The 52,098-nt window shown below is 72.1% G+C and carries 51 protein-coding genes, 3 tRNA genes and 2 riboswitches; of the genes, 22 read left to right on the top strand and 32 right to left on the bottom strand.

From position 1 onward, the window contains the following. Positions 1–64: 64 nt before the first annotated feature. The 3 genes from BXY45_RS23560 to BXY45_RS19855 all read right to left on the bottom strand — a co-directional run bounded on the left by BXY45_RS23560 (position 65) and on the right by BXY45_RS19855 (position 1,538). A complete protein-coding gene (locus tag BXY45_RS23560; protein ID WP_170131632.1) occupies positions 65–202 on the bottom strand; it encodes a hypothetical protein in 138 nt (45 codons plus the stop codon). A gap of 175 nt (positions 203–377) precedes the next feature. Continuing rightward, positions 378–572, bottom strand: coding sequence for a helix-turn-helix domain-containing protein (locus BXY45_RS23555; protein WP_170131631.1), 195 nt, complete (start codon positions 570–572; stop codon positions 378–380). A gap of 327 nt (positions 573–899) precedes the next feature. Continuing rightward, positions 900–1,538: a uracil-DNA glycosylase gene (locus BXY45_RS19855; RefSeq protein WP_211319770.1), complete on the bottom strand. Its 639-nt coding sequence runs from the start codon at positions 1,536–1,538 to the stop codon at positions 900–902. Positions 1,539–1,598: 60 nt separating this feature from the next. Between BXY45_RS19855 and BXY45_RS19850 the strand changes: the two genes are divergently transcribed. Next, positions 1,599–1,832: a helix-turn-helix domain-containing protein gene (locus BXY45_RS19850; protein WP_245961943.1), complete on the top strand. Its 234-nt coding sequence runs from the start codon at positions 1,599–1,601 to the stop codon at positions 1,830–1,832. A gap of 294 nt (positions 1,833–2,126) precedes the next feature. On the opposite strand, the gene BXY45_RS19845 is transcribed toward BXY45_RS19850, so the two are convergent. Next, the gene (locus BXY45_RS19845) at positions 2,127–2,612 is read right to left on the bottom strand and encodes a GNAT family N-acetyltransferase (RefSeq protein WP_109776268.1); all 486 of its coding nucleotides are present in this window, start codon (positions 2,610–2,612) and stop codon (positions 2,127–2,129) included. Between the two features lie 83 nt (positions 2,613–2,695). Then, complete coding sequence (locus BXY45_RS19840; protein ID WP_109776253.1) at positions 2,696–3,067, bottom strand: ArsR/SmtB family transcription factor; 372 nt, start codon at positions 3,065–3,067, stop codon at positions 2,696–2,698. 119 nt (positions 3,068–3,186) lie between these two features. Between BXY45_RS19840 and arsM the strand changes: the two genes are divergently transcribed. From arsM to BXY45_RS19825, 3 genes are read left to right on the top strand one after another with little or no spacing between them, the layout of a single operon-like run. Then, positions 3,187–4,017, top strand: coding sequence for an arsenite methyltransferase (gene arsM / locus BXY45_RS19835; RefSeq protein WP_109776252.1), 831 nt, complete (start codon positions 3,187–3,189; stop codon positions 4,015–4,017). Next, on the top strand, positions 4,014–5,174 hold the full coding sequence (gene arsB, locus BXY45_RS19830) for an ACR3 family arsenite efflux transporter (RefSeq protein ID WP_245961941.1): 1,161 nt from the start codon (positions 4,014–4,016) through the stop codon (positions 5,172–5,174). The genes arsM and arsB overlap by 4 nt, the downstream gene beginning before the upstream one ends. Continuing rightward, positions 5,168–5,632 (top strand): arsenate-mycothiol transferase ArsC, encoded by a 465-nt coding sequence (locus BXY45_RS19825; RefSeq protein ID WP_425468341.1) that lies wholly within the window; start codon positions 5,168–5,170, stop codon positions 5,630–5,632. Before arsB ends, BXY45_RS19825 begins: the two co-directional genes overlap by 7 nt. Positions 5,633–5,974: 342 nt before the next feature. On the opposite strand, the gene BXY45_RS19815 is transcribed toward BXY45_RS19825, so the two are convergent. From BXY45_RS19815 to BXY45_RS19800, 4 genes are all read right to left on the bottom strand, one after another. After that, complete coding sequence (locus tag BXY45_RS19815) at positions 5,975–6,307, bottom strand: type II toxin-antitoxin system Phd/YefM family antitoxin (protein WP_211319769.1); 333 nt, start codon at positions 6,305–6,307, stop codon at positions 5,975–5,977. 68 nt (positions 6,308–6,375) lie between these two features. Further along, positions 6,376–7,281, bottom strand: a complete 906-nt coding sequence (locus tag BXY45_RS19810) for a sulfite exporter TauE/SafE family protein (RefSeq protein ID WP_109776250.1) — start codon at positions 7,279–7,281, stop codon at positions 6,376–6,378. A 72-nt stretch (positions 7,282–7,353) separates the two neighbouring features. After that, positions 7,354–8,133: a GntR family transcriptional regulator gene (locus BXY45_RS19805; protein WP_109776249.1), complete on the bottom strand. Its 780-nt coding sequence runs from the start codon at positions 8,131–8,133 to the stop codon at positions 7,354–7,356. After that, complete coding sequence (locus BXY45_RS19800) at positions 8,130–8,711, bottom strand: rhodanese-like domain-containing protein (RefSeq protein ID WP_109776248.1); 582 nt, start codon at positions 8,709–8,711, stop codon at positions 8,130–8,132. Before BXY45_RS19800 ends, BXY45_RS19805 begins: the two co-directional genes overlap by 4 nt. A gap of 159 nt (positions 8,712–8,870) precedes the next feature. Between BXY45_RS19800 and BXY45_RS19795 the strand changes: the two genes are divergently transcribed. Next, a complete protein-coding gene (locus tag BXY45_RS19795) occupies positions 8,871–10,313 on the top strand; it encodes an MBL fold metallo-hydrolase (protein WP_109776247.1) in 1,443 nt (480 codons plus the stop codon). Here the strand turns inward: BXY45_RS19795 and BXY45_RS19790 are convergent. The 5 genes from BXY45_RS19790 to BXY45_RS19770 form a co-directional block, all read right to left on the bottom strand. Next, on the bottom strand, positions 10,294–12,033 hold the full coding sequence (locus tag BXY45_RS19790; RefSeq protein ID WP_109776246.1) for a glycoside hydrolase family 13 protein: 1,740 nt from the start codon (positions 12,031–12,033) through the stop codon (positions 10,294–10,296). The two genes, BXY45_RS19795 and BXY45_RS19790, sit on opposite strands and share 20 nt — an antisense overlap. Next, positions 12,030–12,965 (bottom strand): carbohydrate ABC transporter permease, encoded by a 936-nt coding sequence (locus BXY45_RS19785; RefSeq protein WP_109776245.1) that lies wholly within the window; start codon positions 12,963–12,965, stop codon positions 12,030–12,032. The genes BXY45_RS19790 and BXY45_RS19785 overlap by 4 nt, the downstream gene beginning before the upstream one ends. Next, the gene (locus BXY45_RS19780) at positions 12,962–13,909 is read right to left on the bottom strand and encodes a carbohydrate ABC transporter permease (protein WP_211319768.1); all 948 of its coding nucleotides are present in this window, start codon (positions 13,907–13,909) and stop codon (positions 12,962–12,964) included. The genes BXY45_RS19785 and BXY45_RS19780 overlap by 4 nt, the downstream gene beginning before the upstream one ends. Positions 13,910–13,920: 11 nt before the next feature. Continuing rightward, positions 13,921–15,267 carry an ABC transporter substrate-binding protein gene (locus tag BXY45_RS19775; protein ID WP_211319767.1) on the bottom strand — a complete coding sequence of 449 codons (1,347 nt, stop codon included), beginning with the start codon at positions 15,265–15,267 and terminating at the stop codon, positions 13,921–13,923. A 381-nt stretch (positions 15,268–15,648) separates the two neighbouring features. Continuing rightward, complete coding sequence (locus tag BXY45_RS19770) at positions 15,649–16,683, bottom strand: LacI family DNA-binding transcriptional regulator (RefSeq protein ID WP_170131630.1); 1,035 nt, start codon at positions 16,681–16,683, stop codon at positions 15,649–15,651. Positions 16,684–16,812: 129 nt separating this feature from the next. Between BXY45_RS19770 and BXY45_RS19765 the strand changes: the two genes are divergently transcribed. The 3 genes from BXY45_RS19765 (at position 16,813) to BXY45_RS19755 (ending at position 20,099) form a co-directional block, all read left to right on the top strand. Next, on the top strand, positions 16,813–17,589 hold the full coding sequence (locus BXY45_RS19765; protein WP_109776242.1) for a class I SAM-dependent methyltransferase: 777 nt from the start codon (positions 16,813–16,815) through the stop codon (positions 17,587–17,589). Beyond that, entirely contained in the window at positions 17,582–18,397 is an 816-nt protein-coding gene (locus tag BXY45_RS19760; protein ID WP_109776241.1) for a shikimate 5-dehydrogenase, read from the top strand. Before BXY45_RS19765 ends, BXY45_RS19760 begins: the two co-directional genes overlap by 8 nt. Before the next feature lie 115 nt (positions 18,398–18,512). Beyond that, entirely contained in the window at positions 18,513–20,099 is a 1,587-nt protein-coding gene (locus tag BXY45_RS19755; protein WP_109776240.1) for a methyl-accepting chemotaxis protein, read from the top strand. Between the two features lie 90 nt (positions 20,100–20,189). Here BXY45_RS19755 and gcvT read toward each other — a convergent pair whose 3' ends face one another. Further along, entirely contained in the window at positions 20,190–21,290 is a 1,101-nt protein-coding gene (gene gcvT / locus BXY45_RS19750) for a glycine cleavage system aminomethyltransferase GcvT (protein ID WP_109776239.1), read from the bottom strand. Between the two features lie 128 nt (positions 21,291–21,418). Then, positions 21,419–21,521, top strand: a riboswitch (glycine riboswitch). 66 nt (positions 21,522–21,587) lie between these two features. Here gcvT and gcvP point away from each other — a divergent pair. Further along, complete coding sequence (gcvP, locus tag BXY45_RS19745; RefSeq protein WP_211319771.1) at positions 21,588–24,491, top strand: aminomethyl-transferring glycine dehydrogenase; 2,904 nt, start codon at positions 21,588–21,590, stop codon at positions 24,489–24,491. A gap of 107 nt (positions 24,492–24,598) precedes the next feature. Here gcvP and BXY45_RS19740 read toward each other — a convergent pair whose 3' ends face one another. The 4 genes from BXY45_RS19740 to BXY45_RS19725 form a co-directional block, all read right to left on the bottom strand. Further along, positions 24,599–25,549 carry an ATP-binding protein gene (locus BXY45_RS19740; RefSeq protein ID WP_109776237.1) on the bottom strand — a complete coding sequence of 317 codons (951 nt, stop codon included), beginning with the start codon at positions 25,547–25,549 and terminating at the stop codon, positions 24,599–24,601. A 98-nt stretch (positions 25,550–25,647) separates the two neighbouring features. Then, on the bottom strand, positions 25,648–26,316 hold the full coding sequence (locus BXY45_RS19735) for a methionine ABC transporter permease (protein WP_211319766.1): 669 nt from the start codon (positions 26,314–26,316) through the stop codon (positions 25,648–25,650). 1 nt (position 26,317) lies between these two features. Further along, on the bottom strand, positions 26,318–27,352 hold the full coding sequence (locus BXY45_RS19730; protein ID WP_109776262.1) for an ATP-binding cassette domain-containing protein: 1,035 nt from the start codon (positions 27,350–27,352) through the stop codon (positions 26,318–26,320). Between the two features lie 64 nt (positions 27,353–27,416). After that, positions 27,417–28,418: a MetQ/NlpA family ABC transporter substrate-binding protein gene (locus tag BXY45_RS19725; protein WP_109776236.1), complete on the bottom strand. Its 1,002-nt coding sequence runs from the start codon at positions 28,416–28,418 to the stop codon at positions 27,417–27,419. Between the two features lie 119 nt (positions 28,419–28,537). Next, a riboswitch (SAM riboswitch) is annotated at positions 28,538–28,648 on the bottom strand. Positions 28,649–28,858: 210 nt separating this feature from the next. Between BXY45_RS19725 and BXY45_RS19720 the strand changes: the two genes are divergently transcribed. Beyond that, the gene (locus BXY45_RS19720; protein WP_109776261.1) at positions 28,859–30,016 is read left to right on the top strand and encodes an aminotransferase class I/II-fold pyridoxal phosphate-dependent enzyme; all 1,158 of its coding nucleotides are present in this window, start codon (positions 28,859–28,861) and stop codon (positions 30,014–30,016) included. Between the two features lie 34 nt (positions 30,017–30,050). Here BXY45_RS19720 and BXY45_RS19715 read toward each other — a convergent pair whose 3' ends face one another. Continuing rightward, a complete protein-coding gene (locus BXY45_RS19715) occupies positions 30,051–31,070 on the bottom strand; it encodes a cell wall-binding repeat-containing protein (RefSeq protein ID WP_109776235.1) in 1,020 nt (339 codons plus the stop codon). 95 nt (positions 31,071–31,165) lie between these two features. Here BXY45_RS19715 and BXY45_RS19710 point away from each other — a divergent pair, with 95 nt between their 5' ends. Continuing rightward, the gene (locus BXY45_RS19710) at positions 31,166–31,471 is read left to right on the top strand and encodes an STAS domain-containing protein (RefSeq protein WP_170131629.1); all 306 of its coding nucleotides are present in this window, start codon (positions 31,166–31,168) and stop codon (positions 31,469–31,471) included. Positions 31,472–31,495: 24 nt separating this feature from the next. On the opposite strand, the gene BXY45_RS19705 is transcribed toward BXY45_RS19710, so the two are convergent. Further along, positions 31,496–32,614 (bottom strand): glycosyltransferase family 4 protein, encoded by a 1,119-nt coding sequence (locus BXY45_RS19705; RefSeq protein ID WP_109776234.1) that lies wholly within the window; start codon positions 32,612–32,614, stop codon positions 31,496–31,498. Positions 32,615–32,795: 181 nt separating this feature from the next. On the opposite strand from BXY45_RS19705, the gene BXY45_RS19700 reads away from it, so the two are divergent. After that, positions 32,796–33,080, top strand: a complete 285-nt coding sequence (locus BXY45_RS19700; RefSeq protein ID WP_170131628.1) for a DUF1490 family protein — start codon at positions 32,796–32,798, stop codon at positions 33,078–33,080. A gap of 64 nt (positions 33,081–33,144) precedes the next feature. Beyond that, positions 33,145–35,400 carry a heavy metal translocating P-type ATPase gene (locus BXY45_RS19695; RefSeq protein WP_109776259.1) on the top strand — a complete coding sequence of 752 codons (2,256 nt, stop codon included), beginning with the start codon at positions 33,145–33,147 and terminating at the stop codon, positions 35,398–35,400. Here the strand turns inward: BXY45_RS19695 and BXY45_RS19690 are convergent. Further along, a complete protein-coding gene (locus BXY45_RS19690) occupies positions 35,319–36,635 on the bottom strand; it encodes a site-specific integrase (RefSeq protein WP_146211289.1) in 1,317 nt (438 codons plus the stop codon). The genes BXY45_RS19695 and BXY45_RS19690 overlap by 82 nt on opposite strands. Before the next feature lie 133 nt (positions 36,636–36,768). After that, positions 36,769–37,164: a DUF6941 family protein gene (locus tag BXY45_RS23550; RefSeq protein WP_170131627.1), complete on the bottom strand. Its 396-nt coding sequence runs from the start codon at positions 37,162–37,164 to the stop codon at positions 36,769–36,771. 186 nt (positions 37,165–37,350) lie between these two features. Between BXY45_RS23550 and BXY45_RS19680 the strand changes: the two genes are divergently transcribed. Then, complete coding sequence (locus BXY45_RS19680) at positions 37,351–37,911, top strand: hypothetical protein (RefSeq protein WP_109776230.1); 561 nt, start codon at positions 37,351–37,353, stop codon at positions 37,909–37,911. Positions 37,912–37,983: 72 nt separating this feature from the next. Here the strand turns inward: BXY45_RS19680 and BXY45_RS19675 are convergent, their stop codons facing one another. After that, positions 37,984–38,439: a hypothetical protein gene (locus BXY45_RS19675; RefSeq protein WP_109776229.1), complete on the bottom strand. Its 456-nt coding sequence runs from the start codon at positions 38,437–38,439 to the stop codon at positions 37,984–37,986. A 90-nt stretch (positions 38,440–38,529) separates the two neighbouring features. Here BXY45_RS19675 and BXY45_RS19670 point away from each other — a divergent pair, with 90 nt between their 5' ends. After that, positions 38,530–38,877: a DUF3140 domain-containing protein gene (locus tag BXY45_RS19670; RefSeq protein ID WP_245961938.1), complete on the top strand. Its 348-nt coding sequence runs from the start codon at positions 38,530–38,532 to the stop codon at positions 38,875–38,877. Between the two features lie 7 nt (positions 38,878–38,884). Then, on the top strand, positions 38,885–39,964 hold the full coding sequence (locus BXY45_RS19665; protein ID WP_211319765.1) for a DNA topoisomerase IB: 1,080 nt from the start codon (positions 38,885–38,887) through the stop codon (positions 39,962–39,964). A gap of 38 nt (positions 39,965–40,002) precedes the next feature. On the opposite strand, the gene BXY45_RS19660 is transcribed toward BXY45_RS19665, so the two are convergent. The 3 genes from BXY45_RS19660 to BXY45_RS19650 form a co-directional block, all read right to left on the bottom strand. Beyond that, positions 40,003–40,347: a metallopeptidase family protein gene (locus tag BXY45_RS19660; RefSeq protein ID WP_109776257.1), complete on the bottom strand. Its 345-nt coding sequence runs from the start codon at positions 40,345–40,347 to the stop codon at positions 40,003–40,005. A 233-nt stretch (positions 40,348–40,580) separates the two neighbouring features. Continuing rightward, positions 40,581–41,186: a hypothetical protein gene (locus BXY45_RS19655; protein ID WP_109776227.1), complete on the bottom strand. Its 606-nt coding sequence runs from the start codon at positions 41,184–41,186 to the stop codon at positions 40,581–40,583. Between the two features lie 135 nt (positions 41,187–41,321). Continuing rightward, entirely contained in the window at positions 41,322–43,652 is a 2,331-nt protein-coding gene (locus BXY45_RS19650; RefSeq protein WP_109776226.1) for a glycoside hydrolase family 3 C-terminal domain-containing protein, read from the bottom strand. A gap of 115 nt (positions 43,653–43,767) precedes the next feature. Here BXY45_RS19650 and BXY45_RS19645 point away from each other — a divergent pair, with 115 nt between their 5' ends. From BXY45_RS19645 to BXY45_RS19625, 5 genes are all read left to right on the top strand, one after another. Further along, the gene (locus BXY45_RS19645; protein WP_342799585.1) at positions 43,768–44,391 is read left to right on the top strand and encodes a TetR/AcrR family transcriptional regulator; all 624 of its coding nucleotides are present in this window, start codon (positions 43,768–43,770) and stop codon (positions 44,389–44,391) included. Positions 44,392–44,512: 121 nt separating this feature from the next. Next, positions 44,513–44,585 (top strand) — tRNA-Glu (locus BXY45_RS19640). 36 nt (positions 44,586–44,621) lie between these two features. After that, a tRNA-Asp gene (locus BXY45_RS19635) sits at positions 44,622–44,698 on the top strand. Positions 44,699–44,734: 36 nt separating this feature from the next. Beyond that, positions 44,735–44,810 (top strand) — tRNA-Phe (locus tag BXY45_RS19630). A 107-nt stretch (positions 44,811–44,917) separates the two neighbouring features. After that, positions 44,918–47,308: an excinuclease ABC subunit UvrA gene (locus BXY45_RS19625; protein ID WP_245961935.1), complete on the top strand. Its 2,391-nt coding sequence runs from the start codon at positions 44,918–44,920 to the stop codon at positions 47,306–47,308. Positions 47,309–47,358: 50 nt separating this feature from the next. Here the strand turns inward: BXY45_RS19625 and BXY45_RS19620 are convergent, their stop codons facing one another. Then, positions 47,359–47,667 (bottom strand): BldC family transcriptional regulator, encoded by a 309-nt coding sequence (locus BXY45_RS19620; RefSeq protein ID WP_109776224.1) that lies wholly within the window; start codon positions 47,665–47,667, stop codon positions 47,359–47,361. A gap of 342 nt (positions 47,668–48,009) precedes the next feature. Between BXY45_RS19620 and BXY45_RS19615 the strand changes: the two genes are divergently transcribed. Then, positions 48,010–48,216: a DUF3073 domain-containing protein gene (locus BXY45_RS19615; protein ID WP_109776223.1), complete on the top strand. Its 207-nt coding sequence runs from the start codon at positions 48,010–48,012 to the stop codon at positions 48,214–48,216. Between the two features lie 75 nt (positions 48,217–48,291). Here BXY45_RS19615 and purM read toward each other — a convergent pair whose 3' ends face one another. From purM to BXY45_RS19595, 4 genes are all read right to left on the bottom strand, one after another. Then, positions 48,292–49,407: a phosphoribosylformylglycinamidine cyclo-ligase gene (gene purM, locus BXY45_RS19610; RefSeq protein WP_109776222.1), complete on the bottom strand. Its 1,116-nt coding sequence runs from the start codon at positions 49,405–49,407 to the stop codon at positions 48,292–48,294. A 156-nt stretch (positions 49,408–49,563) separates the two neighbouring features. Then, positions 49,564–51,117 (bottom strand): amidophosphoribosyltransferase, encoded by a 1,554-nt coding sequence (purF, locus tag BXY45_RS19605; RefSeq protein ID WP_109776221.1) that lies wholly within the window; start codon positions 51,115–51,117, stop codon positions 49,564–49,566. A 26-nt stretch (positions 51,118–51,143) separates the two neighbouring features. Further along, the gene (locus BXY45_RS19600; protein WP_211319764.1) at positions 51,144–51,467 is read right to left on the bottom strand and encodes a hypothetical protein; all 324 of its coding nucleotides are present in this window, start codon (positions 51,465–51,467) and stop codon (positions 51,144–51,146) included. Continuing rightward, entirely contained in the window at positions 51,464–51,853 is a 390-nt protein-coding gene (locus tag BXY45_RS19595; RefSeq protein ID WP_109776220.1) for a sterol carrier family protein, read from the bottom strand. Before BXY45_RS19595 ends, BXY45_RS19600 begins: the two co-directional genes overlap by 4 nt. Positions 51,854–52,098: the final 245 nt, after the last annotated feature.

Genomic DNA, 52,098 nt, shown 5'->3' with positions numbered 1-52,098 from the left:
TTTGAGCGGACCGATCCATCCTTCGGGGTCCCACCCTCGACTCGCAACCCAAGGTCACGCAGCGTCACCGCCGACGCGCTAGTGGCAAAGGCTCATTGAGCACCTCCAGCCCCGCGATGACCTCTTGCCAGATGGTGTTCACGTCGACCCCGTCGACGGTGTAACGCACGGGAGTTCCGGCGTTGATGCCTCTCTGCGGCATGACTTCTCCTAAGTGCACGCTCGGACGTATGCCGGCCACACCTGCGCACCGGGCCACCCCCGCGGACGGATCTCCTGCTCCGCGAGGGTCGCTCGGACTAGCGTAATTCGCGCCATTGGCGACATTTCCGGCTTTGATAAGCCTGGCGCTGGAAGTCGCAACCTGCGGATTGCCGTCACGACTTCGCGGCCAGCGGTCCGGTAGTCGCCTCGACGCGTGAGGCCGCCAGCAGCGCATCCAGGTCGACGCGCGCGATGAGCACATGGCTCTTGGCCTTGCCGCCGGGCTTGGAGTGCGGGAGGACGCCGTCGCGCAGCCAGCGACGGACGGTGCTGCCAGGAATGCCGTACTCGTACTCGACATCATTCACGGTCAAGTAGGCCAGGGGACGATCTGATGTAGTCACGGTCGGACCTCTCGGACGGAGTCCGAGCCGAACATGGCGAAGGCCACGGCTAGCCCGGACGTCGCTGACGTCTGGTCTGCCGTGGCCCGTGAGGAGTGCGCCGCGCGCCGGGTCACACAGCGAGCGCCTTGCGGTCCGCGCCCGAGACGGGGGTGGGAACGAAAGCACTCTTGCTGGTCAGCCTCCCCAGCAGTCGTCACCTCGTAGACGCTGGATCAGTAGCTGCTCATGACGCTACGCGGTCGACGGACCTGCCGCTACTACTCCGCGCACCGCGACCTACCGCGCTCGCTAATCGACAACAGGGCCGAGCAGGCCTCGCACCCGTTGCAGCGCCGCGAGCATCTCCTCTCGCCGTCCGGGTCGGTTCAGCGACTGCGCGCCCGGATGCCAGGTGGGGATGACGACAACGTCACTCGCCGTCGAGAGGTGCTCCATCCACCCGCGCTGGGCGTACAGCCCGCTCAGCACAACGACCTCCAGGCGCGTGAAAAGAGTCAGCAACGCACGCAGCTCTCGCGCACCGGCACGCAGTTCGTCGGAGGTCGGCTTGACGCTGGCAGGGCCGAGGTACCAGGGAACGATGTTCCAGTGGGCCACCTCGGTCTCCCGTAGGTCGGCCTCCGCACGTAGCGACCACATGTTGGCCGCGCTCTGGTCGTTGTTGTCGACGCAGATGAAGCCGCTACCGGGGCGCTGAGTGGCGTTGCCGACCGCGGCCATCGGGCCGGGAGCCTCATGAACGATCAGCACGCGAGCGTCCACCCCTGCCTCCGCCGGGTCGAAGTCGGGGACGGTGACGTCTCGGCGCCGCTCAAGGTCGCTCGACCACTCCCGCAGCGGCTGCACCGCCGGGCTGGTCTGCAGCAGCGCGCGGCGCTCGTCCAGCAGCGCGGCATCCCGAAATCCTCGCGGGTGATCCAAAAACACCTGTGGATGCTACTCATAGTCTGTAGACCCATAAGAGGCGTTCGCCGAACGTGAGCGCTCGTGGCGACCGCAACCGAGGAGACCCGCGCTGTGCGCCGGGCCTTCGGGCTGCGGGTGCGAACGCTGCGGGAGCCACTGGCACTCAGCCAGGAAGACCTCGCCGATCAGGCCGGGTTGCACCGCACCTACGTGGGGTCAGTCGAGCGCGGCGAGCGCAACATCAGCCTCGACAACATCTACCGACTGGCCAAGGCGCTCGGCGTGCACCCGGCAGACCTGCTGCGGGACAGCTGACCCCTCGCGAACCCCTCCACGGCGCGGCGGGCGCCATGCGGCGAGGTGGCTCGCGGTGCGCGCGGTAGATCTGCACTTCTGCTGCTTGACCAGCAACAACATCGCGTCTGCCCTGGTCGACGTCGGACAGCGGTACCCCCGCCCCTCGGGGCGCCGACGTTCTTTTAATCCGCGGGTTGTGGGTTCGAGCCCCACGGGGCCCACCGTCTGACCAGCAGCGCCGTGGCGCGTGCTGGCGCACGGCACTTCGACAGCTGTACATCGAGCGGGGTGTCGCAGCCCCCAGTCGCGGCCTCAGATCGCCGAGCTGCGTCGCTCTAGCAGGACGACGTCACGCCACTGGCCCGCCATCGGTCCGTGACTCATGCGCCCGAGCCGCTGACGTATCCCGACGATGCGAAAGCCGGCTGCTTGATGCAGGGCCAAGCTGGCGGTGTTCTCCGGGAAGATTCCTGACTGAATCGTCCAGACGCCAGCGGCCTCGGCAGAGGCGATCAGCTCTTCCAGCAGCAGGCGGCCCACCCCGCGGCCCCGGGCCTCGGGGGCGACGTAGACGGAGTGCTCCACCACACCGGCGTAGACGCAGCGGTCCGAGACTGTAACCACCGCCGCCCACCCCACCACCCGGCCTGCGGCGTCGACGGCCACCAGCCGGTGCTCGGGTGCCTTGATTGCGTCGAAGTCCTCCCAGCTCGGCGGTGCTGCCTCGAAGGTGGCGTGGCCGGTGGCGATGCCCGCGGCATAGATGCTCGACACGGCGGGCCAGTCCTGCTCGGTCATCGACTCGACGACCACGGTCTCGATATCCCTGACACCTGGATCGCCGGGAACTGCACTGCTTGACTCCATCGCCCCCTCCGCCCTTACCGAAGCACAGCGGCAAGGGCGTCCAGCCCCCCTGGAACCAGTGCGTAGTAGGCCCACACCCCGCGCTTGTCCCGGGTAAGCAGACCCGCCTCCACCAGGACCTTCAGGTGGTGGCTCACGGTGGGTTGAGACAGGCCCAGGGGCTCGATCAGGTCGCACACGCAGGCCTCGCCGCCCTCGTGGGCTGCCACCAGGCTGAGCAGCCGCAACCGGGCGGGGTCAGCGATCGCCTTGAGGATGCGGGCCAGGACGACGGCGTCCTCAGCCCCCAGCGGCTCTCGCGACAGCGGCGCACAGCACACGACACCGCTCGCAGCAGCCTCGACAGCGGAGCGCTCGGTCGGGACCAGACCTAGGGCAGTGACCATTCCCGAAGTCTGCCACCATGCATCGACTGCTGTCGATATTGACGCTCGTCCATGCCTCTGGCAGGGTTGGCATCGATGAACTTCGATGCCCTGGCGAGCCCCTGGACTGGAGGTCTGTGATGACCAACACCACGTCGTCCCTGTCGTCTGCTGACGAGGCGCTGCGCGAGCAGGTCCGCTCCCGCTACGCCAAGGCCGCACTCGCCATCAGCCCCACTGACGGCGCCTCGGGCAGCTGCTGCGCCCCGAGCCCCGCTGCTGCGATCGAGGTCGACGAGCACTTCGGCGCCTCTCTCTACGACGACGGCGCCACCTCCCACCTGCCCGCCGCGGCAGTGCTCGCCTCCCTCGGATGCGGCAACCCCACCGCCGTCGCAGACCTGCACCCCGGCCAGCGCGTGCTGGACCTGGGCTCTGGCGGCGGCATCGACGTGCTCCTGTCCGCCCGCCGCGTCGGGCCCACCGGCTTCGCCTACGGGGTCGACATGACAGGGGAGATGCTCGACCTGGCCCGCACCAACGCCACCGCCGCAGGCGTCAGCAACGTCGAGTTTCGCGAGGGCACCATCGAGGCACTGCCCTTCGACGACGCCAGCATCGACGTGGTCATCTCCAACTGCGTGGTCAACCTGTCCACCGACAAGCCCGCCGTACTCGCCGAGACCTTCCGGGTCCTCGCCCCCGGCGGTCGGGTGGGGATCTCCGACGTCGTCGCCGAGGACGACGTCACTCCCGCCCAGCGCGCCGAACGCGGCTACCACGTCGGCTGCATCGCCGGCGCCCTCTCACGCACGGAGTACCTCGACGGCCTGGCCGCGGCCGGGTTCACCGAAGCCAGCGTGGAGTTCACCCACGAGGTCGCCCCCGGCCTACACGGTGCGATCGTCCGAGCGACCAAGCCCACCGCCCACTCCACTCCGACCAGCCAGCCCGAGGACTCCGCGCCGTGAGCGACGTCGTCTCCGAGCGTCCCGCCGCTGGGCCCCAGGCCCCGGTGCTCGCTCGCCTGTCCACCCTGGACCGCTTCCTGCCGGTCTGGATCATCGCCGCGATGATCCTCGGTCTGGCCCTCGGCCGCCTTGTCCCGGGGCTCGATGACGCACTGTCGGCGGTCGAGGTCGGCTCAGTCAGCCTGCCGATCGCCCTGGGTCTGCTGGTGATGATGTACCCGGTCCTGGCCAAGGTCCGCTACACCCAGCTCGGCCGCATCAGCGCCGACGCCGCCGGCCGCCGGATGCTGGCCGCCTCCCTGGTCCTGAACTGGGTGCTCGGACCGGCACTGATGTTCGCCCTGGCCTGGCTGCTGCTGCCCGACTCCCCTGAGTTCCGCACCGGCCTGGTCATCGTCGGCCTGGCCCGCTGCATCGCCATGGTCCTGATCTGGAATGACCTCGCCTGCGGCGACCGCGAGGCCGCCGCCGTCCTGGTGGCGATCAACTCCGTCTTCCAGATCCTCGCCTTCGCCGCGCTCGGTTGGTTCTACCTGCAGGTGCTTCCTGCATGGCTGGGGCTGCCGACCACCAGCGCGGACTTCTCCGTGGCCGCCATCGTGGTCTCGGTGCTGGTGTTCCTCGGCATCCCGCTGCTCGCGGGGTACCTGACGCGCGCGCTGGGCGAGCGGGCCAAGGGACGGGACTGGTACGAGCAGCGCTTCCTGCCGCGCCTGGGTCCCTGGGCGCTGTACGGGCTGCTGTTCACGATCGTGCTGCTGTTCGCGCTGCAGGGAGACGCGATCACCTCCGCGCCCGGGGACGTGGCGCGGATCGGGCTGCCGCTGCTGGCCTACTTCATCCTCATGTTCAGCGGCTCCTTCGCCCTCGGTCGGGTCATCGGGATGGATTACGCCCGCACCACCACGCTGTCCTTCACCGCCGCCGGCAACAACTTCGAGCTCGCCATCGCCGTATCCATCGGCACCTTCGGCGTCACCTCCGGCCAGGCCCTGGCCGGCGTAGTCGGCCCCCTCATCGAGGTGCCCGTCCTGGTCGCGCTGGTGTACGTCGCGCTGTGGGCTGGGCGCCGGTTCTTTCCGAACGACCCCAGCACCCCCGTGGGGCCCGGTGCCCCCGGTGCCGTGGGAACGACGACTTCCAGGAGTGCATCGTGACCCAGCCAACCGACCCCACCCTCGTCACAACGGCCACGACAGGGCAGCGGGTGCTGTTCGTGTGCGTGCGCAACGGTGGCAAGTCCCAGATGGCGGCCGGGCTGATGCGCCACGCCGCCGAGCAGCAGGGCCTGGCGGTGCAGGTCTTCTCCGCTGGAACCGAGGCGGGTATGAAACTGAACGCACAGTCGGTGGAGAGCCTGGCCGAGGTCGGCGTCGACATCTCCACCGCCCGCACCCACCAGCTCACCGACGACGACGTGCGCGCCGCTGACCTCGTGGTCGTCCTGGGCGGGGAGGCCCGCGTCGAGCCCGTCGGCGGCACCCCGGTGGAGGTGTGGGAGACCGATGAGCCCGCCACACGGGGCATCGAGGGAATGGAGCGCATGCGCTTGGTCCGCGACGACATCAGCCGGCGAGTCGAGGACCTGCTGGACCGGTTCCAGCGGGCTGCTTGAAACGGCTTCCGGGGCGGGGCACCGTTCCGCTGGTCACAAGAACGGGGAGGTGTCGTCTGGGTGTCGTCTGGATCCTGGCAGTTAGTGCCGTCGCGGGCGCACTCTGGCGCCGTGCTTCCGCCGCCGTCACAGGCCTCGCCCGACGAGACGTGCTCTCGCCCGCACCACATCGAGAACCAGCAGTGGCCAGCGTGCCAGTGCCAGCTGTGCATGGACGAGTACATCTGCCCTGCTGCGCTGAGCAGGATCGGGCGCGCTCTCGCACTGATAGCAGCGGTGGGTCTCGCGGCGATCGCGGTGGGCTCTCTGTAGTCGCCATGCACGAACGCACCTGCCAGGCAGCTACTCGGCGTCGAGCTCCGAGCGCAGCTGCTCGAGCGTGACGCGATCGGCGTCGTCGTCGACCTTCGCTGCACGGTAGGCGGCGGTGTCCTGAGCGAGCTCGACGGCCTCCAGCGCCTCGAAATCCTTCACGCTGATGACCACGGCGACGAGCGTGCCGTTGCGCGTGATGCCGATGCGCTGGTCGCCGTTCTCGGCTCGCTCGATGACCTCGTCGAGGTTGGCGCGCAGCTCGCCGATGCTGATGGTGCCCATGAGGGAGTCCACATCGCCGGTGTCGACAGGTTCACCGATGCCCACACGCACGGACAGCGATAGCCAGTCTCCTGACATCGAGGCCGCTGCTCCTCTGACCGTCGCCAGCGGCGGCGTCCTCGGCGCCGAGCTCGGAGTACGGCACCTCAGCCGAGGGCGCCGGCCGACCGCAGCAGGATGTAGGCGGCGACCAGGACCAGCATCCCAGCGAAGGCCAGACCGGCAGTGCGCGCGGACAGCCGGGCCGCCAGCGGACGCCCCGCGAAGGACGCCGCCACAGCCCCGAGGGTGAACGGCACGATCACCGCCCAGTCGAAGTGTGCGGTGCCGGCTCTCGCGAGGAGTGAGACTCCCGAATTCAGGGCGATGACCACCAGTGAGGTGCCCACCGCCACCGGCATCGCCAGACCGAGTGCCAGCACCAGCGCCGGGACGATGACGAAGCCGCCGCCCACCCCGAGGAACCCTGTGAGCAGTCCGACCAGCAGCCCGGCAGCGACCACGGAGAGCGCTTTACAGCGGCGGGACGGGCCAACATTGTGGGTCGTCGGGCATGGTGGGGCGACAGGCGCCCGCACCGCCACCGGCCCTCGAACGTCTTCTGCGCCGAGAGAGCCGAGCGCGCCCCCGTCACGACGGGCCGGAGCCAGCGGAGCACAGAGCTCCTCTGCGGCGATCGGTGCTGCTCGATGCAGGGAGCGGTAGACCATCGCAGCCGCTGAGGTCAGCATCACCACCGCGAAACTGACCAGCACCACGCCCGCCGGGACCCGATGGTTGAGCGCGGCTCCGGCCACCGTTGCGGGCACACCGACCGCCACGAACACCAGGGCGGCACCCCAGCGCACCGCCCCGGCGCGAGCGTGGGTGGCGCTGCTGGTGGCTGCGGCCACTCCGACGATGACGAGGCTCGCGACGGTGGCCTCCCGCGCGGGCATGCCGAGCAGGTAGACGAGCGCGGGCACCGTCAGGATCGCCCCGCCTCCTCCGAGCACGCCGAGGACGAGACCGACCGCCACCCCCAGGGCGACGGTGATCAGCGCGGCGGTCATCGGCATGTCCTTCCAGGGGCTGACAGCAGACGGTGGGCGGTAGGCGGTGTGAAGCGAAGGGCGGGCCGAAGGTCAGGCGGTGACCTGGGCGTCGAAGGCGAAGCGGTACCCGGCGCTGGGCGCGAACTGGGCGCTGACACTGAACCTGTCGGCGCGGATGAGGCTGCGGCGGTGCTCCACGGGGGTGCCGTCGTTGCAGCCGAGCCGCTCGACGAGGAAGGCGGCGCTACCGACGGCGACGTCCAGCAGCCCCGCCTCAGCGGGGGTGAGGACGACGGCGCGCAGGTGCTCGGCGCCGCCGCGGACGTGGATGCCGCAGCGTCGGGCCAGCTCGTCGTACAGGGCGGTCTCGGTGAAGTCGGCCTCCAGCAGCGCGCGCGTGCGTACAGCGGGCAGCCAGGCCTCGTCGAGGGCGAGGGGGACGTCGTCGGCGAGGCGCAGACGGCGCAGGTGCACCAGTTCCGCGTCGGCGGGCAGGCGCAGCGCGGCGCTGGCCGCAGCGTCGGTGACGACGTCGAGGGTCAGCACCCGGCTGCGCTGGGTCATGCCGGTGGCCCGTACCGAAGCGAAGAGGCTGTAGAGCGCCCCCAGCGGCTGGGTGAGACCGGTGGCCTGAGACGCGCGGCCACGCTGGGCGGTCAGCACACCGGCCTCCCGCAGCGGCCGCAGCGCCTGACGGACGGTCTGGCGGGACACGCCGTACTCCTCGGCCAGCGCGTGCTCCCCCGGGACGCCGTCGGTGAAGGCGCCGTCGTCCAGACGGCGGCGCACGTCGCCCTGGACCTGCTGCCAGACCGGCGTCCCGCTGGTGCGGTCGGGCAGGACGGCGGCGCGGTCGTGGGCGGCGTTCACGAGCGAGGGGCTCGCGGGCGGTTGAACGGCAGGCGCTCCAGGGCCGCGCCCATCGCGCAGGTGTTGCTCAGGGCCGCGACGGTCAGTCCGGCACCGATGCCGCCGGCCACGAAGCGGGCCTTGGGCTTCCAGATGCTGGCGAGGATGCTGGTCGCCACGATGCCCCCCGCGACGAGGCGGACCTGGCGCTCCATGCCCCACCCGGCTTCGGAGGCGGGCGTGGACCAGCCGATCGAGGATGGGGACGACGAGGACGCCGTCGCGGAGGTGGTGGACACCGCCTCCAGCCCGCCGTCGAGCACCTTGAGCGAGCGGGCCCCCGAGCCGGCCAGCGCCTCGGCGGCACGCTGGGCGCGGACCCCGGAGCGGCAGACCAGGACGACGTCGCGCTCGGCGAGCTGCACCTCGAGCGCTGCCAGAGCCTCGTCGAGCCGGTCCAGTGGGGTGTTGCGGGCGCCGGGCAGGCTGCCGGCGGCGAACTCCGCCTCCGAGCGCACGTCCAGGACGAGGTGGTCGCCGAGGGCGCCGGTGTGCAGGTGAGCGGGGCTGATGCGGGTGGCTGGAGTACGGGCGCTCATCGGGTGGGACCCCTCAGTCGTCTCGGTTCCGGCACGAGGCCGGTATCAGCTGGTGCGGGCCGGAATGGAATGTACGTACCTTGCACTGGAGCAAATGTACGTACACCATGGGTTCGCCGCAAGCCCGCGGTCGCACCCGACCGATCCGCAGGAGGACCCGTGCTGCTCGAGAGGCTCTACGACGAGGACCTGGCCCAGGCCAGCTACGTCATCGGCTGCCAGAAGACCGGCGAGGCCGTCGTCGTCGACCCTCGCCGTGACATCGCCGACTACCTCACCCTCGCCGCGAAGCACGGCCTGCGGATCACCGCCGTCACCGAGACCCACATCCACGCCGACTACCTCTCCGGCACCCGCGAGCTGGCCGCCGCCACCGGCGCCACCGCCTACGTCTCGGGTGAGGGCGGCGCCGACTGGCAGTACGGCTTCACCGCCGAGCGCCTCCACGACGGCGACCGGCTGCGCATCGGCAACATCACTCTCCAGGCCCGCCACACGCCCGGGCACACCCCCGAGCACCTCGTCTTCACCGTCACGGACGGCGCCTTCACCGACACCCCCGGCTACCTGCTCTCCGGAGACCTCGTCTTCGCCGGTGACCTGGGCCGCCCCGACCTCCTGGACGAAGCTGCCGGCGGCGTCGACACCCGCTACGAGGGCGCCCGGGAACTCTTCGCCAGCCTCAAGCGGGTCTTCCTGACCCTGCCCGACCACGTGCAGGTCCACCCCGCGCACGGCTCCGGCTCGGCCTGCGGCAAGGCACTGGGCGCGGTCGCCTCGACCACCGTCGGGTACGAGCGGCTCTACGCCTGGTGGTCCCGTTACCTCGCCGACGACGACGAAGCGGGCTTCGTGGCCGAGCTGCTCGATGGCCAGCCCGACGCCCACGCCTACTTCGCTCGGATGAAGCGTGAGAACCGCGAAGGCCCCGCCGTCCTGGGTCCGCTGTCGCCGCTGGAGCGCATCGAGGGCGAGGCGCTGCGCGCCCGGCTGGAGGCCGACGAGGCGATCCTCATCGACACGCGGGACGCGGCCGCCGTGCGCGCCGGCTCCCCCGCGGGCGCGCTGCACATCCCCGGCGTCGACAAGGCCGCCAGCTACCTCGCCTGGGTCTACGACCCCGAGACCGAGCACCGCCCGCTGGTCGCCCTCGCCGCCGATGCGGCAGCCGCCGAGGAGCTGCGCACGCACATCGTGCGTGTCGGCGTGGACGCCCTCTGGGGATACACCACCAGCCTGGACGGGCTCGAGCTTGCACCCGCCGAGACCATCGCCCCGGCGGAGCTGGAGGGCTTGGTCGCGGCGACCGGCGCCGTCGTCGTCGATGTCCGCAACCGCACCGAACACGCGGCCGGCCACGTCCCGGGGTCGGTCCACCTGCCCGGCGGGCGGGCGCTGTGGCACACCGACGAGCTGCCCGCCCCCGCCTCGGGCACCCCGGTGGTCACGTACTGCCAGTCCGGGATGCGCAATGCCGTGGTGGCCAGCGCCCTGCGTCGCGCCGGCCACCGCGTGGTGCAGCTGGAGGGCAGCTACGCCGGCTGGGCCGCCTGGGAGCGCCAGCAGGTGGCACCCGCCGTCGTCACGGCACGTCGGACCTGAGCACCCTGACCTCCCACGGCAGCAGGTGACCGTCCCACGGGCCCGAGGTCGTGAGATTGGTGAGGACGGTCGTCGCGGCGCGGTCGGGCAGCTCGACGTCGACCTCGAGCGGCTCCCCCGAGAGGTTGGCGTACACGGCCAGCCGCGCGCCGTCGAGGCAGCGCGCGAAGGCGTAGAGCGTCGGGTGCTCGGGCTGCAGCATCGTGAAGTCGCCGTGGACCACCACGGGGTCGCGGTGGCGCAGGTCCACCAGGCGCCGGTAGTAGGCGTAGACGGAGGCCGGGTCGTCTCGCTGCGCGGCGGCGTTGAGCCACACGTGGTTGGGGTTGACCGGGATCCACGGCTCACCCGTGGTGAAGCCCGCACCGGCGCCGGCGGTCCACTGCACCGGCGTGCGCGCGTTGTCCCTGCCCTTGCGGCGCAGGGCCGCGAGCACCTCGTCGGCGTCTGCACCGCGCTCGAGCACGGCCGTCTCGTAGTAGCGCGTCGACTCGATGTCGCGGAAGTCCTCGATGCGCTCGAACGGCGCGTTGGTCATCCCGAGCTCTTCGCCCTGGTAGATGTACGGCGTCCCCCGGTGCAGGTGCAGGACGGTGGCCAGCGCCGTGGCGGACTCGTACCAGTGCTGGCGGTCGTCGCCGAACCGGGAGACCACGCGGGGCTGGTCGTGGTTGTTCCAGTAGAGGCTGTTCCAGCCCCGGTCGCCCATGGCGCGCTGCCAGCGGCCCAGCGAGGTCTTGAGATCGACCACGCTGACGGGCCGCGGGGCCCACTTGCTGCCGTCCTGGTCGAGGTCGACGTGCTCGAACTGGAAGACCATGCACAGCTGACCGGTCTCGCAGTCGGTGAAGCGCAACGCCTGCTCGGGGGTCACGTTCGGCATCTCACCGACGGTCAGGCAGTCGGCGTCACGCCCGGTGAAGACCACGTCCTTCATCTCGGCGAGGTACTCGTGCACCCGCGGTCCGTAGGCGAAGGACCCCGACCCGTCGCCGAGCCCTGTCGACGTGAGCGGGCCGTCCGGCAGCGCCGGGTCTTTGGAGATGAAGTTGATGACGTCCATGCGGAAGCCGTCGACCCCGCGGTCCAGCCACCAGCGCATGGTGGCGAAGACCTCCGCGCGCACCTCGGGGCAGTCCCAGTTGAGGTCGGGCTGCTTGGCCGCGAACAGGTGCAGGTAGTACTGCCCGCGCTCGGGCACCCACGTCCAGGCCGGCCCGGAGAAGAACGAGCCCCAGTTGTTGGGCTCGGCGCCGGGGGTGCCCGGCTCGACGCCCGGGCGCGGGTCGCGCCAGATGTACCAGTCCGCTCGCTCGCCGGTGCGGCTGGAGCGAGACGACTGGAACCACGGGTGCTCGTCCGAGGTGTGGTTGACCACGAGGTCAAGGATGATCTTCATGCCTCGGGCGTGGACCTGCCGGATCAGCTCGTCCATGTCCGCGAGGGTCCCGAAGGTCGGGTCGACGTCGCGGTAGTCGCTGATGTCGTAGCCGTTGTCGGCCTGGGGCGAGGGGTACATCGGCGAGAGCCAGATGACGTCGACACCCAGCCCGGCGATGTGGTCGAGGTGCTCGATGAGACCGCGCAGGTCACCCACGCCGTCGCCGTTCGAGTCGGCGAAGCTGCGCGGGTAGACCTGGTAGACCACCGCGGACTTCCACCAGTCGGAGGCAGCACTGTCGACGGGAGCGCTGGTCCGGGAGAGCTCGGTCGCGGTCACTTGACGGCCCCGATGTTGACGCCCTTCATGAGGGTCCGCTGGAAGACGAGGAAGAACACCAGCGCGGGCAGCACCCCGACGAGAGCCGCGGCCGCGGACGTGACCGGGTCGCTCGTGTACTGGCCGAACAGCGCGCCCAGCGCCACCGACACGGTCTGGTTCTCGTTGGAGGGCAACAGCACCAGCGGGATGAAGAACTCGTTCCAGGTCCAGATGAAGAAGAACGTGGCGAGGACGACGAGCGTGGGGCGGGTCAGCGGCATGACGATGCTCCACAGCACCCGGAACGTGCCGGCACCGTCCATCCGCGCGGCCTCGAGCACCTCGGCGGGGAACGTGTGCAGCACCGAGGAGAGCAGGTACGTGCCGAAGGCCGACTGCAGCACCGCCAGCACGATGATCACGCTGAGCTTGGTGTCGTACAGCCCCACGGCCTTGGCCATGACGTACAGCGGGTAGATCAGCGCCTCCTGCGGGAGCGTGAAGGCCACCATGAAGACGGCCAGCACCCCGAAGGACCCCCGGATGCGCCCGATGCCGATCGCATAGGCCGTGAGGAGGCTGAGGACGACGGCGATGACGGCGACCGACCCCGAGATCAGCACGCTGTTGAGCAGCTTCCCGGTGAAGTCGACGGACTGCCAGAACGAGGTGATGCCGGTCAGGTCGAACGACCGCGGCAGCGCGAGCGGGCCGTTCGCCACGTAGTCGGCGGGTGACTTCACCGCGTTCAGCGCGGCCAGGAGCACCGGCAGGAGCGTGATGACGGCCAGGACCGCGAGGGCGATGAGGACGACGACGGCGCCGGGCGAGCGCCGGGTCGCCGCGGAGCGCCCGCGGGCGTCCGGTCGGCGGACGCGCGGTGGGCGGCGGTTCCCGCCCGCCGGCGGTGCGCCGGTGGCGCTCACGGGGGTGACCTGGGTGGTGCTCATGCGTGCTTGTCCTCCCTCTTCTGCAGCCACAGCAGCACGACGGCGAGGGCTGTGAGCAGGACGGCCAGGACGGTGGAGATGGCTGCGCCGTACCCGACCTGGGTGGTGGTGAAGAAGTTGTAGAAGGCGAAGTACGACGGCACGATCGTGGCGTTGCCCGGTCCGCCGCTGGTGAGGACGTAGATCGGCGCGAAGACCTTGAGCGCCGCCACGGTGGTGGTGAGCAGCACGACGGCGATCTCCGGGCGCAGCTCGTTGACGGTGATGACCCAGAACCGCTGCAGCCAGCTGGCGCCGTCGAGGTCCGCTGCCTCGTTGAGCGACGGGTCGATCCGCGCCATGCCGGACATGAAGATCACGATGGTGTAGCCGAGCTGCAGCCACACCAAGATGATCATCACGGTGGGCAGCGCGAGCGCGGGGTCTCCGAGCCAGTTCTGCGCCAGGCCGTCCAACCCGGCCGCGCGCAAGCTGCTGTTGACGATACCGGTCTGCGGCTGCAGCAGGAAGCCCCACAGCACGCCCGCGACGGCGATCGGGATGATCTGCGGCAGGTAGAACATCGCCCGCAGGGTGGTTGCCGTACGCCCACCGAAGCGCGGGGCGATGAAGTCGAACAGCACCGCGGACAGGAACAACCCCACCCCGGTCGGCAGGATCGCCATCGCGATGATGATGGCGACCGAGTTGGCGAAGGACTTCCAGAACGTGTCGTCACCGAGCAGGCGGACGTAGTTGTCCAGACCGATGAACGTGGGGTCCCCGACGCCCGACCAGCTGGTGAGGCTGAGCCATGCGTTGGCGACCGCGGGAACGGCGACGACGAGCAGGAAGCCGATCGCCCCTGGCAGGAGGTAGGGCAGGTAGCCGCCGCGCGAGCGACGGCGCGTCGCCGTCGTCGTCGTCCTCGTCAGAGGTTCGCTGGTCACTGGCTGACTGGTCACGGGCCGGCTCGTCACTTGGTGGCCGGGCGGCCGGTGTCGTAGGCCTTGCCGATGGCGTCGAGGTACTCCTGGGGGGTGCTCGTGCCGTTGACCAGGCTCTGCGCCTGCGAGAGCAGCACGTCGTAGTAGCCCGCCACCGGCCAGTCGGGGTAGTAGGCGAGCCCGTCGGCGTCGGTGAGCTGGGTGAAGCCGGCCACCGCCATCTGCCCGACCGGGTCGGTGACGGCCGAGGCGTCTGCGGCCACCGGGACGCCGCCGGCGTTGCCCATGGCGTTCTGGGTCTTCTTCGACAGCGTGTCGTCGAGGAAGTCGTACGCCAGCTCCTTGTTCTTGGCGTTCTTCGGGACGACGAGCAGGTTGCCGCCGGAGCCGGGGGCGAAGGAGCTGCCCGGGAACGGGAACGTCCCCCACTGGAAGCTGGTGATCTTGCTCTTGAACTCGCCGTCCCACCACGAGCCGCTGACGAAGAAGGGGTACGTGCCCTTCTCGAAGCCGGTGCCTGCGTTCTCGGCGTCGATGCCCGTCGAGTCCGCGGAGATGTAGCCCTTCTTCACCCAGTCCGCCGTGGTCTGGGCGGCGTACGTCCAGGCCTTGTCGTTGAAGTCGACGTCGCCCTTGAAGAACTGGAAGTTGTCGACCCACTGCTTGTCTGCCTGGCTGAGCGCCAGCTGGTAGATGAGGTGCGTGATCGGGTAGTCGCTCGCGCCGAGGGCGAGCGGGGTGACGCCGTCGGCGGTGAACGCCTTCATGACGTTCTCGAACTCCGCCACCGTGGTGGGCACCGCGAGGCCCTTCGCAGCCAGGGCGTCCTTGTTGTAGAAGACGCTGACGTACTCGCCGTAGGTCGGGATGCCGTACAGCTGGCCGGACCCCATGAGGCCGTTCTGGTCGTACCGGCCGACCGTCTGCACCGTGGCGGGCAGCTCGTCGAGCCAGCCGCGCTTCGTGGCCTCGTCGGTGAGGTCGGTGAGCAGGCCCGCCTTGGCGACGTTGCCGGCCGTCGCATTGCCCTTGGCGTACTCGATGACGTCGGGGACGTCGTTGGAGTTGAGGATCATCTGACCTGACTTCTGGATCTGGTCCCAGGTCTTCTGCTCGAACTTCACGGTCACGCCGGGGTGGTCGGCCTTGAAGTCCTCCAGGGCGGCATTCCAGCTCTGCCCCATCGCCGACTCCGGGCTCTCGTACCACCACACGGTGAGGGTGTTCGGGTCGCTCTGGGCCGATCCGCCGCCGCAGGCGGCCGTGGACAGCGCGAGCGTGCTCGCGGCCAGCAGTCCCACCACGCGCAGGGTCCGTCGGGCGGTCTTCGTCTTCATCGACATGTCTGCCTCTCCCGCGGCATCGGCGCCGCTCACAGCTCTGCATCACCGTCGACCACCATCGTCGACGCGCATCGTCGACGCGCGTCGACGAGAATGCCAGAGGGAGCGCGCAAAGGGCAAGAGGTGACGGCACCGCACTGCGCGCTCTGTCAGCGAACAGTCGCCGCGGTGACACCTGCGCAGTGACGTCCTTGCCGCAGGTGACCGCGGTCAGTCCCGGAGGTGACCGCGGTCAGGTGCGCTGGGGTGTCCCTGGCGGGACGCCTCCGTGAGTGACCGGGGTCGGTTGCGGGCGAGCGCCGTTCCTGGAGCGATGCCTCCGCAGGTGACCGCGGTCAGTCGCCGCGGGTAGTCGCCATCACGAACGACGACGACGACAGCCGGCGCAGCGGCTGCTCACGCTGCGAGAGGGGACTACTCGCGGGACGACGAGGGCGCGGACGGCGCCGCGGCCGTGCTGGCACGCACGTGGAGAGGAGCAGTGATGAGCTCTTGGATCTCGCCGCCAGCACCCGCCACCACCTTCAGCAGGTGGTCGACAGCGCGAGCGCCCATTTCCGCGGCTGGTGGCGAGACCGTGGTGAGGGCGGGCTGGACGAGCTCGGCCGAGGAATCTCCGGCGCCCAGCGACATGACGCTGAGATCGGCGGGAACGGCCCGCCCCTGGTCACGGGCGGCCTCGATGAACCCGACGAGGGCCTGCTCGTTCATGCTCACCACGGCCGTGACCTCGGGGACGTCGTGCCGCACCCGCTCGTGGACGTCCCTGCCGGCGCCGATCCTCGCCGCGGCGTGCTCCACGCGAACGGCGAGGCCGCGCGCGGCGCACTCGACCTCCACGCCCCGCTGCCCGCGCACGATCGGGCCGTAGCCGTCTTTCGCGAGCTGCTCGCTCTGACTGAGGAAGAGGATCGAGCGATGGCCGAGGTCGGCCAGGTGCCCGACGGCCAGTCGGCCCATCTCCTCGAAGTCGGAGTCGACGTAGGACAGGCCTGTCGTGTCCGCGGTCCGGCCGATCAGCACGAACGGCACGCCGGTCTCCTGGAGCACCGCGATGCGTGCGTCCTCGGTCTGGACCTCCATGAGGATCACGCCGTCGACGAGGCCCTGGGAGCTGAGGCGGCGCAGCTCCGCGAGGTCGTCCGCGGGGTTCATCCACAGGAGCAGGTGCGACCCGCTGGTGCGGGCCCGCTCGGAGGCGGCGTGCAAGTACTCGAACTCCGAGGCGTTGAGGCCGCGCTGGGTGAAGGGGAAGTGCAGAGCGATGATGCCCGTCCGGCTGCCGGCCAGTCCCCGGGCGAACGCGTTGGGCGTGTAGCCCAGCTCCGCCATGGCCGACTCGATCCGCTCCCGCGTCTCCGCGGAGATCGGACGCACGCCGCTGAGCGCGTAGGAGACGGTGCTGGCCGAGACGCCGGCGAGCCGGGCGACATCAGCACGCGTAGCCATCAGCACCTCTCCGTGGGCCCCTCGGGGTTCGGTGCGGACCCTACCCAGCACCCACCGGCACCAGCGTCGCGGACGCCTGAGCGCCGAAACCCGGTGGACGCACAGCCAAGGCCATGGCTCCATGGCCGGGTGGCCCCCGATGCGCACTACGAGCACCCGCGACTGGTGCCCATCTATGACGCGCTCGACCCCGACCGCAGCGACCTCGAGCCCTACCTGGCACTCGCCGCCGAGCTGGGCTCACGTCGAGTGCTCGACCTCGGGTGCGGCACCGGAGTGCTGGCGCTCCTGTTCGCCGACCGGGGGCTCGAGGTCACCGGGCTCGACCCCGCAGCAGGCTCGCTGGCCGTAGCTTCAGGCAAGCCCGGTGCCGAGCGCGTCCGGTGGGTGCATGGCGACGCTCGGGCGCTGGCTGACCTCACGCCGCCCGTCGTCGTCGACCTGGTGACGATGACGGGCAACGCTGCCCAAGCCGTCACCGACGACGACGCGTGGGCGGCGCTGCTACGCGCCGCTCACGACGCACTGACACCCAACGGGCACCTGGTCTTCGAGACGCGGCTACCCGAGGCGCGCGGGTGGGAGGTGTGGACCCCGGAGGCGACTCGCACCACGCGCGATCTGCCTGACGTGGGCAGGGTGAGCACCTGGACAGAGGTCACGGACGTCAGCGGCCCGGCGTCGTCGCCGACGGTCAGGTTCACGCAGCACTTCGCCTTCGACACCGACGGCGCGGTGCTCACGTCCCACTCCGTCCTGCGCTTCCGCAGCCGCGAGCAGGTGACCGCCGACCTGGCAGCGGCGGCTCTCGAGATCATCGAGGTCCGCGACGCCCCGGACCGGCCGGGGCTGGAGATGGTGTTCCTGGCAAGGCGACACCGTGGGCCAGGATCGGGGCATGCCTGAGCTGAACAAGGACACCCGGCTGTGCATCTCGCTGGCCGCACGGCCTTCGAACATCGGCACCCGGTTCCACAACTTCCTCTACGCCGAGCTGGGGCTCGACTTCATCTACAAGGCGTTCACCACCACGGACATCACGGCAGCCATCGGCGGAGTGCGGGCGCTCGGCATCCGCGGCTGCTCGGTGTCGATGCCGTTCAAGGAGGCCGTGATCCCTCTGGTCGACGAGATGGAGCCGTCGGCGTCGGCGATCGGGTCGGTGAACACCATCGTCAACGACGACGGCCACCTCACCGCCTCGAACACCGACTACGAGGCCGTGGCCACCCTCCTCGACACGCACGGGATCGACAGGAACCTCCCCGTGCTGGTCCGCGGGTCCGGGGGCATGGCCAAGGCCGTGGTCGCCGCGTTCGCGGGCAGCGGCTTCACCGACCTCACCGTGCTCGCGCGCAACGCCACGAGCGGGCCCGCGCTCGCAGCGGCCTACGGAGCAACCTGGACGGCGGACGAGCCGGCCCCGCGCGGCGGCGTCATCGTCAACGTCACCCCACTGGGCATGAACGGCGCCGACGCTGACGCCCTCGCGTTCTCCCCGGCGCACGTCGACGCCGCGGACGTGGTGTTCGACGTCGTCGCCTTTCCCAGCCACACCCCGTTGATCCGCGCCGGCGAGGCAGCGGGCAAGCACGTCATCACCGGCGCCGAGGTCATCGCCCTGCAGGCGGCGCGCCAGTTCGAGCGGTACACCGGCGTCAGGCCCACCGATGAGCAGGTGGCCCGGGCGTCAGCTCACTCCCGCGCCATGTGAGCCCCCTCTTGGGGGACGAGCGATGACCTGGTCATGGCTTGATTGACCTTCAGCGGACTCCGAGGACGACCGACGGCAATGAGGACATCAAAAGTTCAACACTTGAGGAGACACCGTGGCCCGCCGTCTTGCCGACCTGCGCATCGCACACAAGCTGCTCGCGGGCTTCACCGTGGTGTGCGCGCTCCTCGCCCTCGTCGCTGGCCTCGGGGTGATGCGCCTCGGGCAGGCCCAAGCGAACCTCGAGGAACTCTCGTCGAGCGGCGTGGAATCGGTGATGGCGGTCGGCGCGCTCCAGGACTCGTTCATGGACGTGCGCCTCGACATCGCCAACATCGGCCTGGCTCCCGACACGGCCGGCAAGCAGAAGGCACAGGAGCAGCTCACGGCCGACCGCGCGACGCTCGACGACGCCTGGAAGCGGTACCTCGCTGCCCGGCCTGCCAGCACCCCTGATCAGCAGTCGGCGTTCACCAGCGCGATCGCCGACTACCGCACCGCCGGCGACAAGCTCATCGAGCCCGCCATGCGGAATGACCTGGCCACGTACATGCAGCTGCGCGCGGACGTCGTCGTCCCGGTCGCCACGCAGGTCCAGACCGCGCTCGACGCGCTCTCCGCGAGCGAGGCCGACGCCGCGAAGGCCATGAGTGATCGCGGCGCAGCGGCCTACCGCTCGGCGGTCGCCGTCCTCATCGGTTTCTCCGCGCTCGCCGTCGCCTTCGCCATCGCGACCGCCGTGGTGGTGGCACGCTCCATCACCCGGCCGCTGGGCCGCGTCATCGACGTCCAGACGGGGATGGCCCAGGGCCGCCTCGACCGGCGCGTGGGCCTGACCCGCAAGGACGAGGTCGGCCAGCTCGCCGCGTCCACCGACACCACCCTGGACGCCTTGGCCTCCGCCATGCGCGACATCACCACCGAGGCCACTGCCCTGACCGCGTCGGCCGCATCGCTGAGCAGCGTCTCGGCCCAGCTCGCCTCCGGGGCGCAGGAGTCCTCGGCGCAGAGCCAGGTCGTGGCAGCCGCCTCCGAGGAGGTCACGGTGTCGATCTCCACGGTGGCGGCCGCGGGCGAAGAGATGACCGCCGCGATCGCCCAGATCGCCACCGCCACCAGTGAGGCGTCGCAGATGGCCTCCGCGGCGGTCGCCGCCGCCGGGTCGGCAGGTCAGGCGATCGAGCGGCTCGGAGTGTCCTCCCGGGAGATCGGCGACGTCGTCAAGCTCATCACCTCCATCGCCGAGCAGACCAACCTGCTCGCGTTGAACGCCACGATCGAGGCCGCTCGCGCCGGGGAGCTGGGCAAGGGTTTCGCGGTGGTGGCCGGGGAGGTCAAGGAGCTCGCCCGGCAGACCGCGCAGGCCACCGACGAGATCACCGCCAAGGTGAGCGCCACCCAGGGCGATGCTGAGGCCGCTGCGGCGGCTGTGACACAGATCAGCGACGTCATCGCCAAGATCGACGAGGTGCAGGCCACCATCGCCGCCGCGGTGGAGGAGCAGTCGGCGACCACGTCCGAGATGGTGCGCAACGTCACCGAGGTCTCCACCGGTTCAGCGCAGATCTCCGAGAACATCGCGGGCATCGCGGCGGGCACCGAGCAGAACAAGGGCAGCGCTGGCCACACGGCGTCCATGGCCGCTGACCTCACCGCCTCGGCGGGTCGCCTCGAGGAGCTCACCGGGCGCTTCACCGTCTGATCGCTGTCGGTCGGCCTCACAGGTGGCCAGCGCCCATGATCACGGTGATCATGGGCGCTGGCCACCCCGTCGCCGGGCCACGTGACGCTGCTACGACGCCCGCGTGTAGAAGGGCAATGCCACGACCTCCGCGGGCACACGGCTGCCGCGCACGTCGACCTCGAGGCGGGTGCCCGGTTCCGAGAGGGTGGCCGGCACGTAGGCCATGGCGATCGGGCGGCCCAGGGTCGGCGACGGCGACCCGCTGGTCACCTCACCCACGGTCTCCCCCGAGCTCGGGTCGACCACGGCCTGGGTGGCCCGCGGTGACCGCTTGCCCTCGGCGAGCAGCCCCACCAGCAGGCGGGCGGGACCGGCGTCACGGCGCTGCGCGAGAGCGTCCTCCCCCACGAAGCCGTCCGGCTTGCCGAAGACGACCACCCGGCCCAGACTCGCCTCGAACGGGGACGTCTCGCGGGTGAGCTCGTGGCCGTACAGCGGCATGCCCGCCTCCAGCCGCAGCGTGTCGCGGCAGGACAGGCCGGCGGGCACCAGCCCGAGCGGCCCGCCGGCGGCCGCGGCTGCCCGCCACACGTCGACGGCGGCGTCCGGCCGGCAGAACACCTCGAAGCCGTCCTCCCCGGTGTACCCGGTGCGGGCCAGCAGCACGTCGTGCCCGGCCACGCGTGCGGGGTCGGCGGCGTAGTACTTCAGGGAGGGGACGTCGGCGTCGCTGATCTGCGCGACCACCTCCGCCGAGCGCGGTCCCTGCACCGCGACCAGCGCCCACTGGTGAGATGCATCGTGGACGACGGCGTCGAACCCCTCGGCGCGAGCGGCGAGCTCCGCAGCCACCTCGTCGCTGTTGGCGGCGTTGGCGACCACGAGGTAGGAGTCGTCAGCGAGGCGGTAGACGACGAGGTCGTCGATGATCCCGCCGTCGGGCGCGCACAGCATCGAGTAGCGCGCTCGCCCGACGCCGATGGCGGACGCGCGTCCCACCAGCGCCCTGTCGAGGGCACGGCCCGCCTCGGGCCCACGGACCTCCACCTCGCCCATGTGGCTGAGGTCGAAGAGCCCGGCTGCGGTGCGCACAGCGACGTGCTCGGCGGTCTCGGACCCGTAGCGCACGGGCATGGACCACCCCGCGAAGTCGACGAGCTTCGCCCCGAGCTCGCGGTGCACTCCTACGAGCGGTGTCTCCTGGCCCACTGCGGACTCCCTCCGGTGTGCTGCTGCTCCGACGTGCTGCTGCGAGCTGATCCTCGCCGGTCAGCGTCCCATTCAGGGCAGCGGACTACTGCCGGGGCCCCAGCGGGGCTACCGTGGGGGGCAGCTGTTCATCCCGCGCGGGAGAGCCCTGACGCCGAACTCTCGGCGAGCAGGGCGCCGAAGGGGCAACCCTCCCCGGAACCTCTCAGGCACCAGGACCGCACGGGCGAGGCGACTCAGGAACCCACACCGAGGGTGACTGAGGGGGAGGCACCGCTACGTCGCGTCCGGGAGCCTCTGTTGTCCGACCACTCCACCCTCGCCGAGCTCGGCGAAGACTCCTTTGCCCCGCGCCACATCGGCCCCGACGCCGACCAGGTGGCCACGATGCTGGCCGCCGTCGGCCACGGCTCGCTGGAGGAGCTCATCGACGCGGCCGTGCCGGCGTCGATCCGCACCGACGGTCCGCTCGACCTCTTCGAGGCGCTCAGCGAGCGGCAGGTCGCCGCAGAGCTGGCCGAGCTGGCAGGCCGCAACCGGCCGCTCGAGCCGATGATCGGCCTCGGGTACCACGGCACCACCACCCCGCCAGTGATCCGGCGCAACGTGCTGGAGAACCCCTCCTGGTACACCGCGTACACGCCGTACCAGCCCGAGATCTCCCAGGGCCGCCTCGAGGCGCTGCTGAACTTCCAGACCCTCGTCTCCGACCTGGCTGGTCTTCCGGTGGCGGGCGCGTCGCTGCTCGACGAGGGCACGGCCGCTGCCGAGGCGATGACGCTGGTGCGCCGCGCCAACCCCAAGGCGACCGGCCCGTTCGTCGTCGACGCCGACGCCCTCCCCCAGACCATCGAAGTGATCCGCACCCGCGCCGCCGCGATGGGCGTGGAGGTGCTCGTCACGGACCTGTCCGCCGCTGAGCTCGACGCCGCCACCCTCCCCGAGCAGGTCTCGGGCGTGCTGGTGCAGTACCCCGGCGCCTCCGGCCGCGTCCCGGCCCTGCGTGGCCTGGCGGAGCAGGTCCACGGGCGTGGCGGCAAGCTCGTCGTCGCCGCTGACGTCCTCGCCCTCACCGTGCTGGAGGCGCCCGGCGCGCTCGGCGCGGACGTTGTCGTCGGCAGCACGCAGCGCTTCGGGGTGCCGCTGTTCTACGGCGGCCCGCACGCCGCGTACATGGCCGTGGCCAAGGGGCTGGAGCGCAACCTGCCGGGGCGCCTGGTGGGAGTCTCCGTCGACGCGACCGGCCAGCGGGCCTACCGCCTCGCGCTGCAGACCCGCGAGCAACACATCCGCCGCGACCGCGCGACCAGCAACATCTGCACCGCGCAGGTGCTGCTCGCCGTCGTCGCCTCGATGTACGCCGTCTATCACGGCCCCGACGGCCTCAAGGCCATCGCGCAGCGCACGCACCGCACCGCCGCCGTCCTTGCCGCCGAGCTGCGGGAGGGTGGCGTCGAGGTGGTGCACGAGCAGTTCTTCGACACCGTGCTCGCCCGGGTGCCCGGGCGTGCGGCCGCCGTCGTCGCCGCGGCCCGCGAGGCGGGGATCCACCTGCGCCTGGCCGACGCCGACCACGTCGGCATCTCCTGCTCCGAGCGCACCGACCTCGGCGCGGTGGCCCGGGTGCTGGGCGCCTTCGGCCTGGACGCCGGCGCCGCCGGAGAGCAGGCTCTGGCCGACCTCGACGTCCGCACCCCGGACGCCCTCCCACGCGACCTGCTGCGCACCACGCCGTACCTGGAGCACCCGGTGTTCCACAGCCACCGCTCCGAGACGTCGCTGCTGCGCTACCTGCACCGTCTCTCGCGGCGTGACTACGCGCTCGACCGCGGCATGATTCCGCTCGGCTCGTGCACGATGAAGCTCAACGCGACAGCGGAGATGGAGCCCATCAGCCTCGCCGGCTTCGCCGATCTGCACCCCTTCGCGCCCGCTGAGGACGCCGAGGGCTACCGCGTGCTCATCGAGCGCCTCGAGTCGTGGCTGGCCGAGGTCACCGGGTACGACCGCGTCTCCGTCCAGCCGAACGCCGGCTCGCAGGGCGAGCTGGCCGGCCTGGTGGCCATCCGCGGCTATCACCGTTCCCGCGGCGACGCCCAGCGCGACGTCTGCCTCATCCCCAGTTCCGCGCACGGCACCAACGCGGCGTCAGCGGTGATGGCGGGGATGCGCGTCGTCGTCGTCGCCTCGGCCCCTGACGGCTCGGTGGATCTCGACGATCTGCGCGCCAAGTGCGAGGCGCACCGTGACGACCTCGCCGCGATCATGGTCACCTACCCCTCCACGCACGGGGTGTACGAGGAGGGCATCACCGCCGTCTGCGAGCTCGTGCACGCCGCGGGCGGGCAGGTCTACGTGGACGGCGCCAACTTCAACGCCCTGCTCGGCTACGCCAAGCCCGGCAAGTTCGGTGGCGACGTCTCCCACCTCAACCTGCACAAGACCTTCTGCATCCCCCACGGCGGCGGTGGCCCCGGCGTCGGCCCGGTGGCCGTGCGCGAGCACCTGGCCCCGTTCCTGCCCACGCACGCCGCGCACCCCGACGCAGCGCGTCGCACGGAGCCCGGGGGCACCGGCGCCATTGCCGCGGCGCCGCACGGCTCGGCGGGCATCCTGCCCATCTCGTACGCCTACCTGCGGCTCATGGGCGGGGCGGGCCTCACGCGGGCGACGGCGGTGGCGGTGCTGTCGGCCAACTACGTCGCGACGCGCCTGGGCGAGGCGTACCCGGTGCTCTACACCGGCGACGGCGGGCTGGTGGCCCACGAGTGCATCCTCGACCTGCGCCCGCTCACCAAGGCCACGGGCGTGACCGTCGACGACGTCGCCAAGCGGCTCATCGACTACGGCTTCCACGCCCCCACGACGAGCTTCCCCGTGGCGGGCACGCTGATGGTGGAGCCGACCGAGAGCGAGGACCTCGACGAGCTCGACAGGTTCGTCACGGCGATGCTCGCCATCCGGGCCGAGGCGCAGAAGGTCGCCGACGGCGAGTGGGAGCTGGCGGCCTCGCCGCTGCGCGGGGCTCCGCACACCGCCGAGCGCGCTCTCTCGGGTGAGCTGCCGTACAGCGCGGCGCTGGCGGCCTTCCCCGCCGGACCGGACCCGGACAAGTACTGGCCGCCGGTGGGCCGTATCGACGGCAGCTTCGGAGACCGCAACCTCGTGTGCTCCTGCCCCCCGTTGGAGGACTACGCCTGACCAACTCCCCCTCCGTGATCATGGGCAGTCGGCCACCCGCGTGAGGTGGCCGACTGCCCATGATCACGTTGGGGTGAGGAGGTCCTGGTCGCGGGAGGTCGGGCGGCTCAGGCGCGGGTGGCAGCGATGATCTCGTCGAGATAGGCGCGGCGCACCGCCCGATGCCGCGCCAGTGTGGCGGCGACGCTGAGCAGCGACCCCTCCACCTCCGCGAGCTCCTCGGCGGCCTCGACGGCGGCGCGGTACGCGGCGGCGCGCTCGCCGGTGCCGGGAGGCAGGTGCAGTTCGAGGGCCACTCGCTCCCCACCGGTGGCGACCGCGTGGCTGACCTGACGCCGAACCTGACGGCGCACGTCGTCGAAGGCGCGGGCGGCCTCGTCGAGGCGGCGAGCGACCGCGAGGCCGCGCGCGCTGGCAACAGGGCTACCGGCGAGCAGCACCAGCTGCAGCTCGCGGAGGACGTCGTCGAGGCGCTCCTTGGCCGCGAGCAGCTCGACAGCGTCCAGCGCGGGGAGGACGACGTCGACGCCGTCCTCGTCCTGCCGCGCGGTGATCACGGTGGCGATCTCGGTGACGTCATCGCTCCAGGCGGCGAGGAGCTCCTCGACGCTCAGGTCCGCCACGTCAGGCACGGGCGCCCCCGCGGGGCCGTCGTCCACCTCGAACCACACGCTCTTGCCACCCACCGAGGACGACGTGGAGGGCCCAGCTCCCCAGCGGGAGACGAGCCGTTCCACGAGAGCCAGCCCGCGCCCGCTCATCGAGGAGGCGCTGGGCGCCACGAGCACCGGCAGCGCCGGGGAGCGGTCGCGGATGCTGACCCGGACTCCCCCGTCGACCTCGTAGATGACGACGTCGAAGTCGGTGCGGGCGTGCAGCACGGCGTTCGCGGCGAGCTCGGAGACCACCAGGCCGACGTCGTCGGCCATCGCGGCGCGACCACTGGCCTCCAGCACACCCACGACGAAGTGGCGGGAGGCCCGGACGGACGCCGCCTGCGGCGGGTACGTCATCATGGCCAGCGCGCTCCGCACCGCTGGCAGGTCCTTCGTGGACACCGCTCGCCCGTCCACAGGTCTCCCGCTCTCGAGCTAAGCCGTCAGCGTGCTCGGCGGCCGTGTTCGAGGGTAGGCGACGTCGCCGCGAACGGCAGCTGTCAGCGGCGCATGACGGCTCGGGCGAGGCGGTTGCCGAGGAACTGCCCGACGATGACGATCGCCACGATGGCCACCAGGGCCGCGTAGACGATGCCCCAGTTGTACGTCTGCGAGCCGTAGGTGATGGCGTAGTCGCCGAGACCCCCACCGCCGACGAGGCCGGCCTGAGCCGACATGTCGACGATGCCCACGAAGGTGAAGGTGTAACCGAGCACGAGCGGCCCGAGGCCTTCCCGCACCACCACACCGAAGAGGATCGCGGCGCGCGAGGCGCCCATGGCGCGCGCCGCCTCGACGACGCCCGGGTCGACGCCAACGAGTGACTGCTCGACGATGCGGGCGACGGCGAACGCCGCTGCCAGGGCGATAGCGAAGGCCACGGCGTTGGTGCCGATGGTGGAGCCGACGACCAGCTGCTGCAAGGGCCCGATCGCGGCAATGAAGATCACGAAGGGGATTGGCCTGATGATGTTCACCAGCAGGCCGATCGCCCCGAAGACCACACGGTTGCTGTAGAGGTTGCCCGGCCGCGTGGCGTACAAGGCCACACCCAGCGCGAGCCCGACGACGCCGGAGATCACCATGGCGACGCTGACGATGAGCAGCGTCTGGCCGATGGCCCGGACGTAGACGTCGGTGGTGTCGAGGAACCCCGCGAAGAAGTCCACCTCAGCCCTCCTCTTCTTCGACGACGACGCCGTGCGCGCGCAGCCCGGCGAGTGCGCGCTGAACCGCGGCCGCCGGGTCGGGCTGGCCGCCGGTCAGCTCGTAGGTGAGGGAGCCGGCGCGGCGCTCGCGCACCTCGCCGACCCCTCCGTAGACCAGCTCCGCGGTCACCCCGGCGTCCCGGAAGGCTCCGTCGACGAGTTGCTGCAGTCGCGGCCGGTCGGTGATCCGCACGGTGACCAGGTGACCGGGGTGGTGCTCGCGCAGCCGCGCGAGCGCCTCCGGGCTGGGCCGGTCGTGGGTGGCCGACCTCACGAAACGCTGCGCGGGCACGGTTGTCGGTGCGGTGAAGACGTCGTAGACGTCACCGACCTCCACCACACGTCCCCGTTCCATGACGGCCACCCGGTCGGCGACGCGGCGCACGGCCTCCATCTCGTGGGTGATGAGCACGATGGTCACGCCCAGCTCGGTGTTGACCCGCCGCAAGAGGGTGAGCACCTCCTCGGTGGTCTCTGGGTCGAGGGCACTCGTGGCCTCGTCGGCCAGCAGGAGGGGCGGGTTGGTGGCCAGCGCTCGCGCGATGCCCACGCGCTGCTTCTGGCCGCCGGAGAGCTGCTCGGGGTGGGCGTGCGCGCGATCGAGCAACCCGACGAAGTCGAGCAGCTCGGCGGTGCGCCGATCTCGCTCCTCCCGTCCGACGCCGGCGACCTTGAGCGGGTAGGCGACATTGCCGGCGACCGTGCGCGAGCTCAGCAGGTTGAACTGCTGGAAGATCATGCCGATGCCGGCGCGGGCAGCCCGCAGCTCCTTCTCGCCGAGGCGGGTGAGGTCCTGCCCGGCCACCCGCACGCTGCCCGACGTCGGCAGCTCCAGCGCGTTGATCAGCCGCACGAGCGTCGACTTGCCGGCGCCGGAGTAGCCGATGACGGCGAGCACCTCCCCCCGTGCGACACGGAGGGAGACCTCGTCGACGGCGGTGACGGTGGTGCCGCCGCGCTCGAATCGCTTGGTGACACCGTCGAGCTCGACGAGCACGTCACCGCCGCCGTCCCCGGTAGGCAGGCCGGGGGCGCGGAGGCCGGTCAGGTCGCCGGACACGTCAGCCCGCGGCCTTGGCGGCCTTCGCGTCCTGCTCGACCTTCGCGAGGTCGGCCTGCAGTTCCGCGGCGGCCTTGTCGACGATGACGGCGCTGGGGTAGTCCGGCGCGAAGGCCTTCTGGACGGCCGGGTCGTGCCAGAGCTGCGCCAGGGCGAGGTAGGTCTTGTCGTCCTTGTCGGCGGCGCGGGCCGCGAAGACGTTGACGTACGGAGCCGCGGACGGGGAGGCCGGGTCGTCCTTGGCGATGACCTGGCTGTCGGTCAGGCCCGCCTTGACGGCGTAGTTGACGTTGACGACGGCGGCCACTGCGGAGCCGCTCTGCAGGGCACGGGCGGTCTGGTCAGCCGCGACGGGCGTGATCTTGACCTTGGCGCTGGTCACGTCCTCGAGGTCGGAGAAGGCGGTGCCGCCGTCCTTGAGCTGCACGAGACCTGCCTGCTGCAGCAACAGGAGAGCGCGGGCCTGGTTGATGGCGTCGTTAGGGATCACGACGACGGCGTCAGCGGGCAGCGACGCGACGTCCTTGACGGACGTGGAGTACAGCGGCAGGGGGTAGATGGCCGTGGCGCCGATGGGCTGGAGGTCGTCACCGGCGGTGACGTTGTAGTTGGCCAGGTACTGGATGTGCTGGAACTGGTTGAGGTCGATCTCGCCCTGCTTCAGCGCCGGGTTCGGCAGGCTGTAGTCGGAGAAGTTCACCAGTTCGACGGTGACGCCGAGCTTGCTCTTGGCGAGCTCGGTGTACGTCTTCCAGTACGGCAGGGCGTTGTCGGCGACGCCGATCTTGACGTTCGGCTTGAAGCCCTGGCTGGTGGCCTGCCCGCTCGCCGCGGTGGCTTCGCCACCGTCGCCGCTGCGTCCGAGCAGCAGCCAGACACCGCCCGCCACCAGGGCGAGGACGAGGACGACGGCCACCGCGATCGCCGCGACAGGGGCCCTCCGCTTCGGCTTCGGGGGCAGGGCGGGACCGCTGCTGCTGGGGGTGGGAGTGGGGCTGGACATGGTTCTCCTGGGTGGTGCATGGTCGCGCGGGGCGCCCGATGGTCAGGGTCAGCGCGGGGACGTCGAGGAGTGCGGCGACAGAGCGCAGCAGGCGTCGGGGTGAAGCAACTCCTCGGGTCGTTCCGCTCTTGCCGCGCCCGTGGACGCGGCCGGGTCGTCACCTGGAGCACCCCGCCGCGGAGGAGGGTTGCCGGACAGCCAGCCAGGGCTACGCGCTGTCACTCGTGACCTGGGAGGACCGTACGAAGCGACGCTCGCCGTCGTCAAACGCGGGCCGTCGTTCGTGACCGCATCGTGATGGATCTCGAGGGGAGGGTGCCCTCGGGGCCTCGGATGGCAGTGTCTGCCGGGTGGCAGCACCGGACACCCCGCCCATCCACCCCCGGGAGGCGGCACCGCGGCCCTCGCAGCGCGCCCTCGCCGTGGAGCCGTTCCACGCGATGGCGTTCGCCGAGCGGGCCGCGCGCCTGCGCGCCGAGGGGCACCACGTGGTGGCCCTGAGCCTGGGCGAACCCGACGACGGCGCCCCGCCCGCTGTGCTCGCGGCCCTGCACGAGGTGACGGACGGCCGGCCGCTGCCCTACACGGCCGCCCTGGGCCTGCCCGCGCTCCGCGAGGCCATCGCACGCCGGTATCGCGAGCGCCACGGCGTCGACCTCGACCCCCGGCGCGTGGTGGTGACGTCCGGGGCCTCGGCGGCGCTGCTGCTCGTCATGGCCCTCGTGGTCGACCCCGGCGACGACGTCCTCATGGCCGACCCCTCCTACCCGTGCAACCGCCAGCTGGTGCGCGCCCTCGGCGGGCGGGCGGTGGAGGTGCAGACGTCACCGGCCACCCGCTACCAGCTGTCGGCGGCGGCCGCGGCGGCCGCGTGGACGCCCGCGACCCGCGCCGTCCTCGTCGCGACCCCCTCCAACCCCACGGGCACGACCGTGCCCGAGGCCGAGCTGGCGGCCATCTGCCGGCTGGCGCGCGAGCGCGGGGCGTGGCGGGTGGTCGACGAGATCTACCTCGACCTGGCCGACCCAGTAGCCGACCCAGTAGCCAACTCCGTGCACGGCGAGCCACCGCGCAGCGCGCTGGCCCTCGACGACGGCGCCGTCGTCATCGGCAGCTTCTCCAAGCACACGGGCATGACGGGGTGGCGGCTCGGGTGGTGCGTGGTGCCGGAGCACGCCGTCGACGTCGCCGAACAGCTCGCTGCCAATTTCTTCATCTGCGCCTCGACGCCCGCGCAGCACGCGGCGCTGGCGGCGTTCACGCCGGAGTCGTTGGCGCTGGTCGAGGCGCGCCGGCTGGACCTGCGGTCGCGGCGCGCGCTGGTGCTCGACGGGCTGGCGCGGGCGGGCCTGGAGGTGCCCGTCCCCCCGGACGGCGCCTTCTACGTCTACGTCGACGTCTCCGCGACGGACCTGGGGGCGTGGGAGTTCTGCGAGCGGTTGCTCGCGGAGGCGCACGTGGCGCTGACCCCCGGGCGCGACTTCGGGGCGGGCACTGCCGAGACCCACGTGCGGCTCTCGTACGCGGCCTCCCGCGCCGATCTCGAGGAGGGGCTGGCGCGGCTTGAGCGGTTCGTCGCCTCCCTGCGCCGGTCCTGAGCCTTCACCGACGCTGAGAAACCCGGAGAACGGGTCAGCGGCAGGGGGTCGCGGCCAGCGCCGCCTCGCTGAGCGCCGCCTCGCCACCCACCGCGGTGACGTCACGGACGCCCAGGTCCTTGTAGGCGGTCACGGTGGCCGCGGGCAGGCAGTCGCGGCGGGCCAGCAGCAGCGGCGCGCCGAGCGCGGCACCGGCGAGGGCATCGGGGAAGGCTTCACCGCTCGCGAGCAGGGGTGAGGGCACGGACTCCCACGTGTCGCGGGCCACGACGGCGGCGGTGGCGTAGCGGTCGTCCCCGGCCAGCCTCACGACGGCGGTGCTCGGAAGCGCCTGCTTCACCTGCGCCACGACGGTGGGGGTGACCACGGATGTTCCTCCCACGAGAGTCACCCGGGACGGCGCCAGCGCCGTCAGCGCGCTGCGCGTGGCCGCCGGCAGCGCATCGCGGCCCGACAGCAGCAGCGGCGATCCGAGCGCAGCGCCCGCAGCACCCCCGGCGAGGGCATCGGGGAAGTCCTCGCCGGAGGCGAGCACCACCTCGCTCGCATCGGCGAAGGACGTGGTGGCCACTCGGGCGGCGGTGCCGTACCGGTCGTCGCCCTGGATCCGCTCGACCCGCTGGGAGGCCAGCGGCTGCAGCTGGCGGAACAGGTCCTCGCTGACGGCAGAGGTGCCACCGACCACGTGGATCACGGCGGGCGAGAGGCGCTGCAGCTCGGCGCGGGTCGCCTCCGGCAGGTCACCGGGCTGCACGGTGAGGACGGGGCCGCCCAGCTGAGCGGCCAGCGGGGCCGCGGCCAGAGCATCGGGGAACCGGGCACCGCTCACGACGACGACGTCGCGCGCGCCCTGCGGGAAGGACTCCTTCGAGACGGCGGCCGCGGTGGCGTACCTGTCGGCGCCCCACCAGCGCGACGTGCTGGCAGGGGCTGCCGACGCCGCGGGCGCCGTCGTCGTTACCGCAACCAGGGCCAGCGAGGCCACCGCCAGCGCACACGCCGATGCGCGAACCACGACCCCGGGCGGGGTCCCACGCACCGTCAGAGCAGCCATGCGACCACCGTGACACAGGTTGTCTGCCGCACGAGGCGCGGCGCGCGGGGTGGGGTGACTGTGCGCGGCGCCCCTCGGTGGGCCAGCATGTCGGTGTGCCCGATGACGAGACCCCCCGAGCAGCGGGGATGGCTCTCGACGCCGAAGACCCCAGCCGACTTGTGCTGCGCGGAGACATCGACGTCTACGCGGTCGCCGGGCAGCGCCTCGCGCCGGAACAGCTGAGCGAGGTGCGGGTGGTCGACCTGCACGACGTCGAGTTCGTCGACTCGGCCGGTCTGGGCTTCCTCATCGGCCTGTCACGGCAGGTCCGTCCCTACCGGCTGCGCCTCGAGGGCCTGCACGGCACGGCCCGGCAGATGCTCGTGGTCATGGGTGCCCACCACGTGCTCGACCTCTGAACCGGCGCTGAGCAGACCGGTCCGTCAGACGGCGACGGCCACCGCGTCGCGGTAGTAGTCCACGAGCTGGCCGCACAGCACGCTCCACGTACGGCCGCGGGTGCGCTCCCGGGCGGCCTCGCCCAGGGCGCGGCGCTTGGCGGCGTCACCGGCGAGGTCGGCCACGTGGGCGCGCAATCCGGCGAGGTCCCCGGGGGCGTAGAGCCATCCGGTGCGGCTGGGGTCCACGAGGTCCCGCAGCCCGCCGGCGGCCGGCGCGACGACGGGCACGCCGCTGGCCAGCGCCTCCTGCGCGGCCTGGCAGAACGTCTCGTGCTCGCCGGTGTGGACGAAGACGTCCAGGCTCGCCACCGCCGCGGCCAGCCGCTCCCCGGAGAGCTGGCCAAGGAAGGCGGCGTCGGGCAGCAGGGTCTGCAGGCGGCCGCGGGAGGGTCCGTCCCCGACCACCACGAGCCGCGTGGCCGGGACTCCCGTGAGGACGGCGAGGTCTTCCAGGCGCTTCTCGGGCGCGAGGCGCCCCACGTAGCCGACGAGCACTTCGCCGTGCGGGGCGAGGCGGGCCCGCAGCGCGGGGTCGCGGCGAGCGGGGTCGAAGACGTCGTCCACACCCCGCGCCCACACGCGGGTGCGGGGGATGCCGCGGGCGCGCAACTGCTCGGCGACGGTGGCCGTGGGCGCGAGCGTCAGTTCTGCGCGGCGGTGGATCGCCTCCACGCGCCACCACGCGGCCTCCTGGGCGGTGCCGATCCTGGCCGTGAGCGGGTAGCGGCTCGCGAACCCGGCGATGTCGGTCTGATAGACGGCGACGACGGGCAACCCGAGGCCGTTCGCGGCGCGCGCGGCAGTGCCGCCCAGTCCGAACGGTGAGGCGAGATGGACGACGTCGGGCGCGAAAGCGGCCAGCACGGCCCGCAGGCGGGTGGCCGACGGGAGCGGCACGCGCACCTCGGTGTAGCCCGGGAGTCCGACCGAGGGGACCTCGACGACCATCGCGCCGTGCACGGTCCGTGGTGCGCCGGGGTTGGCGCAGATGACGAGAGCCGAGTGGCCCTCGCGCTCCAGGTGCTCCAGCACCCTGAGCACGGAGCGGACCACGCCGTTCATCGCAGGGAGGAACGAGTCTGTGATGATCGCTACCCTCACGGAGCCAGCGTGGTCGCCGTCTCCCTCCGCCAGACCATCGCCAGGTGACCGGCAGTCGTCGCGAACGTGACGATCGGGCGGACCATCGGGCGAGGATCCTGAGGGGCGTCACGGCGGACGCCCTGGCATCGCGAGAGTCGTTATCATCATCGCCGTTCCCGTTCCACCCCTGGAGGCTGCCGTGGTCCCCGTTGTCGCTCCCCTGGGTCGGCTCCTGCTGACCGCCGCCGCCTCCGCGGGCATCGTCAAGGCCGTTTCCGACGGTCGCGGCACCGGCGCGCTCCGGCGCACGGCCGTCTCCACGGCGAAGCTCGGCATCCGCGCGTCCCGCGCAGCCGAGGTGGGCGTGGAGAAGCTGCGCCTGGCCACGGGTGACGTCGTCGCCCAGGCCCACGCCGAGCTGGGCGAGCCGGCCCCGGTGCCGCGCACCCCCTCGGCCGAGCACAGCCACGACCACGACCACTGAGCCCCCGGTGACCGACGGCCAGCACGCTGCTGCGGTGCCCGCGGCCAAGTCTGGGGTCGAGCCTGTGGTCGATACCGCCGTCACCGTCGTCGCGGACGCCGGTGGACGGGTGCGGCTGCAGGCTGACTGGCTGCGCGGCCACCCGGCCCGCGCAGTGGCCGTCGAAGACGCGCTCGACGCCCTCGACGGCGTGCACCTCGTGCGCGCCTACCCGGTGACGGGCGCCGTCGTCGTCCACGGTGACCGTGACCGGCTCACTCTCGAGCAGCTGCGCGCCGCGGTCGCCACGGCGGCCTCCGTGGACGCCGCGGCCGTGGCCTCCCGCACGCCGCGCTCGGCCGACGTCGGCAACGGGGAGGTGGCGAGGATCGTCGTGGGCGGTGTCGTGCTGGCGCTGCTCGGTCTGCGGCGCTACGCCTTCGGCCGCCCGCCGCTGCTCGGACCGACGTCGCGGACGGTCGCCACCGCCGTCACGATCTTCTCCGGCTATCCCTTCCTCAAGGGGGCGCTGCGCTCCATCACCTCCGGCAAGGGGCTCGGCACCGACGTCCTGGTCACCGCGGCCACCATCGCCAGCCTGCTGCTGCGCGAGAACGTCGTCGCCCTGACCGTGCTGTGGCTGCTCAACATCGGCGAGTACCTGCAGGACCTCACGCTGCGCCGCACCCGCCGCGCCATCGCCGACCTGCTCACCGGCGCCCAGACCGAAGCCTGGGTGCAGCGCGAGATCACCGAGACCGTCAGCACGGCGCGGGGCCCGAAGACGGTCCGCAGCACCGTCGAGGTGAAAGTGCCCCTGGAGGAGCTGCGCGTCGGTGACCTCGTCGTCGCGCACGACCAGTCGACCCTCGCCGTGGACGGCGAGGTGGTCGAGGGCGAGGCCGTGGTCGACCAGGCCGCCCTCACGGGAGAGAACCTGCCGGTGCAGCGCACCGTGGGAGACCCGGTGCTCGCCGGCAGCGTGGTGCTTCGCGGGCGCCTCGTGGTGCGAGCCACCGCCACCGGCTCGGACACCGCTGTGGGTCGCATCGTCGCTCGCGTCGAGCACGCCCAGGCCGACAGGGCGCCCGTGCAGACCGTCGGTGACGCGTTCAGTCGCCGCTTCGTGCCGGCCTCGTTCGCTCTCGCCCTGGGCGTGCTCGTGGTCACCCGCGACGTGCGCCGCGCCATGACGATGCTGCTCATCGCCTGCCCCTGCGCCGTCGGGCTCGCCACCCCGACGGCCATCAGCGCCGCCATCGGCAACGGCGCCCGCCGCGGCATCCTCATGAAGGGCGGCTCCCACCTGGAGGCCGCCGGTCGCGTCGACGCGTTCGTCTTCGACAAGACCGGCACGCTGACGCAGGGCCGGCCGGTGGTCACCAACGTGCTGTCCTTCCGCGAGGACTGGACGCCGGAGCAGGTACTCACCGAGGCCGCCAACTCCGAGGTGCACTCCAAGCACCCGCTGGCGCAGGCCGTCATCCGCTCGACCGAGGAGCGGCACCTCGTCATCCCTACCCACGAGGAGTGCGAGGCGATCCTCGGGCTCGGCATGCGGGTCATGGCCAACGGCCGCGTGCTGCTCGTCGGGAGCCCCGGCCTCATGGACCGCGAGGGCGTCGACGTCGACGAACGCGCCCGCGAGTGGGTGGACAGGCTGCAGGCCCAGGCCGAGACACCGCTGATACTCGCCGTCGACGGCGTCCTGACCGGCCTCGTGAGCCTGCGTGACCAGGTGCGTCCCGAGGCCCGCGAGGTGCTCGACACGCTGCGTGCCTCCGGGGTGCGCCGCATCGTCATGCTCACCGGAGACCACCCCGCCACGGCCGCCGCGGTCGCCTCCGAGCTCGGCATCACCGAGTTCCGGTCGCAGGTCATGCCGGACGAGAAGCAGGACGTCGTCCGCGAGCTCCAGGCGGAAGGGCACGTCGTCGCCGTCGTCGGTGACGGCACCAACGACGCACCCGCCCTGGCCCTGGCCGACCTTGGCATCGCCATGGGCCTGTCGGGCACCGACGTGGCGGTGGAGACCGCCGACGTCGCGCTCGTCGGTGACGACCTGCGCCGCCTGCTGCATCTGCGCGACCTGGGCGACCGCACGCTCCGGCTGATCCGCCAGAACTACGGCGCGTCGATCGCCGTCAACGGCGTCGGGCTGGCGCTGGGCGCCGCAGGGGCGCTGTCACCCGTGCTCGCGGCGGTCGCGCACAACGCGTCGTCGGTGTTCGTGGCGGTCAACTCGGCCCGGCTCGTGCGCTACCGGCTGGAAGCGCCGGCGTCCGCGAACACTCCGGTCGACGCACCCGAGGTGTCGGCGGCGCCGTCCGCGGCGTCCTGACCCCGTTGGGCCGACGGGACCTGCGCCCCGTCGGTGTGCCGCTGACGCGGGATGAGCGCGGCGGGAGCGACAGCGGGCACGGCGCCGGTGGTCATGACCGAACCGGCGCGCAGCCGCGAGGTACCCAGGAGCCGGGCGACCTCCGCGGCGTCGACCCCGGCGTCCAGCAGCCGCTGGGCGCGCGTGGCGCGCAACGCGTGCGAGGTGACACCCGGCAGGCCAGCGGCGTCGAACAGCGCCCGCAGGCGGCGGGTGGTGGCCGCCGGGTCAGCGGCGGTGCCCCGCGACGTCGGGAAGACCAGGGCCTGGTCGCCGACGTCGGCCGAGGGTCGCCGACGGCGGGCCTGCAGCAGCGCCGCGAGCGAATCAGTGATCGGCACGATCCGCTCGTCAGCGGTGCGGCGGACGTCGGTCGAGCGGCCGGTGGCACGCTCCAAGCGGGCCGCGACGCGCAGCGCCGCAGCTCCGGGCGTAACGTCGACGTCGGCCCAGCGCAGCGCCAGCGCCTCCCCCAGCCGTGCGCCGGAGCCCAGCAGCACCGCGACGAGGTCGGCGAGGCCGTGACGGACGGCGTCGGCGTCCGCTGACGCCACGACGAGGAGGTGCGCCGCCTGCGCGACCGTGAGCACGGGGGCCGCAGCCGGCGCGGCGGTGACCGGCAGCTCGACGCTCCGCAGCGGGTCCTCGTCGAGCACGCCCTTGGCCAGGGCCACGTCGATCACACCGCGCAGGCAGTTCCGCGCGGTGCGTGCTGCGGCGGGTCCGGACCTGTCGGCGACCTCCGCCAGCCATCGCTCGGCGATCGGCGCGGACAGGTGCCGCACCTTGACCATGCCCAGGCGCGGCACGAGGTGTGCCACCACCGAGCGGCGGTACAGGTCGCGGGTGCCCGGGCGCGCCCCGGTGGCCTCCAGCACGTCGAGCCAGGTGGCGGCGGTGTCGGCGACGGTGGTCACGCGGTCGTCCGCGGCGGCCGCCGCGGCAGCCTCGGCGCGGGCACGGCGCGCGAGGTTGTCGGCCAGGGCCGCCTCGGCCTCACGCCGTGTCTGGCCGGTCGCCCGGACCGGGCGGTACTCGCCGTCGGCGCCCTTGAGGCGACACCTGGCCACCCACCGGCTACGTCCCATGCCCTGTGCGGTGGCGGCGCGCACCCACCGCCCGGAGACGGGGTCGAGAGTCTCGACGTGCGTGCTCACCAGGCCTGCGGCCCCTGTCGCCAGGGCGGGTCGTCCCACGTCGGTGACGCTAGACCGCGGCGGTCGGCTCCGGAGGGCTTTTCCCGGAGAGGGGTTCTGGGTGCGGGGCTCTCAGACCTCGGCCGGGGGTGTTGGCTGGGGCGTCAGGTCGGGTGCCAGGTTTGATGTCGGCTCAGATCTCGACGACGACGCCGAACGGCAGCTCGGCCACCACCTCGCCATTGACCGACAGCACCAGCGCGTGGGGGCCCGTCGAGCTCAGCGGCGCGACGACGGCCACCGCGAAGCATGCCGACACCCGCCCCGGCACTTCGCCCTGTTCCAGCCCAGGGCGGACCTGCCAGGCGGAGATCGTGCCGACGTCGCCCTCCGGCGTCCGGGCCGACAGCGACAGGTGCGCCGCCGGCTCCCGGCGCCCCATCCACAACCGCCCGGCCGCGGCGAGCACCTGCTGCGCGGGCAGCTGCGACACGGCGATGACGGTGCGGTGCGCACCGACCGCCGTGAGCGTGCCGTCGGCGTCGACGCGCGCGTAGTCGGCCAGGAGGGCGTAGTCGAGCTCGGCCACGGCTCCATCCTGCCCGGATGGGGCGTGTGAGGTCTGGGCAGCCGTCTGCTGGTCCGCCTGGTCCGTCTGGGCGCCGACTGACCGAGCGCGGGCCGACCGGGCGCGGTCCATCTGGGCGCGGGCCGACAGGACCAACTCGATCACGCGCAGTGGCCAGGCAGAACGCGTCGCGCCATCATCTGACACGTGGACACCGATCGGCGCACCTCTGCCCCCCTCGTGCTGCTCGCCGGCCTCGGCGGCGTCGCCGCGTGGCTCCTGCTGCGCACCCGGCGGACCCCTGCGACCAGCACCAGCGCAGAGCGTCCGACCACGCCCGTCGGGCGGGTCGGAGAGCCCGGGCCGGAATGGTCGGTGGTCCAGACCGTCGCCATCGCCCGGCCCGCCGGCGAGGTCGCTCAGCACCTGCACGACCACGGCGGCCTCCCCGGTCTGACCGGCGGCCTGGAGGGTCCGGTACTCGACCGCATCGAGTGGAACGTGCCCGGCAGCGGCCACTTCGAGGCCGAGGTGCACAGCTTGCCGGGCGCCAACCACACCGAGGTGACGCTGCGCATCTCCCCGGAGACGGGCTCGGCACGCAGCGCCGCCGAGCACGCCGCCGCCTCGCTGCCCCTCGTCGGCGGTGGATCGTTGCGGTCGCAGGCCTCGCGCTCGCTGGCGCACCTGCAGCGCCTGCTGGAGTCGACCCAGCCGGGCAGCCCCGAGCGCGCCGCCGCGGCGGCCGAGGTCGCACAGGGCCGCTGACCGTCGTCGTCCTCCTGTCCTCCTGACGGGAGGACGACGGATCGCCGGGCGAACCCGCCCGGCGAGGCGCCTTCAGCTCTTGCGGGCACCCCGCAGGAGCAGCGCGACCACCGCGCTCAGACCCGCAGCGACCAGCACCTCCTGCGGCATCCGCCGTGTGCTCTCGCGCTGGATGCGGGCGTGGAACGCGTCGATACGCGCCGGGAACGGCGACCGGCCGAAGAAGAGATCGCTGGGCTTGTCGAGATCGGGGAAGGCTCCCCCGGCCATCCCCGCCAACGCCGAGAGCAGGACGGCGGGCCGCTGCCGCCGGCTCGCGCGTGCCACGAGGGCGATGGCGGCAAGACCCGCCAGGCCGTCGCACACGGCGGTCACGAGGAAGACTCCGCGGCGCTGATCACCCCAGTGCGGCACCTGGTCCAGCACGAAGTGCGACACCACCCCGGTGGCGAACGCCTGCACGGGCCGCTCTGCGAGCGGACCCGCTCCGAGGACCGCTCCGGCCAGGACGTGGTTGGTGACGAGCACCGGAACAGCATGCCCGTGCCGCGCGGGCGGTGGCGCGCATCCAGGCCCGTCCGGGGTGCGCTCGCGTCTCGCCCGACGGACCATCGGCACGTGGCACAGCGCGCGGAAGGCCTCGACGAGGTCTGGGACGACTGGCGGAATGCCGTCACGATGACCCCCAAGGAGCTGGAGGACTGGCTCGGCACGGACGAGTCCCACGAGGTCGGCCAGAAGTCCGGGGGCTCGGGCGAATCGACGGGGCACGCGTCAGGGCGGCGCATCGTCGAGCTGTTGCGCACGAAGAAGGACGACCTCACCGACGACGACGTGGCGCACATGCGCAAGGCGGTCGGCTACGTGCAGCGACACCAGGCCCAGGGAGGGCCCGACGACGACGTCGAGCACAGCCGCTGGCGGTACTCGCTGATGAACTGGGGCCACGACCCCCTGAGGGGCTGAGCGCGGCGTGAGCGTCGCCGTCGCCGTCGAGGTGGAGGAGCTGGAGCTCCTCACCGTCTCGCCGCACGCCCCCGGGTGGACTCGGCGTCGCTCGGGGAAGGGCTTCACGTACCTCGATGCCACGGGGGCGCGCTTGTCGTCAGCGGAGGGTGAGCGCTGCAAGGCGCTGGTCATCCCACCCGCGTGGAAAGAGGTGTGGATCTGTCCGCAGGCTGAGGGACACATCCAGGCCGTCGGCACGGACGAAGCCGGACGGCGCCAGTACCTCTACCACCCCCAGTGGCGGCTCCAGCGCGACCGCGCCAAGTTCGAGCGGGTGCTGCAGGTGGCCGAGCGGCTGCCGGCGGCCCGGGCGAGGGCGGCCGAGGACCTGGCGGCGTCAGGGATGCCACGGGAGCGGGCGCTGGGGTGCGCGTTCCGGCTGCTGGACCTCGGGTTCTTCAGGATCGGCGGTGAGGGGTACGTGGAGAGCGGCCAGTCGTACGGGCTCGCGACCATCGAGAAGCAGCACGTGCGCCTGGCCGGCGGGGCGGTGGTGTTCGACTACACCGCCAAGCACGGCAAGCGGCGCACGCTGCGGCTGGTGGACGCCGCGGTGCACGACGCCGTCGGGGTGATGAAGCGGCGCCGGGGCGGTGGGGACGACCTGCTCGCCTGGAAGGACTCCGCCGGCTGGCACGACGTCACCAGCTCCGACATCAACGAGTACGTCAAGGCCGCGTTCGGCGGTGAGGACGTCTCCGCCAAGGACTTCCGCACCTGGCACGCCACCGTGCTCGCGGCCGTGGCGCTGGCCGTCTCGACGCACGCCGCGGAGTCGCCCACCGCGCGACAGCGCGCGGTGGCGCGGGCCATGCGCGAGGTGTCGGAGTACCTCGGCAACACGCCGGCGGTGGCACGTGCCTCCTATGTCGACCCGCGCGTGGTGGACCTCTTCGAGGACGGCACGACCATCGAGCCCGCACTCACCGAGCTGGGTGCGGGCGCGGCGTTCGGCGAGCCCGGCACGCACGGAGCCGTCGAGCAGGCCGTGCTCGACCTGCTGCGGAACCCCGGCCAGGCCGCACGCCGTGCGAAGCGCGGCTGATCCAGCCCGCCTCACCCGCCCCACCCGCAGAGGCGGCGTCAGGCCCAGCCGAGCTCGTGGAGGCGCTCGTCGCTGATGCCGAAGTGGTGGCCGACCTCGTGCACCACCGTTACGGCGACCTCCTCGACCACCTCCTCGCGTGTCTCGCACGCGCGCAGCGTGGGGCCGCGGAAGACGAGGATCCGGTCCGGTAGTGCGCCGGCGTCCCAGCCGGAGTCACGCTCGGTCAGCGGGATGCCCTCGTACAGGCCGAGGATCTCCTCTTCGCCCTCGGGCGGTTCGTCCTCGACGAGGACGACGACGTTGCTCATCATCCGCGTGAGTTCCTCCGGCAGGGCGTCGAGACCGTCAGCGACGGCGTCCTCGAACTCCTCCTCGCTCATCTCCACGGGCACTCGCCCACCCTCGCACGCCGCCCCGGCGCGGACCCCGTGACGTCGGACGTGCAGAAGTTCGCCGCGCGCCACCGCTGGGCGCTTCACGGGTACTTCTGCACGTCCGACGTCACCGCGCGGGGGCACTGCCGTCCCGCCGGGCATGCAGAAGTCCGGGTGTCAGGCCCTGAGCTGCCTCCGGAGCGACTTCTGCATGCCGGACGGGACGCCGCAGCGTTCCCTCAGCCTCCGAAGGCGCGCACGTACTCGGTGGCTAGCGCAGAGTTCGCCGGGCCCGAGGCGCCACAGGTCGCCACCACGCCGCCGCTGGCCGCAACAAGGACCTCCTGGCCCGCTGTGAATGGGAACCCTCCGACAAGCGCGACAGACGTCTCGTCCTGGCTCGGCGCGTCGACGACCACCCAGTCTCCCGGCGCCCCGCTGTAGACCTTCTCGACGTCGAGGGTCACCCGATCTCCATCGACTGACGCTACGCGCCCCTCGAACGCCGTGTCCACGTACCCGAGGCTCCTTGCGACACCTGGGCACGAGGCGATGGCCGGGTCGAAGGGCTCGGCGGTCAGGGTGGTGGTCACCGGCTCGGGCGACAGCGACCTCACCACCGGCACGGCGACGGCGACCACCGCGGCGGCAGCCGCCGCGACGCCCACCGCCACCACCCACGGACGACGACGGCGGCGCGCAGCGGTCTCCTCACCAGCACCACCAGAGGCACCGGGAGCGAGGTCAGAGGTGAGGCGAGTGGTGCTCACGGCGTCCTCCAGCAGGTCGGCGACCCGGGCCGGGTCGGCAGGCGGGAGGTCCGCCGCGGGGTCGGCGCCGCGCATCGTCGCTCCCTGCGCCAGCCACGGACCCCACCTTGGTCCACAACGAGCGTCCTGGAACCCCTTTCACCGCCGTGATCATGGGCGTCCGCCACCCCCGCAGGTGGCGGACGCCCATGATCACGGACGGAGTGAGGGTCAGGCGTTGGCGCGGGCGGCGATCTCGGCCAGCTCCGCCTCGGTGGCGGGGAAGCCGGGGAAGCGCGCCATCCGCACCAGCGGGATCGCGCGGAACATCGCGCCGTGCGCCGGGTCGTCGACCATCCCCGCGAACCCACCTCCGGACCGTGACAGCACCGACCGCAGCGCCGGACCTGCCACGGGGTGCTCCAGCCAGGTGCTGATCTCGGCGTCGACCGCCACCGGCGGGGTGAGGTCCTCGCCCGTCACTTGCACGGTCTGGCTCAGTCGGTCCTCGCGAGAGGAGGCGCCCACGCGCACCTCGAAGGCACCCCCCTCGACCACCCAGCGCCGGGCGGTGGGGCTCCAGTACGACAGCGCCCGAGCGTCCAGCTCGAACCGCACCGTCCGAGACTGCCCCGGCTCCAGCTCGACGCGCGTGAAGGCCTTGAGCTCGAAGTCCGGACGCGCCACCAACGCCTCGGGGTCCGCCACGTAGACCTGCACCACCTCAGCGGCCGCGACGCGCCCCGTGTTGGTGACGCGCACCGCCACCCGCACGCCTGCACCAGCGCCCGAGCCGGTCACCTCGACGTCCAGCTCCTCGTAGAGGAAGGTCGTGTACGTCAGCCCGTGCCCGAACGGGAAGGCCACCGGCGCGCGGCGGGTGTCGTACCAGCGGTAGCCGATGAAGACGCCTTCGCCGTACCGGACCACGCCGCCCTCCCCGGGGAAGCTCGTGTACGCCGGGGTGTCCTCCAGCCGCAGGGGCAGTGTCTCCGCGAGGCGCCCGCTCGGGCTGACGCGGCCCAGCAGCAGGTCGGCGGTCGCCGAACCGCCGGCCTGCCCCAGCAGCCACCCCTCCAGCACCGCGGGCACGCGGTCGGTCCACGGGTGCAGCCGCACCGCGGAGCCGTTGGACAGGACGACGACGACGCTCTCGTTCACCTCGAGCACGGCGTCCAGCAGCGCCAGCTGCGACGCGGGGAGGTCCAGGTGGGTCCTGTCGAAGCCCTCCGACTCGTACGAGCCCGGCAGCCCGAGGAAGAGCAGGACGACGTCGGCGTCACGCGCAGCGACGACCGCCTCCGCGGCGAGCTCGCCGTCGTCGTCCTCCTCCAACGCGTAGCCGGGGGCGAAGCGCACCTCGGTGCCGGCCAGGCCCTCGCGCAGGGCGGTGAGCGCGTTGTCGAGCTGCGTCGGGACCACCTGCGAGCTGCCGGCGCCCTGGTATCGCGGGGTGCGCGCCATCTCGCCGACGACGGCGACGGTCCCGCCGTCGGGCCACGCGGCGGGGTCCAGCGGTAGCAGCGGATCGCCGCCGTGGGAGCTCACCGGCTCGTTCTTCAGCAGCACGGCGCTGCGCTGCGCGGCCTCGCGGGCGAGGGCGTGATGGGCGGCGGCGTCGTACGGGCGGGGCTCGGCCAGACCGGGCTGGGCCTGCGCGACGAGGCGCAGCACGCGACGGGCGGCCCTGTCGACGTCGTCCTCGGACAGCCGGCCGTCGCGCACGGCGGCGAGCACCTTGGCCGTAGACGCCCCCGAGGACGACGGCATCTCCAGGTCGAGGCCGGCGGCCACGCCGAGCGGCCTGTCGTCGACGGCGCCCCAGTCGGAGACCACGAGCCCCTCGAAGCCCCACTCCTGCCGCAGCACCTGCGTGAGCAGCCACGGGTCCTGGCTGGCGTACACGCCGTTAATGCGGTTGTAGGAGCACATCACCGTCCACGGCTGGGCGTCGCGGACCACGCGCTCGAAGGCGGTGAGGTAGACCTCGCGCAGAGTCCGCTCGTCGACCTCGGCGGAGATGCTCATGCGGTGCGTCTCCTGGTTGTTGGCGGCGAAGTGCTTCAGCGACGTGCCGACGCCCTGGCTCTGCACGCCCCGCACGAGGGCCGCGGCGAGGTCCCCCGCGAGCACCGGGTCTTCGGAGAAGTACTCGAAGTTGCGGCCGCACAGCGGCGTGCGCTTCATGTTCACCCCGGGGCCTAGCAGGACGGCGACGCCCTCGGCGCGGCACTCCTCGCCGAGGGCCTCGCCGACGCGCTGCAGCAGGTCGACGTCCCAGGAGGAGGCCAGCCCGGCGGCTGGCGGGAAGCAGGTAGCGGGCACGGAGCCGCCGATGCCGAGATGGTCTCCGTCGGCCGGCTGCTTGCGCAGCCCGTGGGGGCCGTCGGTGACCATGACGGCGGGCACGCCGTGCTCGGGCAGGGGCTGGGTGTGCCAGAAGTCCGCACCGTCGAGCAGCGAGGCCTTCTCCTCCAGGGTGAGGGAGGCGAGGACGACGTCGGGCTCCAGCGGTGCTGCGGCTGCGCGGGCAGAGAGTGATCCAGCATCGGTGGTGGTCATGTGACCCAGCGTACGGCGATGCCGACCATTTGGTAAGTATCTGGAATCGGGGAGATCGCCTGTCACCATGGCCAGCGTGAGCAGCACGCCCTCCACCGGCCAGGCGACCGGCCAGGTGACCCGCCCGGCGACCAGCGGGGAGCCGCTCCGCGGCTACGCCAAGGGCCGCCTGCGGCGCGAGGAGATCCTCGACACCGCGCGGGCCCTCTTCGGCGAGGTCGGCTACCGCTCAGCGTCGCTGCGCGAGATCGCTGCACGCTGCGGCATCTCGCACCCGGGCCTGCTGCACCACTTCCCCACCAAGGAGGCACTGCTCGAAGCGGTGCTCCAGCGGCGCGACGCCGTCTCCGAGGAACGCTTCGGCGTGATCCGCGCCCGGGGCACCGAGGCGCTGCGAGCCCTGGTGGAGATCGTGGCCGCCAATGTCGCCGAGCCCGGCGAGGTAGAGCTGTACTGCGTGCTCTCGGCGGAGTCGACCGCGCCGGACCACCCGGCCCACCAGTACTTCACCGACCGCTACGTCACGACGCGAGCAAACCTCGAGAGGTCGCTGCGGGAGGCCGCCGAGGACGGCGACCTGCGGGCCGGCGTCGACCCGTCGGTGCACGCACCGATCGTCGTCGCCGTCATGGACGGCCTGCAGGTGCAGTGGCTGCTCGACCGCGACAGCCCGGCTCCCACGGACATGCCCGCCGCCCTGCGCGCCCACCTGAACACCCTGCTCACCCACCCCCTCTGACAGCCCGAGAGGCGGCACACTCACCCACGTGCCGTACCCACGCCGCACACCCGCTATGCTCATCCACGTCCTCGACGGTCAACGTCCACGTGAGACCTAGGACGCTCGGCGCGAGGGCCAAGCCCTCATCGTCTAGTGGCCTAGGACACCGCCCTTTCACGGCGGCAGCACGGGTTCGAATCCCGTTGGGGGTACAGCAAGACCAGTGTCACCGAGGTGCGAACCTCGTTGGCCCCGTAGCGCAGTTGGTTAGCGCGCCGCCCTGTCACGGCGGAGGTCGCGGGTTCAAGTCCCGTCGGGGTCGCCAGCACGACCCGAGCGAGTGCCGAAGAAGCACTCGCCCGGCCAGGTAGCTCAGTTGGTAGAGCGTCCGACTGAAAATCGGAAGGTCAGCGGTTCGACCCCGCTCCTGGCCACCAGCACGTCGAGGCCCTGATTGGCGCACACCGCCGGTCAGGGCCTTCTCCGTCCCACACCGCGCCCTGACGCTGCCCTGCTGTCGGAGCTCGGCGGCAGGATGAGCGCCATGAGCGCGACGCCGCGAGCGGACAGCCACGACCTCATCCGCGTCGTCGGCGCCCGGGAGAACAACCTGCGTGACGTCAGCGTCGAGCTGCCCAAGCGACGGCTCACCGTCTTCACGGGCGTGTCCGGCTCGGGCAAGAGCTCGCTGGTCTTCGCGACCATCGCCGCGGAGAGCCAGCGGCTCATCAACGAGACCTTCCCGACGTTCGTCCAGGGGTTCATGCCGAGCCAGCCGCGGCCCGACGTCGACGTCCTCGAGGGCCTGACGACGGCGATCATCGTCGACCAGGAGCGCATGGGCGCCAACCCGCGCTCCACGTTGGGCACAGCCACGGACGTCAACGCGCTGCTGCGGATCCTCTTCAGCCGCCTGGGAACGCCGCACATCGGCTCCCCGCAGGCGTTCTCCTTCAACACGGCCACAGCGAGCGGCAAGGGCGCCGTCACGGTGGAGAAGGCCGACGGGAAGGTCGTCGAGCGCAAGAGCTTCCACGTGCAGGGCGGCATGTGCGTGCGCTGCGAGGGCCGCGGCACGGTCAGCGGGTTCGACCTGGACGCCCTCTTCGACAGCGACAAGAGCATCGACGAGGGCGCGCTGACCATCCCCGGCTACACGATGGACGGCTGGTACGGCCGCATCTTCCGCGGCGTCGGGCTCTTCCCCACCGACGTGCCCATCCGCGACTTCACGCCCGAGCAGCTCGACGCGCTGCTGCACTCCGGCCCGGTGAAGGTGAAGGTCGAGGGCATCAACCTCACCTTCACGGGGCTCATCCCCTCGATCCAGAAGTCGTTCCTGTCCAAGGACGTCGAGGGCATGCAGCCGCACGTGCGGGCCTTCGTCGACCGCGCCGTCACCTTCACCACCTGCCCTGACTGCGGCGGCACCCGCCTCAACGAGCTCGCCCGCTCCTCGAAGGTCGCGGGTCTGTCCATCGCCGACGTCTGCGCCCTGCAGGTCAGCGACGTGGCCACGTGGGTGCGCGAGCTCGCTGCCGACGCGTCGTCGAGAACCGTGGCGCCGCTCCTGGAGGGCCTGCAGACCACCCTGGACGCGTTCACACGCATCGGGCTGGGCTATCTGAGCCTCGACAGGTCCTCCGGCACGCTGTCGGGCGGCGAGGCACAGCGCGTGAAGCTCATCCGGCACCTGGGCTCGGCACTCACGGACGTTACCTACGTCTTCGACGAGCCCACGGTGGGCCTCCACCCGCACGACATCGGCCGCATGAACGAGCTACTCCTCCAGCTGCGCGACAAGGGCAACACCGTGCTCGTCGTCGAGCACAAGCCGGAGGTCATTGCCGTGGCCGACCACGTCGTCGACCTCGGACCCCGCGCCGGCAGTGCGGGCGGGCACGTGGTCTTCGAGGGCACCGTCGAGCAGCTGCGGGCCAGCGACACCCTCACCGGGCGCCACCTCGACGACCGCGCCCACCTCAAGGAGACGACGAGGACGGCGACAGGCGCGATCGCAGTGCGCGGCGCCAGCACTCACAACCTGCGCGACGTCGACGTCGACATCCCCCTCGGCGTGCTGTGCGTCGTCACAGGCGTCGCGGGGTCGGGCAAGAGTTCCCTCGTCCACGGGGCCGTCTCGCCGCGCGAGGATGTGGTCACCGTCGACCAGGGCGCCATCCGCGGGTCACGGCGTTCCAACCCCGCCACGTACACGGGGCTGCTCGAGCCGGTCCGCAAGGCGTTCGCCAAGGCCAACGGCGTCAAGCCGGCGTTGTTCAGCCCCAACTCCGAGGGCGCCTGCCCGGCCTGCAGCGGCGCCGGTGTGATCTTCACCGACCTGCCGACCTCCGGCACCGTGTCCACCCTGTGCGAGGAGTGCGAGGGCCGCCGGTTCCAGGCGTCCGTGCTCGAGCTGACCCTCGGTGGCGCGCGGGAGGACGGCGGGCGCGACATCTCCGAGGTGCTCTCGATGCCGGTCGCCGATGCGCTGGCGTTCTTCTCCGCCGGCCCCTCACGGGTGCCGGCCGCCGCAGCGGTCCTCGAGCGGCTTGTCGACGTGGGCCTGGGCTACCTGACGCTGGGGCAGCCGCTGACCACACTGTCGGGCGGAGAGCGTCAGCGGCTCAAGCTGGCGGTGCACATGGGTGAGAAGGGCAGCACCTACGTGCTCGACGAGCCGACCACCGGCCTGCACTTGGCCGACGTCGCCCAGCTGCTCGGCCTGCTCGACAGACTCGTCGACTCCGGCCGGTCGGTGATCGTCATCGAGCACCACCAGGCCGTCATGGCCCACGCCGACTGGATCATCGACCTCGGCCCGGGCGCCGGGTACGAGGGCGGCCGCGTGGTGTTCGAGGGCACTCCGGCAGCGCTGGTGGCTGCCCGGTCCACCGTGACCGGGCAGCACCTGGCTGACTACGTAGGGGCTTGACCCGTTCTTCGCTCACCAGCAGCTGGCGAGGACCGAGGCGTCGCCGAGCCTCAGGAGGCGTCGTCGCCCGAGGCTCGCGGGGCCGGCAGGGCCGCCTCAGTGGGGGCGACCTGCTCCAGCAGGGCCATGACCTCTGCCGAGCGGTAGCGCCGGTGGCCGCCCAGGGTGCGGATGGACGTGAGCTTGCCAGCCTTGGCCCAGCGGGTCACGGTCTTGGGGTCGACGCGGAACAGAGCCGCGACTTCCGAGGGCGTGAGCAGCGCCTGCCCGCCGGCCACGGGGGCAGCGGCGGGTGCGGCGGGGGTCGTGGCGGCGTCGGTGGCGAGACCCTCTGGGGAAGAGGTCTGGATCGTCGTCATGGCGTCTCCTTGGCCGGCCGGCACCGCTGCAGAGGGTGCACCGCGGACGGCATACGAGGATCGTCCGACATGTCCGACCCGTACCGCCATAGCCCGTTAGGGCCATCGCGGGGTGACGGAGGGCTACCGCGGGACCACGCTCGGGTAGTTCGGGCGCCGCCTGAGCACGACGGGAGGCCGCCGGGCAGGGTCCCGATGCCCCGTCTGGGCGTCCCCCACGCCGCTCGGGCCCGTTGGATGCAGCCTGCGGGCGCCGAACCTGTATCGTGGCCACATCGAGAGCCGGTAGCTCCGGGGCCGCCCCATGGGCCTGCCCCGGCACGACATGAGGGGGTCGACGCCATGGGGCGCGGCCGTCAGAAGGCCAAGCAGACGAAGGTCGCCCGGGAGCTGAAGTATTTCAGCCCGGATACCGACCTCAACGCTCTGCAGCGAGAGCTCGGAGGCGGTGGGTCCCCACGATGGGCCGCCGAGCCCGAGCCGCCGTCCGACAAGGACGACGGCGAGGAGTACGACCCGTACGACGACTGGGCACCCCGCACGCGCTGAGCCCGCGCTTCGGACCCGCACGCCGGGTCCTGTTGCACGGTTTCCCAGCGCGCTGCGGCACCGCGACCACCTCGGTCACTCGGGGTGGTCACCCACGAGTCGAACACCGCCACCGTCCACGCCTTTCGAGCCGCGGACGGTGGCGGTCTCGTTGTCACCGCCGTTCCTGACGGCTCCAGCCACCCACGCCTGCACCCCGCTGTTCCTCAGCGAGGCCAGTGCGTCGTCCGCGGCACCGGCGTCGAGCACGGCCACCATGCCCACGCCCTGGTTCCAGGTGGCCTCGGCGTCCTCGCGGCTCACCCCTCCGAGGGTCCGCAGCACGCTGAACACGGGCAGCGGGGTCCACGTCGACCTGTCGACGTCGGCGTCGAGATGCGCCGGCAGCACGCGCGCCAGGTTCGAGGCGAGTCCCCCGCCCGTGACGTGGGAGAAGGCGTGGAGACGCTCCCCAAGCGCGTCTGCGAGCGCCAGGCAGGGACGCGTGTAGAGCGCCGTCGGCTCGAGCAATTCCTCACCGACCGTGCGGCCGAGTTCCGCGACGTGCCGCTCGTAGCCCCAGCCGGCGTCGGCGAGGAGGCGGCGCACCAGGGAGTAGCCGTTGGAGTGCAGGCCGGAGCTGGCCATCGCCACGACGACGTCGCCGGCGCGGACCCGATCAGGCCCGAGCAGCGCGTCGGCCTCGACCACTCCGGTGGCCGCCCCCGCGACGTCGTACTCGTCAGGGCCCAGGAGACCGGGGTGCTCGGCGGTCTCTCCGCCCACCAGCGCCGCGCCCACCTCCTCGCAGGCCCGGGCGATGCCGCCGACCACCGCAGCGATGCGCTCGGGCACGACCCGTCCGCACGCGATGTAGTCGGTCATGAACAGCGGGCGCGCGCCACAGACCACGAGGTCGTCCACGACCATCGCCACGAGGTCCTGGCCGACGGTGTGGTGCACGTCCAGCGCCTGCGCCACCGCCACCTTGGTGCCCACGCCGTCGGTGCTCGTGGCCAGCAGCGGCCGCTTGTAGCCGAGCAGTGCGCTGGCGTCGAAGAGACCGGCGAAACCGCCCGCCCCGCCGACCACCTGCGCGCCGTGGGTACGGGCGACTGCCTCCTTCATGAGGACGACGGCGCGGTCGCCGGCTTCCACGTCGACGCCGGCGGCGGCGTAGGCAGAGGCGGCAGGTGCGGAGGACGTGCTCATGGCGTAGGTGGCTCCGTGACTCTCGTGGCTCGACAACTCTCGTGCCGGTCGTGGCTGGCGGTGGCTGGCACTGACGGCACGGCGAGCGCAGGCGGCGCTCGGGGCTGGGTAGGTCACTGCAGGTAGGTCGCTGCAGGTAGGTCTCTGCGGGGCAACTCACTGCTGAGCGGCAGGCTCCACACGTCCGAGGTCGCCGCGGTCGATCTTGACGCCCAGCGGCAACTCGCCCTGGCCCTTGCCGGCGCCGTCAGCGGTGCGCAGCAGCGGCCGCCCCTCGTCCGGGACCCCGGCGGGGTAGCTACCGGTGAAGCAGGCGGTGCAGAGCCGCTCCTGCGGCTGGCCGCTGGCCGCGACCATGCCCTCGAGGGAGATGTGGCCGAGGCTGTCGGCCCCGAGGCTGTGGCGCACCTCCTCGACTCCCAGGCCGGAGGCGATGAGCTCGGCGCGAGTGGCGAAGTCGATGCCGTAGAAGCAGGGCCACTGCACCGGCGGGGAGGAGATCCGCACGTGCACCTCGGCGGCGCCCGCCTCGCGCAGCATCCGCACGAGGGCGCGCTGGGTGTTGCCGCGGACGATCGAATCGTCGATGACAACGAGGCGCTTGCCGGCGATGACGTCGCGCAGCGGGTTGAGCTTGAGGCGGATGCCCAGCTGGCGGATGGTCTGGTTGGGCTGGATGAAGGTGCGCCCCACGTAGGCGTTCTTCACCAGGCCCTGGCCGTAGGGAATGCCCGAGGCCTGCGCGTAGCCGATGGCCGCAGGGGTTCCCGACTCCGGGGTGGGGATGACGAGGTCGGCCTCGACGGGGTGCTCGGCGGCCAGGCGCCGTCCCATCTCGACGCGGGCCTCGTGCACGCCTCGTCCGGCGATCGAGGTGTCGGGGCGGGCCAGGTAGACGTACTCGAAGACGCAGCCGCGGGGCGTGGCCGCGGCGAAGCGGGAGAAGCGCAGCCCGTCGGCGTCGATGGCCACGAGCTCGCCGGGCTCCACCTCGCGGACGAAGGAGGCGCCCACGATGTCGAGGGCCGCGGTCTCGCTGGCCACCACCCAGCCGCGCTCGAGGCGGCCAAGGACCATCGGGCGCACGCCGTGCGGGTCACGGGCGGCGTACAGCGTGGTCTCGTCCATGAAGACCAGGGAGAACGCGCCGCGCAGCAGGGGCAGCACCTCCAGGGCCGTGGCCTCGAGGGTCCGGTCGGGGTCTCCCGCCAGCAGCGCCGTCACCAGGGCGGTGTCGGTGGTGTTGCCGCGGGCGACCTCACCGGCCTCGGGCTCACCGCGCGACTCGGCGCGCTCCGCCACGAGGCGGCGCAGCTGGGAAGTGTTGGTGAGGTTGCCGTTGTGCGCTAGCGCCACGGTGCCAGCGGCGGTGGCCCCGAGGGTCGGCTGGGCGTTCTCCCAGCGGCTGGCGCCGGTGGTCGAGTACCGCGTGTGACCGATGGCCACCGAGCCCTTGAGAGCCTCCAGGGACGCCTCGTCGAAGACCTGGGACACCAGCCCCATGTCCTTGTAGACGAGGATCTGCTCGCCACTGCTCGTGGCGATGCCGGCACTCTCCTGCCCGCGGTGCTGCAGTGCGTAGAGACCGAAGTAGGTGAGCCGCGCGACGTCTTCTCCCGGTGCCCAGACACCGAAGACGCCGCAGGCGTCCTGCGGTCCCTTCTCGCCGGGGAGGACGTCGTGGCTGAGTCGACCGTCGGGGCGAGCCACGTCTCCATGCTCCCACAGCGGGGGCGCTAGTCGCGCCGCTGCGACCTCCGGCGGTCCTGACGGTCGAGGACGGCACCGGCGACGACGGCCGCCAGCCCCCCCACCAGCGCACCGAAAGCACCCAGCGCCACGACGAGGTAGCCGAGCGTCGCGCTGTAGCCGTACTCGCTCTCGGGCTGGCTGAACGTCAGGACGACGGCGACGAGCGCCCCCAGCACAGCGCCCCCCAGAAGGAAGACGCCGTAGCGGGGGCTGCGGGTCACCCGCACTCGACGCAGGGCCCGCGGGGGCGGTGGCGCCTCGGGTCCGTCCGGGTGCTGGCTCGACGGCTCACTCACGGGCTCGCTCACAGGGTGGAGGACAGGCTGGACGCCGGGACGATGGGCAGCAGGGCCGACAGGTCGGCGCGCGAGCCGCTCGCGCGGACCCGGCCGGCGCTCACGGCGTCGTCCCAGCTGAGGTCACCGATGGCGAGGGAGAGCCAGGTGGCGGCGTCGGTCTCGACGACGTTCGGTGGGGTCCCTCGGGTGTGCCGCGGCCCCTCGACGCACTGCACCACGCCGTGCGGAGCTACCCGGACCTCAACGCTGTGGCCGGGCGCGCGCTCGGCGAGCTCCTCGAGGGTGGCGCGGACGGCTGTCGCCGTCGTCGTCCTGCCCGAGGAGGCGGGGTCGGCCTTCCAGCGGGCGAGCGCCTCGCGGCCGGCCTCGGGATCGGTGCGTCGGCGGGCAGGCACGTCCCTACTGTCTCACCGCTGCCAACACCACCCCCCACCCCCTCCGTGATCATGGGCGTCCGCCACCCTCCCGCCGTGATCATGGGCGTCCGCCACCCTCACCACGCACGGACCCGGGTCTTCGGAGCCATCCCCAGCAGCTCCCCCAACGCCAGCTCCAGCTCCAACGACCGCCCCAGCACCGCCCCCTTGCGCGCCGGCAACACCCGCCACCCGAACTCCCGCTCCAACCGGTCACGGCGCGC

This window comes from Quadrisphaera granulorum (assembly GCF_003149145.1).
GTDB classification, from domain to species: Bacteria; Actinomycetota; Actinomycetes; order Actinomycetales; family Quadrisphaeraceae; genus Quadrisphaera; species Quadrisphaera granulorum.
This window is presented reverse-complemented; position numbering and strand designations above follow the sequence as displayed.

Excerpts from the sequence above, each read along its gene's own strand:
- BXY45_RS19785 (WP_109776245.1), bottom strand. The coding sequence starts at position 12,965 with ATGAGCACCACCCAGGTCACCCCCGTGAGCGCCACCGGCGCACCGCCG.
- BXY45_RS19655 (WP_109776227.1), bottom strand. The coding sequence starts at position 41,186 with ATGCGCGGCGCCGACCCCGCGGCGGACCTCCCGCCTGCCGACCCGGCC.
- BXY45_RS19720 (WP_109776261.1), top strand. The coding sequence starts at position 28,859 with ATGGCGTTCGCCGAGCGGGCCGCGCGCCTGCGCGCCGAGGGGCACCAC.
- BXY45_RS19845 (WP_109776268.1), bottom strand. The coding sequence starts at position 2,612 with ATGACCGAGCAGGACTGGCCCGCCGTGTCGAGCATCTATGCCGCGGGC.
- BXY45_RS19840 (WP_109776253.1), bottom strand. The coding sequence starts at position 3,067 with ATGGTCACTGCCCTAGGTCTGGTCCCGACCGAGCGCTCCGCTGTCGAG.
- BXY45_RS19625 (WP_245961935.1), top strand. The coding sequence starts at position 44,918 with ATGAGCGCGACGCCGCGAGCGGACAGCCACGACCTCATCCGCGTCGTC.
- BXY45_RS23560 (WP_170131632.1), bottom strand. The coding sequence starts at position 202 with ATGCCGCAGAGAGGCATCAACGCCGGAACTCCCGTGCGTTACACCGTC.
- BXY45_RS19760 (WP_109776241.1), top strand. The coding sequence starts at position 17,582 with ATGCCTGAGCTGAACAAGGACACCCGGCTGTGCATCTCGCTGGCCGCA.
- purM (WP_109776222.1), bottom strand. The coding sequence starts at position 49,407 with ATGAGCACGTCCTCCGCACCTGCCGCCTCTGCCTACGCCGCCGCCGGC.
- BXY45_RS19810 (WP_109776250.1), bottom strand. The coding sequence starts at position 7,281 with ATGACCGCCGCGCTGATCACCGTCGCCCTGGGGGTGGCGGTCGGTCTC.
- arsM (WP_109776252.1), top strand. The coding sequence starts at position 3,187 with ATGACCAACACCACGTCGTCCCTGTCGTCTGCTGACGAGGCGCTGCGC.
- BXY45_RS19815 (WP_211319769.1), bottom strand. The coding sequence starts at position 6,307 with ATGTCAGGAGACTGGCTATCGCTGTCCGTGCGTGTGGGCATCGGTGAA.
- BXY45_RS19660 (WP_109776257.1), bottom strand. The coding sequence starts at position 40,347 with ATGAGCGAGGAGGAGTTCGAGGACGCCGTCGCTGACGGTCTCGACGCC.
- BXY45_RS19650 (WP_109776226.1), bottom strand. The coding sequence starts at position 43,652 with ATGACCACCACCGATGCTGGATCACTCTCTGCCCGCGCAGCCGCAGCA.
- BXY45_RS19800 (WP_109776248.1), bottom strand. The coding sequence starts at position 8,711 with ATGAGCGCCCGTACTCCAGCCACCCGCATCAGCCCCGCTCACCTGCAC.
- BXY45_RS19615 (WP_109776223.1), top strand. The coding sequence starts at position 48,010 with ATGGGGCGCGGCCGTCAGAAGGCCAAGCAGACGAAGGTCGCCCGGGAG.
- BXY45_RS19770 (WP_170131630.1), bottom strand. The coding sequence starts at position 16,683 with ATGGCTACGCGTGCTGATGTCGCCCGGCTCGCCGGCGTCTCGGCCAGC.
- BXY45_RS19715 (WP_109776235.1), bottom strand. The coding sequence starts at position 31,070 with ATGGCTGCTCTGACGGTGCGTGGGACCCCGCCCGGGGTCGTGGTTCGC.
- BXY45_RS19725 (WP_109776236.1), bottom strand. The coding sequence starts at position 28,418 with ATGTCCAGCCCCACTCCCACCCCCAGCAGCAGCGGTCCCGCCCTGCCC.
- BXY45_RS19620 (WP_109776224.1), bottom strand. The coding sequence starts at position 47,667 with ATGACGACGATCCAGACCTCTTCCCCAGAGGGTCTCGCCACCGACGCC.